This window comes from Cupriavidus basilensis (assembly GCF_000876015.1).
GTDB classification, from domain to species: domain Bacteria; phylum Pseudomonadota; class Gammaproteobacteria; order Burkholderiales; family Burkholderiaceae; genus Cupriavidus; species Cupriavidus basilensis_B.
In genome coordinates, this window is the sequence record NZ_BBQM01000019.1 from 56321 (window position 1) to 112153 (window position 55833).

The 55833-nt window shown below is 68.7% G+C and carries 53 protein-coding genes and 1 tRNA gene (2 of these 54 only partly in view); 23 read left to right on the forward strand and 31 right to left on the reverse strand.

What is annotated here, in order from left to right; all coding sequences use genetic code 11:
• The 4 genes from phaR to phaC all read right to left on the reverse strand — a co-directional run.
• On the reverse strand, window positions 1-221 hold the start of the coding sequence (gene phaR, locus KF708C_RS20540) for a polyhydroxyalkanoate synthesis repressor PhaR (protein ID WP_017229831.1). 331 nt of this gene lie to the left of the window's left edge; 221 of the gene's 552 nt are visible here — the first part of the coding sequence; its start codon is at window positions 219-221; the stop codon falls past the left edge of the window.
• A gap of 364 nt (window positions 222-585) precedes the next feature.
• Window positions 586-1326, reverse strand: a complete 741-nt coding sequence (locus KF708C_RS20545; protein WP_029043226.1) for a 3-ketoacyl-ACP reductase — start codon at window positions 1324-1326, stop codon at window positions 586-588.
• Between the two features lie 142 nt (window positions 1327-1468).
• Window positions 1469-2650 carry an acetyl-CoA C-acetyltransferase gene (locus tag KF708C_RS20550; protein WP_020201226.1) on the reverse strand — a complete coding sequence of 394 codons (1182 nt, stop codon included), beginning with the start codon at window positions 2648-2650 and terminating at the stop codon, window positions 1469-1471.
• A gap of 76 nt (window positions 2651-2726) precedes the next feature.
• Complete coding sequence (gene phaC / locus KF708C_RS20555) at window positions 2727-4550, reverse strand: class I poly(R)-hydroxyalkanoic acid synthase (protein ID WP_059413080.1); 1824 nt, start codon at window positions 4548-4550, stop codon at window positions 2727-2729.
• 359 nt (window positions 4551-4909) lie between these two features.
• On the opposite strand from phaC, the gene KF708C_RS20560 reads away from it, so the two are divergent.
• Window positions 4910-5173, forward strand: a complete 264-nt coding sequence (locus KF708C_RS20560; protein ID WP_020201224.1) for a hypothetical protein — start codon at window positions 4910-4912, stop codon at window positions 5171-5173.
• A 12-nt stretch (window positions 5174-5185) separates the two neighbouring features.
• Here the strand turns inward: KF708C_RS20560 and pgeF are convergent, their stop codons facing one another.
• Window positions 5186-6007 carry a peptidoglycan editing factor PgeF gene (gene pgeF / locus KF708C_RS20565; RefSeq protein ID WP_059413081.1) on the reverse strand — a complete coding sequence of 274 codons (822 nt, stop codon included), beginning with the start codon at window positions 6005-6007 and terminating at the stop codon, window positions 5186-5188.
• Window positions 5997-7214: an RluA family pseudouridine synthase gene (locus KF708C_RS20570; RefSeq protein WP_059413082.1), complete on the reverse strand. Its 1218-nt coding sequence runs from the start codon at window positions 7212-7214 to the stop codon at window positions 5997-5999. The genes pgeF and KF708C_RS20570 overlap by 11 nt, the downstream gene beginning before the upstream one ends.
• 16 nt (window positions 7215-7230) lie before the next feature.
• Between KF708C_RS20570 and KF708C_RS20575 the strand changes: the two genes are divergently transcribed.
• Window positions 7231-8061, forward strand: a complete 831-nt coding sequence (locus tag KF708C_RS20575; RefSeq protein WP_029043233.1) for an outer membrane protein assembly factor BamD — start codon at window positions 7231-7233, stop codon at window positions 8059-8061.
• Window positions 8062-8136: 75 nt separating this feature from the next.
• On the opposite strand, the gene KF708C_RS20580 is transcribed toward KF708C_RS20575, so the two are convergent.
• From KF708C_RS20580 to KF708C_RS20590, 3 genes are all read right to left on the reverse strand, one after another.
• Window positions 8137-10365 carry an ATP-dependent DNA helicase gene (locus KF708C_RS20580; RefSeq protein WP_059413083.1) on the reverse strand — a complete coding sequence of 743 codons (2229 nt, stop codon included), beginning with the start codon at window positions 10363-10365 and terminating at the stop codon, window positions 8137-8139.
• Between the two features lie 127 nt (window positions 10366-10492).
• A complete protein-coding gene (locus KF708C_RS20585; protein ID WP_020201219.1) occupies window positions 10493-10696 on the reverse strand; it encodes a YdcH family protein in 204 nt (67 codons plus the stop codon).
• Window positions 10697-10844: 148 nt separating this feature from the next.
• On the reverse strand, window positions 10845-11642 hold the full coding sequence (locus KF708C_RS20590; RefSeq protein ID WP_059413084.1) for a hypothetical protein: 798 nt from the start codon (window positions 11640-11642) through the stop codon (window positions 10845-10847).
• A 141-nt stretch (window positions 11643-11783) separates the two neighbouring features.
• Here KF708C_RS20590 and KF708C_RS20595 point away from each other — a divergent pair, with 141 nt between their 5' ends.
• Window positions 11784-14135 (forward strand): Tex family protein, encoded by a 2352-nt coding sequence (locus KF708C_RS20595; RefSeq protein WP_059413085.1) that lies wholly within the window; start codon window positions 11784-11786, stop codon window positions 14133-14135.
• 125 nt (window positions 14136-14260) lie between these two features.
• Here KF708C_RS20595 and KF708C_RS20600 read toward each other — a convergent pair whose 3' ends face one another.
• The 10 genes from KF708C_RS20600 to KF708C_RS20645 form a co-directional block, all read right to left on the reverse strand.
• Window positions 14261-15604 (reverse strand): type II toxin-antitoxin system HipA family toxin, encoded by a 1344-nt coding sequence (locus tag KF708C_RS20600; RefSeq protein WP_059413086.1) that lies wholly within the window; start codon window positions 15602-15604, stop codon window positions 14261-14263.
• A complete protein-coding gene (locus KF708C_RS20605; protein ID WP_020201215.1) occupies window positions 15601-15864 on the reverse strand; it encodes a helix-turn-helix domain-containing protein in 264 nt (87 codons plus the stop codon). The genes KF708C_RS20600 and KF708C_RS20605 overlap by 4 nt, the downstream gene beginning before the upstream one ends.
• A gap of 144 nt (window positions 15865-16008) precedes the next feature.
• Window positions 16009-17907: a potassium transporter Kup gene (locus tag KF708C_RS20610; protein ID WP_020201214.1), complete on the reverse strand. Its 1899-nt coding sequence runs from the start codon at window positions 17905-17907 to the stop codon at window positions 16009-16011.
• Between the two features lie 328 nt (window positions 17908-18235).
• Entirely contained in the window at window positions 18236-18946 is a 711-nt protein-coding gene (locus KF708C_RS20615; protein ID WP_059413087.1) for an ABC transporter ATP-binding protein, read from the reverse strand.
• On the reverse strand, window positions 18943-19785 hold the full coding sequence (locus KF708C_RS20620; protein ID WP_020201212.1) for an ABC transporter ATP-binding protein: 843 nt from the start codon (window positions 19783-19785) through the stop codon (window positions 18943-18945). The genes KF708C_RS20615 and KF708C_RS20620 overlap by 4 nt, the downstream gene beginning before the upstream one ends.
• On the reverse strand, window positions 19782-20819 hold the full coding sequence (locus KF708C_RS20625; protein ID WP_156173893.1) for a branched-chain amino acid ABC transporter permease: 1038 nt from the start codon (window positions 20817-20819) through the stop codon (window positions 19782-19784). The genes KF708C_RS20620 and KF708C_RS20625 overlap by 4 nt, the downstream gene beginning before the upstream one ends.
• Before the next feature lie 4 nt (window positions 20820-20823).
• Window positions 20824-21690: a branched-chain amino acid ABC transporter permease gene (locus KF708C_RS20630; RefSeq protein WP_059413088.1), complete on the reverse strand. Its 867-nt coding sequence runs from the start codon at window positions 21688-21690 to the stop codon at window positions 20824-20826.
• Between the two features lie 161 nt (window positions 21691-21851).
• On the reverse strand, window positions 21852-23039 hold the full coding sequence (locus KF708C_RS20635) for an ABC transporter substrate-binding protein (protein ID WP_020201209.1): 1188 nt from the start codon (window positions 23037-23039) through the stop codon (window positions 21852-21854).
• Between the two features lie 92 nt (window positions 23040-23131).
• A complete protein-coding gene (locus tag KF708C_RS20640) occupies window positions 23132-23947 on the reverse strand; it encodes an alpha/beta fold hydrolase (RefSeq protein WP_059413089.1) in 816 nt (271 codons plus the stop codon).
• A gap of 46 nt (window positions 23948-23993) precedes the next feature.
• Entirely contained in the window at window positions 23994-25625 is a 1632-nt protein-coding gene (locus KF708C_RS20645) for a benzoate-CoA ligase family protein (protein ID WP_059413090.1), read from the reverse strand.
• A gap of 455 nt (window positions 25626-26080) precedes the next feature.
• On the opposite strand from KF708C_RS20645, the gene KF708C_RS20650 reads away from it, so the two are divergent.
• The 11 genes from KF708C_RS20650 to KF708C_RS20700 all read left to right on the forward strand — a co-directional run bounded on the left by KF708C_RS20650 (window position 26081) and on the right by KF708C_RS20700 (window position 35336).
• A complete protein-coding gene (locus KF708C_RS20650) occupies window positions 26081-26470 on the forward strand; it encodes an MbcA/ParS/Xre antitoxin family protein (RefSeq protein ID WP_020201206.1) in 390 nt (129 codons plus the stop codon).
• A complete protein-coding gene (locus tag KF708C_RS20655; protein WP_197090393.1) occupies window positions 26430-27182 on the forward strand; it encodes an RES family NAD+ phosphorylase in 753 nt (250 codons plus the stop codon). The genes KF708C_RS20650 and KF708C_RS20655 overlap by 41 nt, the downstream gene beginning before the upstream one ends.
• Window positions 27183-27289: 107 nt before the next feature.
• A tRNA-Met gene (locus tag KF708C_RS20660) sits at window positions 27290-27365 on the forward strand.
• Between the two features lie 220 nt (window positions 27366-27585).
• Window positions 27586-28170: an NUDIX hydrolase gene (locus tag KF708C_RS20665; protein WP_059413091.1), complete on the forward strand. Its 585-nt coding sequence runs from the start codon at window positions 27586-27588 to the stop codon at window positions 28168-28170.
• 49 nt (window positions 28171-28219) lie between these two features.
• Window positions 28220-28972 carry a leucyl/phenylalanyl-tRNA--protein transferase gene (gene aat, locus KF708C_RS20670; RefSeq protein ID WP_059413092.1) on the forward strand — a complete coding sequence of 251 codons (753 nt, stop codon included), beginning with the start codon at window positions 28220-28222 and terminating at the stop codon, window positions 28970-28972.
• A gap of 76 nt (window positions 28973-29048) precedes the next feature.
• Window positions 29049-29879, forward strand: coding sequence for an arginyltransferase (locus KF708C_RS20675; protein WP_059413093.1), 831 nt, complete (start codon window positions 29049-29051; stop codon window positions 29877-29879).
• Between the two features lie 87 nt (window positions 29880-29966).
• Entirely contained in the window at window positions 29967-31001 is a 1035-nt protein-coding gene (locus tag KF708C_RS20680; RefSeq protein ID WP_059413094.1) for a quinone-dependent dihydroorotate dehydrogenase, read from the forward strand.
• Window positions 31002-31137: 136 nt separating this feature from the next.
• Window positions 31138-32199, forward strand: a complete 1062-nt coding sequence (locus tag KF708C_RS20685) for an aldo/keto reductase (RefSeq protein ID WP_059413095.1) — start codon at window positions 31138-31140, stop codon at window positions 32197-32199.
• 327 nt (window positions 32200-32526) lie between these two features.
• Window positions 32527-33498, forward strand: a complete 972-nt coding sequence (locus tag KF708C_RS20690) for an ABC transporter substrate-binding protein (protein ID WP_059413096.1) — start codon at window positions 32527-32529, stop codon at window positions 33496-33498.
• A 148-nt stretch (window positions 33499-33646) separates the two neighbouring features.
• Window positions 33647-34540 carry an ABC transporter permease gene (locus tag KF708C_RS20695; protein WP_059413097.1) on the forward strand — a complete coding sequence of 298 codons (894 nt, stop codon included), beginning with the start codon at window positions 33647-33649 and terminating at the stop codon, window positions 34538-34540.
• A gap of 1 nt (window position 34541) precedes the next feature.
• The gene (locus KF708C_RS20700; protein ID WP_020201197.1) at window positions 34542-35336 is read left to right on the forward strand and encodes an ABC transporter ATP-binding protein; all 795 of its coding nucleotides are present in this window, start codon (window positions 34542-34544) and stop codon (window positions 35334-35336) included.
• 67 nt (window positions 35337-35403) lie between these two features.
• On the opposite strand, the gene KF708C_RS20705 is transcribed toward KF708C_RS20700, so the two are convergent.
• The 3 genes from KF708C_RS20705 to KF708C_RS20715 are packed head-to-tail and all read right to left on the reverse strand — an operon-like array spanning window position 35404 to window position 37863.
• Window positions 35404-35688, reverse strand: a complete 285-nt coding sequence (locus KF708C_RS20705; protein ID WP_059413098.1) for a hypothetical protein — start codon at window positions 35686-35688, stop codon at window positions 35404-35406.
• On the reverse strand, window positions 35685-37097 hold the full coding sequence (locus KF708C_RS20710) for a LutB/LldF family L-lactate oxidation iron-sulfur protein (protein WP_029043220.1): 1413 nt from the start codon (window positions 37095-37097) through the stop codon (window positions 35685-35687). The genes KF708C_RS20705 and KF708C_RS20710 overlap by 4 nt, the downstream gene beginning before the upstream one ends.
• Window positions 37098-37137: 40 nt before the next feature.
• Window positions 37138-37863 (reverse strand): (Fe-S)-binding protein, encoded by a 726-nt coding sequence (locus tag KF708C_RS20715; RefSeq protein WP_020201194.1) that lies wholly within the window; start codon window positions 37861-37863, stop codon window positions 37138-37140.
• Between the two features lie 248 nt (window positions 37864-38111).
• On the opposite strand from KF708C_RS20715, the gene KF708C_RS20720 reads away from it, so the two are divergent.
• The 3 genes from KF708C_RS20720 (at window position 38112) to KF708C_RS20730 (ending at window position 41252) form a co-directional block, all read left to right on the forward strand.
• Window positions 38112-38900 (forward strand): IclR family transcriptional regulator, encoded by a 789-nt coding sequence (locus tag KF708C_RS20720; protein WP_020201193.1) that lies wholly within the window; start codon window positions 38112-38114, stop codon window positions 38898-38900.
• Window positions 38901-39084: 184 nt separating this feature from the next.
• Entirely contained in the window at window positions 39085-39813 is a 729-nt protein-coding gene (locus KF708C_RS20725; protein ID WP_020201192.1) for a FadR/GntR family transcriptional regulator, read from the forward strand.
• 26 nt (window positions 39814-39839) lie between these two features.
• A complete protein-coding gene (locus KF708C_RS20730; protein WP_059413099.1) occupies window positions 39840-41252 on the forward strand; it encodes an FAD-binding oxidoreductase in 1413 nt (470 codons plus the stop codon).
• Window positions 41253-41371: 119 nt separating this feature from the next.
• On the opposite strand, the gene pbpG is transcribed toward KF708C_RS20730, so the two are convergent.
• Window positions 41372-42331, reverse strand: coding sequence for a D-alanyl-D-alanine endopeptidase (gene pbpG / locus KF708C_RS20735; RefSeq protein WP_231586542.1), 960 nt, complete (start codon window positions 42329-42331; stop codon window positions 41372-41374).
• Between pbpG and KF708C_RS36725 the strand changes: the two genes are divergently transcribed.
• Window positions 42324-42587, forward strand: coding sequence for a hypothetical protein (locus KF708C_RS36725; RefSeq protein WP_231586543.1), 264 nt, complete (start codon window positions 42324-42326; stop codon window positions 42585-42587). The two genes, pbpG and KF708C_RS36725, sit on opposite strands and share 8 nt — an antisense overlap.
• Before the next feature lie 274 nt (window positions 42588-42861).
• Here the strand turns inward: KF708C_RS36725 and KF708C_RS20740 are convergent, their stop codons facing one another.
• The 3 genes from KF708C_RS20740 to KF708C_RS20750 are packed head-to-tail and all read right to left on the reverse strand — an operon-like array spanning window position 42862 to window position 45056.
• Window positions 42862-43563: a nitroreductase gene (locus KF708C_RS20740; protein ID WP_020201189.1), complete on the reverse strand. Its 702-nt coding sequence runs from the start codon at window positions 43561-43563 to the stop codon at window positions 42862-42864.
• Between the two features lie 45 nt (window positions 43564-43608).
• Window positions 43609-44067 (reverse strand): acyl-CoA thioesterase, encoded by a 459-nt coding sequence (locus KF708C_RS20745; protein ID WP_059413101.1) that lies wholly within the window; start codon window positions 44065-44067, stop codon window positions 43609-43611.
• A 59-nt stretch (window positions 44068-44126) separates the two neighbouring features.
• Entirely contained in the window at window positions 44127-45056 is a 930-nt protein-coding gene (locus KF708C_RS20750; RefSeq protein WP_082079659.1) for a histone deacetylase family protein, read from the reverse strand.
• A 428-nt stretch (window positions 45057-45484) separates the two neighbouring features.
• Between KF708C_RS20750 and phaP1 the strand changes: the two genes are divergently transcribed.
• Window positions 45485-46066, forward strand: coding sequence for a TIGR01841 family phasin PhaP1 (gene phaP1, locus KF708C_RS20755; protein WP_020201186.1), 582 nt, complete (start codon window positions 45485-45487; stop codon window positions 46064-46066).
• A gap of 310 nt (window positions 46067-46376) precedes the next feature.
• Here phaP1 and KF708C_RS20760 read toward each other — a convergent pair whose 3' ends face one another.
• On the reverse strand, window positions 46377-46730 hold the full coding sequence (locus tag KF708C_RS20760) for a carboxymuconolactone decarboxylase family protein (protein ID WP_059413103.1): 354 nt from the start codon (window positions 46728-46730) through the stop codon (window positions 46377-46379).
• A 141-nt stretch (window positions 46731-46871) separates the two neighbouring features.
• Here KF708C_RS20760 and KF708C_RS20765 point away from each other — a divergent pair, with 141 nt between their 5' ends.
• The 3 genes from KF708C_RS20765 to KF708C_RS20775 all read left to right on the forward strand — a co-directional run bounded on the left by KF708C_RS20765 (window position 46872) and on the right by KF708C_RS20775 (window position 48001).
• Window positions 46872-47183: an ArsR/SmtB family transcription factor gene (locus KF708C_RS20765; protein WP_059413104.1), complete on the forward strand. Its 312-nt coding sequence runs from the start codon at window positions 46872-46874 to the stop codon at window positions 47181-47183.
• Between the two features lie 26 nt (window positions 47184-47209).
• Window positions 47210-47737, forward strand: a complete 528-nt coding sequence (locus KF708C_RS20770; RefSeq protein ID WP_059413105.1) for a rhodanese family protein — start codon at window positions 47210-47212, stop codon at window positions 47735-47737.
• A 66-nt stretch (window positions 47738-47803) separates the two neighbouring features.
• Window positions 47804-48001: a YgaP family membrane protein gene (locus tag KF708C_RS20775; protein ID WP_020201182.1), complete on the forward strand. Its 198-nt coding sequence runs from the start codon at window positions 47804-47806 to the stop codon at window positions 47999-48001.
• A 218-nt stretch (window positions 48002-48219) separates the two neighbouring features.
• Here KF708C_RS20775 and lpdA read toward each other — a convergent pair whose 3' ends face one another.
• The 4 genes from lpdA to aceE all read right to left on the reverse strand — a co-directional run bounded on the left by lpdA (window position 48220) and on the right by aceE (window position 55253).
• On the reverse strand, window positions 48220-49995 hold the full coding sequence (lpdA, locus tag KF708C_RS20780; RefSeq protein ID WP_059413106.1) for a dihydrolipoyl dehydrogenase: 1776 nt from the start codon (window positions 49993-49995) through the stop codon (window positions 48220-48222).
• Between the two features lie 28 nt (window positions 49996-50023).
• Entirely contained in the window at window positions 50024-50641 is a 618-nt protein-coding gene (locus KF708C_RS20785; RefSeq protein WP_020201180.1) for an MFS transporter, read from the reverse strand.
• A 105-nt stretch (window positions 50642-50746) separates the two neighbouring features.
• Window positions 50747-52402, reverse strand: a complete 1656-nt coding sequence (aceF, locus tag KF708C_RS20790) for a dihydrolipoyllysine-residue acetyltransferase (RefSeq protein ID WP_059413107.1) — start codon at window positions 52400-52402, stop codon at window positions 50747-50749.
• A gap of 163 nt (window positions 52403-52565) precedes the next feature.
• Window positions 52566-55253, reverse strand: a complete 2688-nt coding sequence (gene aceE / locus KF708C_RS20795) for a pyruvate dehydrogenase (acetyl-transferring), homodimeric type (protein WP_059413108.1) — start codon at window positions 55251-55253, stop codon at window positions 52566-52568.
• A 396-nt stretch (window positions 55254-55649) separates the two neighbouring features.
• Here aceE and KF708C_RS20800 point away from each other — a divergent pair, with 396 nt between their 5' ends.
• Window positions 55650-55833, forward strand: partial view of a PAS domain S-box protein gene (locus KF708C_RS20800; RefSeq protein WP_059413109.1) — the 5' portion only. Its footprint extends 2432 nt past the window's final position; 184 of the gene's 2616 nt are visible here — the first part of the coding sequence; it begins with the start codon at window positions 55650-55652; its stop codon lies beyond the right edge, outside the window.

The following is a 55833-nucleotide window of genomic DNA, read 5'->3' on the forward strand; positions in this document are numbered from 1 at the left end:
ATCGGCACGCCGCCGGTCTCTTCTTCCAGGATGATCTGCAGCAGGATGCTGCGCGTGAGCTCGTCACCGGACTTGGCGTCGATCACCTTGAAATCCTCGGTGTCCATCACGAGCTGCTTGACGTCCGCCAGCGTGATGTAGGTGCTGGTCTGCGTGTCGTAGAGCCGGCGATTTGGATACTTCTTGATCAGTCGCTCTGCGCCTTTCTTGGTGGTAGCCATCGGTGCTCTATCCTTTTATCGTCGCTGTTGCATGCTGCTGCACCGCATGCTGTGCGGTGCGCAATCGGGGGAACCGCCAGCGGGGGATACAACGTGTTGACCTGCAACGCATGATCTATTTTGGTGCGGGCATGCCGCTGCCCTGATTCTATGCCCAACAAGGCACTATTGAAAGCCGGCGCGTTTAAGGAAAACCCGCACGGGGCAATGGATTGCGGGAATTCCCGGGGGAAGGCCGCGGTTTCCGGCGCAGCATTGATGCGGTGCGGGCAATGCAACGCAATATCGGCGCCGGAAAAGAAAAGGCCCTCCGCAGAGGGCCCTGGCACTGGCAGGCCGCCCCGGCAGCGAGGCGGTCCCGCGCTCAGCCCATGTGCAGGCCGCCGTTGAGCGAGAAGTCCGCGCCGGTGGCGAAGCCCGACTCGTCCGAGGCCAGCCACGCGCAGATCGACGCGATTTCTTCCGGGCCGCCGAGGCGCTTGACCGGAATCGTGCCGACGATCTTGTCGAGCACGTCCTGGCGGATCGACTTGACCATGTCGGTGGCGATGTAGCCCGGCGACACGGTGTTGACGGTCACGCCCTTGGTCGCCACTTCCTGCGCCAGCGCCATCGTGAAGCCGTGCAGGCCCGCCTTGGCGGTCGAGTAGTTGGTCTGGCCGAACTGGCCTTTCTGGCCGTTGACCGACGAGATGTTGATGATGCGGCCGAAACCGCGGTCGGCCATGCCGTCGATGACCTGCTTGGTCACGTTGAACAGCGACGTCAGGTTGGTGTCGATCACGGCGTCCCAGTCGGCGCGCGTCATCTTGCGGAACACCACGTCGCGCGTGATGCCGGCGTTGTTGATGAGGACGTCGACCTCGCCGACCTCGGCCTTGACCTTGTCGAAGGCGGCCTTGGTCGAATCCCAGTCGGCCACGTTGCCCTCGGACGCGACGAAATCGAAGCCCAGGGCCTTCTGCTGCTCGAGCCACCTTTCGCGGCGCGGCGAATTGGGGCCGCAGCCGGCCACCACCTTGAAGCCTTCCTTGGCCAGGCGTTGGCAGATGGCCGTTCCGATGCCGCCCATGCCACCCGTTACGTATGCGATGCGCTGAGTCATATCTACTCCTTGATGGCTAGTTGTTATTAGGCCGGCGGCGGGAAAGCCATCTCGCCGCCGGCACACCCCTCTGAGCGGCCGGGCGCGGCATGCCGCGCCCGGCCATCGCTTTGCTTACCGGCGTTCCACCGCTCGCGCTCTGTTACTGGCGTTCCACCGCCAGCGCCACGCCCATGCCGCCGCCGATGCACAGCGAGGCCAGGCCCTTCTTCGCGTCGCGGCGCTTCATCTCGTGCAGCAGCGTGACCAGCACGCGGCAGCCGGACGCGCCGATCGGGTGGCCGATGGCGATGGCGCCGCCGTTGACGTTGACCTTGGAGGTGTCCCAGCCCATCTGCTGGTGCACGGCCAGGGCCTGCGCGGCGAAGGCTTCGTTGATTTCCATCAGGTCGAGCTCCCCGACGCTCCAGCCGGCGCGCGACAGGCAGCGCTTGGAGGCCGGCACCGGGCCCATGCCCATCACCTTGGGATCGACGCCGGCGGTGCCGTAGGCGCGGATGGTGGCCAGCGGGGTCAGGCCGAGCTCCTTGGCCTTGGCGGCGGACATCACCACCACGGCGGCGGCGCCGTCGTTCAGGCCCGAGGCGTTGGCCGCCGTCACCGTGCCGGCCTTGTCGAAGGCGGGCTTGAGGCCGGACAGGCCGTCCAGCGTGACGCCGTGGCGCACGTATTCGTCGGTGGCGAACAGCACCGGGTCGCCCTTGCGCTGGGGAATCGGCACCGGCACGATTTCCTCGGCGAACCTGCCGGCCTTCTGCGCGGCCTCGGCCTTGTTCTGCGAACCGACCGCGAATTCGTCCTGGGCCTCGCGCGTGATGCCGTATTCCTTGGCCACGTTCTCGGCGGTGACGCCCATGTGGTACTGGTTATAGACGTCCCACAGGCCGTCCACGATCATGCTGTCGACCAGCTTGGCGTCGCCCATGCGGAAGCCGTCGCGCGAGCCCGGCAGCACGTGCGGGGCGGCGCTCATGTTTTCCTGGCCGCCCGCCACCACGATCTCGGCATCGCCGGCGGCGATGGCGTTGGCGGCCAGCATCACGGCCTTCAGGCCGGAGCCGCACACCTTGTTGATGGTCATGGCCGGCACCATCACCGGCAGGCCGGCCTTGAGCGAGGCCTGGCGCGCCGGGTTCTGGCCGGAGCCGGCGGCGAGCACCTGGCCCATGATCACTTCGCTGACCTGCTCGGGCTTGACGCCGGCGCGCTCGAGCGCGGCCTTGATGACGATGGCGCCCAGCTCGGGCGCCGGGATCTTGGCGAGCGAGCCGCCGAACTTGCCAACCGCGGTACGGGCAGCGGATACGATGACAATGTCAGTCATTGGGAGATCCTCTCGAGGTAATTGCATGTAGGAAGTGAATCAGCCGGCCGCGTGCGGCAGCCGGCCCGGACCTGTCTCATGCCCTGGCCTTGACGTAGCGTCCGGGGGCAGGCTCGATGGCACGGTAGTCCTTGTTTCCGTAGTCCGCAGGCGCGGCCTTGCGCGCGCCGGCATGTTTGGCCAGCCACGCCGACCAGTCCGGCCACCAGCTGCCGGGATGCTCGGTCGCGCCGTCCAGCCATGCCTGCGCGGAGTCTGCGATCTTGTCGTTGATCCAGTGGCTGCGCTTGTTCTTGGCCGGCGGATTGATCACGCCGGCGATGTGGCCGGACGCGCCGAGCACGAAGCGCACCTTGTTCTCCAGCAGCGCGGTCGAGGCGTAGGACGACATCCACGGCACGATGTGGTCCTCGCGCGAGCCGTAGACATAGGTCGGCACGTCGATACTGCCCAGGTCCACCGGCGCGTTGCACACGGTCAGCCTGCCCGGCACCTTCAGTTCGTTCTGCAGGTAGGTGTGGCGCAGGTACCAGCAGTACCACGGGCCCGGCAGGTTGGTGGCGTCGCCGTTCCAGAACAGCAGGTCGAACGGCACCGGCGTGTTGCCCTTCAGGTAGTTGTCGACGACGTAGTTCCACACCAGGTCGTTGGGACGCAGGAACGAGAACGTGTTGGCCAGCTCCACCCCGCGCAGCAGCGCGCAGGGCGCGCCCGCCGCACCGCCGAGGGTGGCCTCGCGCAACTGCACGTGGGCCTCGTCGACGAACACGTCCAGCACGCCGGTGTCGGCGAAGTCGAGCAGCGTGGTGAGCAGCGTCAGGCTGGCCACGGGGCGCTCGCCGCGGTGGGCCAGCACGGCCAGCGCGGTGGCGGCGATGGTGCCGCCCACGCAGAAGCCGAGCAGGTTGATCTTGTCCTGGCCGCTGATCTCGCGCACGACCTCGATCGCGCGGATCGCCGCGTGCTCGATGTAGTCGTCCCAGCCCAGCTCCGCCATCGAGGCGTCCGGGTTGCGCCACGACACCACGTAGACCGTATGGCCCTGCCCCACCATGTAGTTGACCAGCGAGCTTTCGGGCTGCAGGTCGAGGATGTAGTACTTGTTGATGCAGGGCGGCACCAGCAGCAGCGGGCGCGCGAATACCTTGCTGGTGGTGGCCTTGTACTGCAGCAGCTGGAAGTAGGCGTTCTCGTAGACCACCGCGCCTTCGGTGACGGCCACGTTGCGGCCCACCTCGAAGGCGGAGTCGTCGGTCTGCGAGATCTTGCCGCGGCCGAGGTCGTCCAGCATGTTGCGCACGCCGGCGCGCAGCGATTCGCCGCCCGACTCGATCAGGCGCTGCTGCGCTTCCGGGTTGGTGGCGAGGAAGTTGGCCGGCGACATGGCGTCGACCCACTGCGAGATCGCGAAGCGGATGCGCTGGCGCGTCTTGGCGTCGGCCTCGACCGCGCCGGCCAGCTCGTTCATGGCGCGCGCGTTGATGAGGTAGAACGCGGCCGCGTAGTGGAACGCGGCGCTGCTGCGCCAGGCTTCGCCAGAGAAGCGGCGGTCGCCCAGGACCGGGGCGGGACCGGCATCGCCCTCCGCCATGCGGCGCCACAGCTCGGTGAAGTCCTTCATGTAGCGCTGCTGGATGTCGGCAAGCTGGTCGGGCGGGATCTTCACGCCCGCCGCGGCGGAACCGGCCAGCGCCTCGAAGCCGGGGATGCCCGGCATGCCGGGCAAGCCCTGGGGCATTGCCGCGCCGTTGCCGCTGCCATTACCGCTACCACTGCCGTTGGCCTGCGCCTGACGGGACCATGCCAGCCATGCCGCTGGATCGAATGGCCCCGGTGCAAATGAAAACGGTTGGGACTTGTCTTCCTTGGAGGAAGCTGCCGCACCTTTGCCGGTTGCCATGATGTTTCGTCTCTCTGCCGTCACTTATTTGAAGGCCGGCCGGACGGTGTGCCGCCACTGCGCGCTACGCCGCCGCCAGCCCCGGGACCGGCCCGCCCCGGCGCCCTCGGCTGGTGGCGCCATGCGGTATGCTTGCCGGATATGCCGCGCCGCGGACCGGGCGGTCCCGGCGGAGCCTGCGAATGACCGCGAGCAGACCGCCTCGCAAGACATTCGAGGCCATTGTTGCCTTGCAATGTTCTGCCTGTCAATGCGGAAAACTGCGCGGGCGCAAGGCACCGGCAGATTGCGCCGGGCGCGCCCCGGAACCGGGCCCGCCGCGCGAAGGGGCGAGCTTGCCCGAGGAGGATGACGTTCTGATGTATATCGTTGCGATCGGCTGGCTCTACGTGGTGCTGATGATGGCCATCACCGAGCATACCGTGGTGGCGGGCGTGGCCACCTTCGTGTTTTATGGCCTGGGGCCGGTTGCCATCCTGGTGTACATCATGGGCACGCCGGGCCGCCGCCGGCGCCGCAAGGCCGAGGAAGCGAAAGCGGAAAAAGCGGCGGCGGCGGACGCCGCGGATGCCGCCGCGCCCGCGGACACGCCTGCCGGCGCGGCGCAGGCACCGCGCGAATGAAGCAGCAGGGGTTCAGCCTTCCAGCCAGGCCAGGCTGGCCATGCGGCCGGTGACGCCGTCGCGCCGGTAGGAATAGAAGCGCTGCGCGTCGGTGACGGTGCAGGCATCGCCGCCGTGGACGTCGAGGCAGCCGGCCCGGGCCAGCCGGGTCCGCGCCAGCGCGTAGATGTCGGCGAAGTACTTGCCCGGCGCGCCGGGACGGAAGGCCGCGCCGACCTGCGCGATTTCCGCCGGCCGCGCCGCGTCGAGGAAGGCCTGCCGCACTTCCGCCCCCACTTCGAACGCGGTCGGCCCGATGGCCGGGCCGAGCCACGCCAGCCATTGCGGCTGCGGCCCCGCCTGCGCGCCCATGCGCGCCAGCGCGGCCTCGATCACGCCCGCGCACAGGCCGCGCCAGCCCGCGTGCGCGGCGCCGACCACGGTGCCGGCGCGGTCGCACAGCAGCACCGGCAGGCAATCGGCGGTCATCACCGCGCAGACGCGCCCCGGCGCCGTGGCGATGCTGGCGTCGGCCTGCGGCACCGCGCCGCCCGAGGCAGACTGGTCGGCGGTCGCGACCGCGCAGCCATGCACCTGCTCCAGCCACGCTGGCGCCGACGGCAGCCGCGCGGCCAGGCGCGCCCGGTTGGCGGCCACGGCCGCGGGATCGTCGCCCACGTGCGTGCCCAGGTTGAGCCCGCCGCGGCTGCCGTCGGCGAGGCCGTAGGGCGCGCCGCTGACGCCGCCCTGGCGCGTGGTGGACAGCGCGCGCACGCGCGCCGGCGCCGGCCAGTCCGGCACCAGCCAGTCCGCCTCGGTCGATGTCGGGTCGGTCGATGACGGCTTAGTCGTCATCGCCGTACACCCACACGCCGTCTTCGCCCTCGACCCAGCCGTCATCGTCGTCATCGTCGCCGGTGCCTTCGAAGTCGAGCACGTCGATCAGCGCCTGCAGGTCTTCGGGCGGCGGCGCCTCCCAGGACATGTCCTTGCCCGTCACCGGGTGCACCAGCCCGAGCCGGAAGGCGTGCAGCGCCTGGCGGTCCAGCGGCCGCGGCAGCGGCGCCTTGATGGCCGGGCGCTGGCCGCGCCGGGTGGCGGCGCGGTGGTAGACCGGATCGCCCAGCAGCGGATGGCCGATGGATTCGAAATGCACGCGGATCTGGTGCGTGCGGCCGGTTTCGAGCTGGCACATCACCATCGAGACATGACCGCGGCCCAGCGGCACCGTGCCCAGCGTGCGGAAATGCGTGCGCGAGGGCTTGCCGCTGTTGGTCAGCACCACGCCCATGCGCGTGCGCTCGCGCGGGTCGCGGCCGATCGGCGCGTCGATGGTGCCGGAATCGGGCGTGGTCCCCCACACCAGCGCCAGGTAGCGCCGCTTGACGGTGCGCGCCTGCAGCTGGCGCACGAGGTCGGTCTGCGCGGTCAGCGTGCGCGCCACCACCATCAGGCCGGTGGTTTCCTTGTCGAGCCGGTGGACGATGCCGGCGCGCGGCAGCCCGACCGCTTCGGGATAGCGGTGCAGCAGGCCGTTGAGCACGGTCCCGCCCCAGTTGCCCGCGGCCGGGTGAACCACCAGCCCGGCGGGCTTGTTGATGACCAGCAGCGCGGCGTCCTCATACACCACGTCCAGCTCGACGTCCTCGGCCACGAAGGCGCGCGACTCCGGCGCGGCCTGCGGCCTCACCTCGATGCGCTCGCCCATCTGCACGGCGTCGCGCGAGCGGCGCGGCGCGCCGTTGACCAGCACCGAGCCGCCCTCGATCCATTGCTGCAGGCGGCTGCGGGAGAAGCCGCCGAGATGGCGGGCCAGCAGTTTGTCGAGGCGCTCTCCATGTGAAGCGCTGTCGACATCGAACGAGACCGGCTGCATCTCCGTCTCGATCGGCGTGAGCGCTGCGCCGGGCGGCAGGCCGCCCAGCGCGGCCACGTCGACGAGGTCTTCCAGGTCCTCCACCTCGTTCAAGGCGTCGGCCGGATCCGCGGCGCGCGGCGTGGTGCCCTTGGCGGCGGTTTCCGGCAAGGGGCTTGGGCTATAATGCTTGACGCTATTTTTCATCCGGGATACGTTGCCCATGCAATTGATGAGCATGAAGCGCGCCAGTTGGCGCGCAAGAATTGGAGCGATTCTGCTCGCAGGCGGCTGCGTCATGCTGTCGGCATGCGGCCTGCTGTCGGATCAACCAGACGAGACTGCCGGCTGGTCGGCCAACAAATTATATTCGGAAGCCAAGGACGCTCTCGATTCAGGTGACTTTACCCGCGCGGTCAAGCTGTACGAAAAGCTCGAAAGCCGCTATCCGTTCGGCCGTTTCGCGCAGCAGGCGCAGATCGATACCGCCTACGCCAACTACAAGGACGGCGAGACTGCCGCCGCGCTGGCCTCGGTGGACCGCTTCATCCAGTTGCACCCGAATCACCCGAACATTGATTATGCCTACTATCTCAAGGGCCTGATCAACTTCAACGACAACCTCGGGTGGCTTGGCCGTTTCTCGGGCCAGGATCTCAGCGAGCGCGACCCGAAGGCCGCGCGCGCCGCGTATGATGCCTTCAATACGCTGATCACGCGCTTCCCGGAAAGCAAGTACGCCCCGGATGCCGCCGCGCGCATGCAGTACATCGTGAACTCGCTGGCCCAGCACGAGGTCCACGCGGCACGCTACTACTACCGCCGCGGGGCCTACCTGGCCGCCGCCAACCGCGCCCAGCAGGCCCTCAAGGACTATGACGGCGCGCCGGCCAACGAGGAAGCGCTGTACATCATGATCCGCAGCTACGACTCGCTGGGCATGAAGGACCTGCGCGACGACACCGCGCGCGTGATGGAAAAGAACTTCCCGAACAGCGATTACATCAAGTACGGCGAGCGCCGCAAGGACAAGTCCTGGTGGGAAGTGTTCTGAACGGCAGCCAGCGCTGACGAAAAAGCCCGATTCCGATCGGGCTTTTTCTTGCCTGCGCGCCCGCCCGCGCGCGTCCTACGCGGCGGGCGCTTCGCCGCCGGACTCGCCGCCGGCGCCGCTTTCCGCCTGATCCGCCTCCCCCGCATCCTCTGCCGCCAGTCCGCTCCCGCCGCGCAGCGACTCCAGGAAATGGATCACCGTGTCCGCCTCGCGCGTGCGCTTGAACGGCGGCAGGCTCTGCCAGATCTGGCGGCCGTAGGGCTTCTCCACCAGCCGGGTATCGCAGATCACCAGCACGCCGCGGTCGGTTTCCGAGCGGATCAGGCGCCCGGCGCCCTGCTTGAGCGTGATCACCGCGTGCGGCAACTGATGCACGGCGAACGGGCTCAGCCCCTTCTTCTGCAGCACTTCCATGCGCGCGGCCAGCACCGGGTCGTCGGGCGGCGCGAACGGCAGCTTGTCGATGATGACCAGCGACAGCGCCTCGCCGCGCACGTCCACGCCTTCCCAGAAGCTCTGGCTGCCGACCAGCACCGCGTTGCCGAGCTCGCGGAAGCGGTCGAGCAGCTCGGTGCGGCTGGCCTGGCCCTGCACCAGCAGCGGCAGTTCCAGGCCGCGCTCGGCGAAGGCGTCGTAGAGCAGGTCCGAGGCGCGCTGCACCGCGCGCAGCGTGGTGCACAGCAGGAAGGCGCGCCCGCCGGCGGCCTCGATCAGCGGCAGCGCGGCCTGCACCACGGCGTCGGTGAACTGCGGCGACTGCGGCGCCGGCAGGTCGCGCGGCACGTAGAGCAGGCCCTGCTCGGCGTAGTCGAACGGGCTCGGCAGCGTGAGCGATTTCTCCTTGTCCAGCCCGAGCTGCGCGGCGTAGTGGCTGAAATTGCCCTTCACCGACAGCGTGGCGGAGGTGAAGACCCAGGCGCGCGGATGCCCCTCGCGCTGGCGCGTGAAGATCGGCGCGATCGACAACGGCGTGCGGTGCAGCTGCACGGTATGCGAGAACACCTCCACCCAGCGCACGGTGTCTGGCCCGAAGGCGGCTTCCGGCGTGGCGCCATCGGCACCATTGGCACCGGCACCCTCGGCGCCCTCGCCGCCGGCCGGGGCCGGTTTCGGCGCGGCCTTGGCGTCGCTGCGCCACGCGGCCAGGCGCTGCTCCAGCTCCACCGCGCGCCGGTGGCACTGCTCCAGCGATTCGGCGCGCTCGGCCTGGCTCTCGAGCAGGGCCACGAAATCCGCCAGCGCGCTTTCCAGCGCGTCCAGCGTCTCGAAGAACGGCTTGCCGATGCGCGGATCGGCCTCGACCTGGCTGACCGCCAGGCGCACGTTGTCCTTGCTGAAGGCCAGCCGCAGGTCGCGCGCGGCGCGTTCCAGCGGCGCGGCCATGCGCACCCAGTCCGCCGCGTCGCGCGCATGCGAGAGGCCCTCGGCCACGGTGTCGCGCGCGATCTCCAGCAACTGGCTGGTGGACAGGCTCTCGCCGAAGAACAGCGTGGCGGTTTCCGGCAACTGGTGCGCTTCGTCGAAGATCACGGTGTTGGCCGCCGGCAGCAGTTCGGCCATGCCGGTATCGCGCAGCACCACGTCGGCGAAGAACAGGTGATGGTTGACCACCACGATGTCGGCCTGCTGCGCCTCCTTGCGCGCGCGCATGACGAAGCACTCCTTGTACTGCGGGCACTCCGTGCCGAGGCAGTTGTCGCGCGTCGACGTGACCAGTTGCCAGACCGGCGCGTTCTCCGGCACCGAGGCCAGCTCCGCCTTGTCGCCCGACGCCGTGACCTTGGCGAAGCTGGCGATCTCGCGCAGCCAGGCCGCATCCTGGCGCGACGCCAGCCGGCCCTGCGCCTCGGCCCGCTCCAGGTGGTAATGGCACAGGTAGTTGGCCCGCCCCTTGAGCAGCGACACCGACACCGGCACGTTGAGCGCGCGCCGCACCGTGGGGATGTCGCGCAGGAAAAGCTGGTCCTGCAGGTTCTTGGTGCCGGTGGAGAGGATCACCTTGCCGCCCCACAGCATCGCCGGCACCAGGTAGGCGAAGGTCTTGCCGGTGCCGGTGCCGGCCTCGACGATGACCGTGTCGCTGCGCTCGATGGCGCCCGCCACGGCCGCGGCCATGCGCTCCTGCGCGTCGCGCGGGCGGTAGCCGTCGATGGCCTGCGCCAGCGTGCCGGTCCTGGCGAAGATGGTGGCCAGCTGCGCCGCGTGGGCGGCCGCCTGGTCGACCTGGCCCGCCGGCACGGCGGCGGCGCCTTCGGAGACGCCGGAGGCGTCGGGCGTAGCCGGGGCCGCGAGCGTATCGGGCATGTCGGCGGTGTCGGGGAGATCTTCGGAGGCAGGCAAGGCGGGGCTTTCTGGCGAGCCGGCTCGGCGCCGGCCCGTGGATGAGAGGGATGAAGAGATCGGGAGGTCGGAAAGGTCGATCGGCGGGCGCTCAGGCGGGCACGTCCGGCTCGAGCTGAAGCTGGAGCAGCGTGATCGCATCCTTGAGCTTGAGGCGGCGCTTCTTCAGGCGCCGCATCTGCAGTTCGTCGTGCACGGCGTCGGCCGCCATGCGGTCGATCAGGTAATCCAGGTCGCGGTGCTCGATCTGCAACTCCATGATCTGCCGCGCTAGGGTATTCAGGTTGCGGTCCATAGGCTCCCCCTGCTCAAGGCCGGCGCTGCGCCGGCGGCGCCGGCATGGTGTCGGGCACCGGCTGTTGTCGCCAATCGTGGCCTGTCATGGCCTGTTGCTGCCTGTCCTGGCCGGCATTGCCCCCGGCCCCGGGCGCGGCTCGCGCCGCTCAGAAGCCGAAGGGCCGCGGCGCCGAGCCCTGCCCTTGCTGCTGTTCCTTGGCCTTGGCGCGGCGCTCGTCGAGGTCCTTCTGCCGCTGCTCGGCGTCGCGCTGCTTGGCGTCGAAGGCCTTGACGTTCTCCTGCCGCTGCTGGGCCTTTTGCGCGCCCTGCTCCTGCGCCTGCTTCACGCGGGCATCGAAATCCGCCTGCTTCTTGTCGTAGGCCTGCGCGTTGGCGGCGCGCTGCGGCGCGCCCGCCGCGTGCTCGGCGTCGCGCAACTGCTGCTCCTGCTGCTTGCGCTCGAAGCTCTCGCGGCTGGCCTGCTCGTTGGCCTCGCGCTTGGGCTGGTCGGCCTCGTATTCGGCGCGCTGGACGGCCTGCTGGCGATCGCGCTCGACCGCCTTGAAGGCACGCTCGGCCTCGCCGACTTCCAGTTCCCGCTTGCGCAGCACCTGCAGCTCGGCGCGCTGCTGGTCCTTGGCCTTGTCGAGGCAGTGGGTGACGAAGAACTTGCTGTAGCAGTCGTGCGCGGCCTGCCCGTAGCGGTAGTTGGTCCATTCGCGCGAGTCGCCGATGGCCTTGCGCTCGGCGGCGAAGTCCCGGGGCGGCGCCTGCGGCGCGGTGGCCTCGGGTGCCGCTGCGGGCGCCTGCGCCATGCCGGGCACGGGGCATAGCCAGGCCGCCGCGAGGGCGGCCAGCACGATGCGCCGCGCCCGCGGCAGGCGGGGCGCGCGGGCCACCGCGCGGGTGGCGCGGGGGGCGGGGAACGCGGCCGGATGAGCGGCCGGATGTGGCTTGACGATCATGCCCCGATTCTATCACCCGGCCTGCCTCCTGCCGCGCCGCCGGCGCGCGCGTGCCGCGGCACGGCGCGTGCGGCCGCGCGCCGCGTCGCGGCGCTGCGCGCTTGTGGCAAAATGCCCCGCTTTCGACTGACTGTTTTCCTGATGTCCAATCTGCCAGCTTCCGTCACGCAAAAGATCGTGTCGCTCATCGCGGCCGAACTGTCCGTCCAACCCCGCCAGGTGGCGGCGGCCGTAGCACTGCTCGACGAAGGCGCGACCGTGCCCTTTATTGCCCGCTACCGCAAGGAAGTGACCGGCAACCTTGACGACACGCACCTGCGCACGCTGGAAGAGCGCCTGCTCTATCTGCGCGAGATGGAAGAGCGCCGCGCCGCCATCCTCGCCTCGGTCGAGGAACAGGGCAAGCTCACGCCCGAGCTGCGCGCCGCCATCGAAGGCGCCGAGACCAAGCAGACGCTGGAAGACCTCTACCTGCCCTACAAGCCCAAGCGCCGCACGCGCGCCCAGATCGCGCGCGAGTGCGGGCTGGAGCCGCTGGCGCAGGCGCTGCTGGCCGACCCCACGCTGGACCCGCAGGCCGAGGCCGCCAAGTACGTCAACGGCAATCCCACCGCCGACGGCGGCGTGCCCGACGCCAAGGCCGCGCTGGACGGCGCGCGCGACATCCTCTCCGAGCAGTTCGGCGAGACCGCCGAGCTGCTCGGCAGGCTGCGCGAGCACCTGTGGAGCAACGGCCTGGTGAGCTCGTCGGTGATGGAAGGCAAGGAAGGCGCAGAGGAAGAAAAATTCCGCGACTACTACCAGTACAGCGAAACCATCCGCACCGTGCCGTCGCACCGCGCGCTGGCGCTGTTCCGCGGCCGCAACGCGGGCGTGCTGATGGTCAAGCTGGGCCTCGGCGAAGAGCAGGACGCGCTGGTGCCGCACCCGTGCGAAGGCATGATCGCGCGCCATTTCGGCATCCAGAACCAGAACCGCCCCGCCGACAAATGGCTCGGCGACGTGTGCCGCTGGTGCTGGCGCGTCAAGGTGCAGCCGCACCTGGAAACCGAACTGCTGACGCAGTTGCGCGAGACCGCCGAGAGCGAGGCCATCAAGGTGTTCGGCCGCAACCTGCACGAGCTGCTGCTGGCCGCGCCGGCGGGCCCGAAGTCCGTGATGGGCATCGACCCGGGCATCCGCACCGGCTGCAAGATCGCCGTGGTCGACACCACCGGCAAGCTGCTCGACACCGCCACCATCTACCCGCACGAGCCGCGCCGCGACTGGAACGGCTCGCTCGCCACGCTGGCGCGCATGGCGAAGCAGCACAACGTGATGCTGGTCTCGATCGGCAACGGCACCGCCAGCCGCGAGACCGACAAGCTGGTGCAGGACCTGATGAAGCAACTGCCCGAAGCCAAGCTGACCAAGATCGTGGTCAGCGAGGCCGGCGCCTCGGTCTACTCGGCATCCGAGCTGGCGGCCAAGGAATTCCCCGACCTCGACGTGTCGATCCGCGGCGCGGTCTCGATCGCGCGCCGCCTGCAGGACCCGCTCGCGGAACTGGTCAAGATCGACCCCAAGTCCATCGGCGTGGGCCAGTACCAGCACGACGTCAACCAGCGCGAGCTGGCGCGCGCGCTCGATGCCGTGGTGGAGGATTGCGTCAACGCCGTGGGCGTGGACGTCAACACCGCCTCGGCGCCGCTGCTGGCGCGCGTGTCGGGTCTGAACTCGGTGCTGGCGCGCAATATCGTCGAGTACCGCGACGCCAACGGCGCCTTCTCCAACCGCGACGCGCTGAAGAAGGTGCCGCGCCTGGGCGACAAGACCTTCGAGCAGGCCGCCGGCTTCCTGCGCATCAACGACGGCGACAACCCGCTGGACCGCTCCTCGGTGCACCCGGAAGCCTATCCGGTGGTCACGCGCATCCTCGACCACATCAAGAAGGGCCTGCGGGACGTGATGGGCAACCGCGAAGCGCTGCGCGGCCTCTCGCCGACGGCCTTCACCGACGAGACCTTCGGCCTGCCGACCGTGCGCGACATCCTCGCCGAGCTGGAAAAGCCCGGCCGCGATCCGCGCCCCGAGTTCAAGACCGCCACCTTCCAGGACGGCGTGGAGGACATCAAGGACCTGCAGCCCGGCATGGTGCTCGAAGGCGTCGTCACCAACGTGGCCGCGTTCGGCGCCTTCGTCGACATCGGCGTGCACCAGGATGGCCTGGTCCATATCTCGGCGCTGTCCTCCAAGTTCGTCAAGGATGCGCACGAGGTGGTCAAGGCCGGCCAGATCGTCAAGGTCAAGGTGATGGAAGTGGACGTCAAGCGCAACCGCATCGGCCTGAGCATGCGCCTCGACGACGAACCGGGCCAGGCCCTGGCGCGCGCCGGCCAGGGCGAGCGCGGCAATGGTCCGCGCCAGGGCCAGAACAAGAGCTTCGGCGGCGGCCGCCGCGAAACCGAGCCGGCCGGCGCGATGGCGGCGGCGTTCGCCAAGCTCAAGCGCTGAACGCGCGGGGCGGAAGAACGCCCTCCAGGCCGCAGATTACCGAGGTTGCCTCCCCTCTCCCGCATGCGTGAGAGGGGAGACAGCCTTCGGCAATATGATGGCGCGCCAGCAATCCGAAAACACCCTCACCGCCCTCCTCTCCCGCCCATCAGACTGGACCGCCCGATCACCGTCGCCGTCTTCTCCGGCGGCGCCGGGTCCGAGAAGCCGGCCGCCTCGATGGCCGGCGTCAGTTGCCGCAGGCCGGCGTTCCTGCGCGTGCTGCGCAGCGATTCCATGCCGTCGTTCCATGCGTGCAGCATCTGCTTGGCCACGCCGCGCCAGCGCGGCTCGTTGCGCGATGCCTCGATGAGTTCGTGGCCCACCGCCACCGCCGAATCGCACAGCGCCTCGACCATCGCCGCATAGCGGCGCGGCGGGATGCCCATGCGCGTGTTCAGCAGCCGCTCCAGCGTCTTGCCCGCGGCCCAGGTCTTGCGTCCGTCGATGAACAGGCCCGGCGGGTTGCTGGCGAAACGCGGGTAGGCCTGGGTGGTGACGATGTCGTAGACCGGGCTGAACCTCACGTCGTCCACGCCCGAGTAGTACAGCGCGATGTTCTTGGCATGGCAGTCGGCATTGCGCACCACGTAGTTGACCAGCAGGTGCCAGGCCAGGTGTTCCATCTGCGCGTGCAGCGCGTCGCGCGCGAGGTAGGCGCGCGACGCGGCCAGCACCTTCTCCGTGGTGGCCGCGTATTTCTCGTGCGGCGGCAGCCCCAGCAGGCTGCACATGTCTTCCACGCCGTAGACCGGCAGGCCGTCCTTGTCCACGTCGAAGCGCTCCACCACCAGCGCGCGGCCGTCGTCCGACATGCGCGTGGCGGCAACCGGCACCGCCTGCAGGCGCGCCAGCACGCGCATCGAATAGAACTCGTTGAAGCCGAGGAACGGCGTGCTGTCGTCCGAGCCCTTGACGATGTAGCGGCTGGTGCGCAGCGTGGGCTTGCCCAGCGGCGCGGCTTCCGCGCCCTGCGCGTCCGGCGCGATGAACTTGGGTACCGCGCCCGAGATGGCGGCGCGCGCGTATTCCCTGACCAGCGCGGCGAAATGCGCCTCGGTGTTGTCGCCGTGCAGGATGCGCTGCACGTCCAGGCCCCGCAGTTCCGTGCCCGGCGCCACGCCCTCGGGCGTCACCGTGACGCGGCCGATGCCCATCGCGCCGACCACCGCCAGCAACGACAGATCGGTGCCGTCCAGCAAGGGGCCGAACTGCTCGCGGATCAGGTTGAGCAGGAAGCCCTCGGGCAGGTTCTGGCGGAAGAAGGGATGAAGGTCGCGCGGCCAGCGCCACGGGTCCTCGCGCACCGGCATGGCCAGCGAGACGAAATCCTGCGGCCGGGCCTCGGGCAGGTACCGCAGCACGTATTCGTCGCGCTCGCGGTAGAGCGTGGCGACCCGCCGCCGCATGACATGGACGTCGAGCCTCATTGCGGTGGCGCCTCGCGCTGCTCGGCCAGGATGTCGTCGAGCGTGCGGCCGTGGCCATGCCTGACCGCCTTCAGGTCGTAGCCGGCCGATTCCAGCAGGCGCACCAGCGCGGACACGCTCATGTCGCCGCGCGCGAGGGTTTCCATGCGGGCGACGGTGGTGCGCGCCACGCCGGCGCGCTCGGCCAGTTCCTGCTGGGACAGGCCGGTTTCGCGGCGCACCTCGCGCAGCATCTCGCCGATGTCGGCCAGGGTCGTCATTCTGTAGCCTCCGGGCATCAAAACGGGTTGGATTCCGCTTTATTGTAGCCGGTGGGCGACAAAACGGAAGCCGAATTTTGATGCCTCGCGGCTACAGAAGTCCCGTTTTCACGATACCCCGTAGCCCCCGGGCCACAACAACGATCAGATCTCCACCTTCGTGCCCAGCTCCACCACGCGGTTGGCGGGGATCTGGAAGAAGTCCGAGGGCTTGGCGCCGTTCTGATGCATCCACGCGAACAGGCTTTCGCGCCACATCGACATGCCCGGCAGCTTGGACGGGATCACCGATTCGCGGGCGATGAAGAACGAGGTCTCCATCAGTTCGAAGGCCATGCCGAGCTTGCGCTGCGCGAGGTCCAGCACGCGCTGCACGTCGGGCGTTTCCTTGAAGCCGTATTCGGACTTGAGGATGAACACGCCGCCGCCGAGGTCCTTGCAGGTCAGGCGGTGGTCGTCGTCCACGTAGGGCACGTCGCGCGTGACGAAGCTCAGGAAGACCACGCGCTCGTGCAGCACGCGGTTGTGCTTGAGGTTGTGCAGCAGCGATACCGGCACCGATTCGGTATTGCCGGTCAGGAACACCGCGGTGCCTTCGACGCGATGGGGCGGGTGCGCCAGCAGGCCGCCGATGAACGGCTCGAGCGGGATGCCGTCCTCCAGGCTGCGGGCGCGCAGCAGCTTGCGGCCGCTGTGCCAGGTCATCAGCAGGAAGAACGCGGTGCCGCCCATCAGCAGCGGGAACCAGCCGCCTTCGGCGACCTTGAGCAGGTTGGCGGAGAAGAAGGCCAGGTCGACCAGCAGGAAGCTCACGCCGATCAGCGTGACCAGCACCGGGTTCCACTTCCAGACGTTGCGCATCACCACCGCCGCCAGGAAGGTGGTGATCACCATCGTGGTGGTCACGGCGATGCCGTAGGCGGCCGCCAGGTTGTCGGATTTCTTGAAGGCCACCACCACCGCCACCACCAGCACCAGCAGGATCCAGTTGATCACCGGCAGGTAGATCTGGCCGATCTCGGCGGCCGAGGTGTAGCGGATGCGCATGCGCGGCACGAAGCCGAGCTGGATCGCCTGGCTGGTCAGCGAGAACGCGCCCGAGATCACCGCCTGCGAGGCGATCACGGTGGCGCAGGTGGCCAGCAGCACCATCGGCAGCAGCAGCGCCTGCGGCACCATCAGGTAGAACGGGTTGCTGATCGCCTCGGGGTTGCGCAGCAGCATCGCGCCCTGGCCGAAGTAGTTCAGCATCAGGCAGGGCATCACCAGCACGAACCAGGCGAAGCGGATCGGGCGCCGGCCGAAATGGCCCATGTCCACGTACAGCGCCTCGGCGCCGGTCAGCACCAGGAACACCGAGCCCAGCACGATGAAGGCCTGCAGCGAATGCTCGGTCAGGAAGCGCACGCCGTAGAGCGGGTTGACCGCCAGCAGCACCGACGGCACGCCCGCCAGGTTGTACACGCCGAGCGCGCCCAGGGCCAGGAACCAGACGATCATGATCGGGCCGAACAGCTTGCCCACCGCGCTGGTGCCGCTGCGCTGGATCATGAACAGCGCCACCAGGATCACCAGGGTGATCGGAATCACGAAATGCGACAGGCCGGGCGCGGCGATCTCCAGCCCTTCCACGGCGGAGAGCACCGAGATGGCGGGCGTGATGACCGCGTCGCCGTAGAACATGCACGCGCCGAAGATGCCCAGCATCATCAGCATCTTGGCGGTGCGCGAGCGCGGCGAGGCGGTGCGCAGGGCCAGCGCCATCAGGGCCAGCACGCCGCCTTCGCCATCATTGTCGGCCCGCATGACGAACATCACGTACTTGATGGACACCACGATGGTCATGGCCCAGAACAGCAGCGAGATGATGCCCAGCACCGCGTCGCTGCTGAACGGAATGCCATGCTCGGTGCTGAAGCACTCCTTGAGCGAATACAGGGGGCTGGTACCGATATCGCCGAAGACGACGCCGATCGCGCCGATCACCAGTGCATGCTTGCTGGGACTTTCGACGAAATAATGACTGGTTGCGGTCTGGGTCATGGATAGGGGTCTGGTTTGAAAGGCTCGCGCAACGCGCCGGACGCCCGGGCCAGGGGGCCGGGACGGTCGGGACAAGCAAAACGGGCAAAAGCGGGCCGCTCGCGCTATTGCATTGCACAAACGCGCGCCATTCTAGATGAAGTGCCGGGTGACGACCACTGGGGAGCATCCTGCCTTGCAGAACCTGCCTGGTGCTGGTGACCGGGCAAGCATGCGAGCGAAGTCCCGCCCGGTCAAGCGCTTGCGCGCGCCGGCCCGCCGAATCCCGGCGCGGCCGCGCGCGGGCTGCGTTGCCGCATCGCCACACGGAATGGCTCATGGATCACAATCAAATGCCGAGATAACGATCCAGCGCGCCGGGCTGGGCGGCCAGCACGGCCGCGGGCCCGTCCATCACGACCAGCCCTTTTTCCAGCACCGCCACGCGGTCGGCGTTGGCCAGCACGGCGCGGTAGTTGCGGTCCACCACCACCGAGGCGATGCCGGTGGCGCGCACGGTGGCGATCACCCGCCAGATCTCCGCCACGATGCGCGGCGCCAGCCCCTCGGTGGCCTCGTCCAGGATCAGGCAGTCGGGGTTGGTCATCAGCGCGCGCCCGATCGACAGCATCTGCTGCTCGCCGCCGGACAACTGCTGGCCGCCGTGGCCGAGGCGCTCCTTGAGGCGGGGGAACAGGTCCAGCACCCTCGCCTCGTCCCAGTCCTGCCGCCCGGACGGCCCCTTGCGCGCCGCCATCACGAGGTTCTCGCGCACCGACAGATTGGGAAAGATGCCGCGCCCTTCGGGCACGTAGGCCACGCCCAGGCGCGCCACCTCGTGCGGCTGCGCGCGCGAAACCTCGCGCCCGGCGGCGAAGATGGCGCCCTGGCGCTGCCGCACGTGCCCGAGCAGGGTCCGCAGCAGCGTGCTCTTGCCCATGCCGTTGCGGCCCAGCAGGCCCACCGTCTCGCCCCGCCCGACGCGGAAGTCGATGCCGCGCAGCACATGGCTGCTGCCATACCAGGCGTGCACGTCCGTGGCCGCGATGATCTCGCTCATGCCGCCTGCTCCCGGCCCGCGCCGCGGCGTGGCCCGCCTTCATGGCTGCCTCCGGCGCTCCCGTGCCCACCCTCTTCCGCGTCCCCTTCCGCGTCCTCTTCCCCCAGGTATGCCTGCCGCACCTCGCGGTTGAGGCGGATCGACGCGGGATCGCCCGAGGCGATCACGGTGCCGTTGACCATCACCGTGATGCGGTCCGCCACCGAGAACACCGCTTCCATGTCGTGCTCCACCAGCAGCACCGCGTGGCCGTCGCGCAGCGAGCGCAGCAGCGCCAGCATGCGCGCCGACTCCTCCGCGCCCATGCCGGCCAGCGGCTCGTCGAGCAGCAGCACGGTCGGCTGGGTGGCCAGGCACATGGCAACTTCGAGCTGCCGCTTCTGCCCGTGCGACAGCGCGGTGGCCACGGTGTCGGCGCACGCGGCCAGGCCCGCGCATTCCAGCGCCTCGTCGCCGAGCGCGCGGCTGGTGCGGCAGCGCTGCGCGCCCTCCCACAGCCGCCACGCGCGCTGGGCGCGCGACTGCGCCGCCAGGCGGCAGTTCTCGCGCACCGTCAGCGGCAGGAAGATGTTGTTGCGCTGGTAGCTGCGGCCGATGCCCGCGCGCGCCAGCCGCGGCTGCGCCCAGCCGGTCACGTCGCGCCCCTGCAATTGCAGCGAGCCCGCGGACGGCGGCAATTCGCCCGACAGCATGTTGATCAGCGTGGACTTGCCCGCGCCGTTGGTGCCGATCACGGCATGGATCTCATGCAGGGCGAGGTCGATGTCCACCTCGCCCACCGCGGTAAGGCCGCCGAAGCGGCGCGTCAGCCTGCGCGCCGACAGGACCGGTGCGTTCATCGCGATTCTCCTTGTCCGCGGCGCGCCCGCGGCAGCGCCAGCACGCGCGCCAGGCTGACCAGCCCGTGCGGCAGCAGCGCCACCGCCACGATGATGAAGCCGCCCATCAGCAGTTGCCAGTGCCGGGTCAGCGTGCTGAACCACTCCGCCAGCAGCACGAAGGAAAAGGCGCCCAGCACGGCGCCGGCCAGGCTGCCGGCGCCGCCCAGGATCACCATCAGCATGGCATTGCCGGACTGGTGCCAGGACGCGATCTCCGGATTGACGAAGCCATACTGGATCGCATACAGATAGCCCGCCAGCCCGGCGAAGGTGCCGGCCACCACGAACGCGCCGAGCTGGTAGCGGTAGGTGGCGTAGCCCGCCGCGCGCATGCGCTGCTCGTTGTGGCGGATGCCCACCAGCGCGTGGCCGAAGCGCGAGCGCAGCACCAGCGCCAGGCCCGCCACGGTGAGCACCAGCGCGCCGAGCACCAGCCAGTAGAAATGCGCGACGTCGTTGACGTCGAACGGGCGCGCGCCGAGCAGGTCGAATTCCGGCCGGAAATAGATATAGGTGCCGTCGCTGCCGCCCGCGATCCTGGTGTCGTGGAACACGAAGAACACCATCTGCGCGAACGCCAGCGTGACCATGATGAAATACACGCCGCGCGTGCGCAGCACCAGCGCGCCCACCACCAGCGCCAGCGCCGCCGCCGCGGCGAGCGCGCCGAGCAGCAGCAGCCAGCCGTTGCCGGGCCCGGCCTGCGGCGCCAGCATCGCGGTGGCATAGGCCGCCACCGCGAAATAGGCCGCGTGCCCCAGGCTGACCAGCCCGGCATAGCCGATCAGCAGTTGCAGCGACAGCGCGAAGATGGCCATGATCATGACCTTGCTGAGCAGCTCGATGTAGAAGCGCTGCCCCTGCTCGCCCAGCAGCAGCGGCAGCACGGCCAGCAGCGCGAACAGCGCCAGCCAGCCCAGGCCGCCGCGCCACGGCGCCGCGCCCGCGCGCAGGCGCGGCGCGCCCTCCAGTGCATTGATGTCGCCCGGCATATGCCTACCCCGCCTTGAACAAGCCCTGGGGTTTCCAGAGCAGGATGAGTGCCATCAGCAGGTAGACCAGCACGCCCGAGGCCTCCTGCCAGAACACCTTGCCGAAGGTGTCGACGAATCCCAGCAGCAGCGACGCCACCAGGGCGCCCTTGACCGAGCCGATGCCGCCGATCACCACCACCACGAAGCACACGATCAGCACCTGCCCGCCCATGCCCGGGTAGACCGACGACACGGGCGCCGCGATCATGCCGGCCAGCACCGCCAGCGCCACGCCGAGCGCGAACACGAAGCGGTACAGCACCGTCACGTTGATGCCGAGCGACTGCACCATCTCGCGGTTGGCGGCGCCGGCGCGGATCATCATGCCCAGCCGCGTGCGGCGGATCACCACGTACATGGCCGCGGCCACCAGCAGGCACACCGCCGAGATGAACAGGCGGTAGACCGGGTAGGTCATCTCGTTGCCGATCGGCAGCGCCCAGTCGAGGAACGGCGGCACCGTCACGCCATGCACGTCGTCGCCCACCAGGATGCTGCGCATTTCCTCGAAGACCAGGATCAGGCCGTAGGTCATCAGCACCTGCTGCAGGTGCTCGCGCTGGTAGAGATAGCTGAAGAACGCCCACTCCAGCACGTAGCCGAACGCCACCGCCAGCACGATGCCGAGCGGGATGGCGGTCAGCAGGCTGCCGGTCAGTCCGGCCAGCGTGAAGGCCAGGTAGGCGCCCAGCATGTAGAAGCTGCCGTGGGCGAGGTTGATCACGCCCATGATGCCGAAGATCAGGGTCAGGCCGCTGGCCACGAGGAACAGCAGCAAGCCGTACTGGATGCTGTTAAGGCACTGGATGAAGAAGGAAACGATGTCCATGCGGCAAGGCGGCAGCCCGGTTGCGAAACGAGGAAGGCGGGAAGAAGGACCGCGGGAAGACGGAACGCGCGAAGCAGGCCGGACCAGGACCGGGCCGCCGCGCCCGCGGCTGGCGCGAAGACGCGGCAGACGCGGCAGACGCGGCGCCGCGGCCCGGGCGCTCAGATCCGGCAGCCGCGCGCCGGGTCGGCCAGCGCCTTGACGGCGATGCCGCCGACCTTGTTCTCGCGGCCGTCGACCTTGCGCAGGTAGAAGTCCTGCACCGGGTTGTGCGCCTTCGACAGCGTGAACGAGCCGCGCGGGCTGTCCACCCGGGTCAGCTCCATCGCCTTGACCACTTCGGCCTTCCTGGTCATGTCGCCCTTGACCGCGCTGGCGCCGGCGGCCAGCAGCTGGGCCGCGTCGTAGCCCTGCACGGCGTACACGTCCGGCTGCAGCTTGTAGGTCTTGGCGTAGCCCAGGCGGAAGCTCTGGTCGCGCGGATTGGCCAGGCCGTCGGCATAGTGCAGCGTGGTTTCCAGGCCCTGCGCGGCCGCGCCCTGCGCCTCCAGCGTGCCGTCGGTGAGGAAGCCCGAGGCGTAGAGCGGGATCTTTTCCTTGAGGCCCGCCGCGGCCCAGTCCTTGACGAACTTCACGGCGCCGCCGCCGGCGAAGAACACGAACACGGCGTCCGGCTTGATCGACGCCACCTCGGTGATGAGCGCCTGGAACTCGACGTTGGGGAACGGCAGGCTCAGTTCCTTCACCACCTTGCCGCCCTTGGCCTCGAAGGCTTCCTTGAAGCCCTTGACCGACTGCTCGCCGGCCGCGTATTTCCACGTCAGCGTGACCACGCGCTTCATGCCGCGCTCGGCCAGCACGTGGCCCATCGCGTAGCCGGGCTGCCAGTTCGAGAACGAGGAGCGGAAGATGTTCGGCCCGCACAGCGGCCCGGTGGCCTCGTCCACGCCCGCGTTGGGGATGATCAGCAGCGTGTTGTTTTCCTTGGCCACCTTGACGATGCCCATCTGCACGCCCGAATGGACCGTGCCCACCACCACGTCAACCTGGTCGCGCTTGATCAGCTTGCTGGCGTTCTCGGGCGCCTTGGCCGGATCGGATTCGTCGTCCACCTTGAAGTATTCGATCTCGCGCCCGCCGAGCCTGCCGCCCTGCTCCTGCACGTACATCCTGAAGCCGTTCTCGATGGCGTTGCCGAGCGAGGCGTAGGTGCCGGTGTAAGGCAGCATGAAGCCGACCTTGATCTTGCCGCTGCCCTGGGCGGCGGCGGTGCAGGCAAAGGATGCGGCGAAAGATGCGGCGATGGCAAGGCAAGCGGGGGCCAGCCCGCGCGCTGTGAAGCGATGCATGGACGTCTCCTGGTGGTCAAGCCGATTTCCGTCGCCGTGGCTGGCATCGCCGGACGGCGGGGTTGCCGCGGGCCGGCGCGCAGGGCGCGAAATTATTTTAGGTATGAAGTATGTGCCGTTATAAACCGGACCGCCGCCTCCGTCAACGGTCCCGGCTGGTCGCGGTGCGGGGAGTGTGCGCACCGCGCGAGTTTAAGCAGGACGGTTTGCGGCGCATATCGATGGATACCCTCGATCTGCATCATGGTCCCGTACTCGTCGTCCTCGCCCTGCACCGCCAGCACCGGGCAGCGCAGCTGCGGCAGCAGCGGGCGCAGGTCGAAGGCGCGGAAAGCGGGATCGAGCCAGATGTCGTTCCAGCCCCAGAAGGCGGAGTCCACGTCGTCGTGATGGCGCGCGAGCTTGCCGCGCAGATCGGTGTTGAGGTAGGTCTCGCGCGTGGCGCGGATGCTCTCGACCGAGACGTCCTCGACCAGGATGTGCGGCGCCAGCACGGTGATGCCGTCCACCGCCTGCGGGAAGCTGGCCGCGTAGATCAGCGCGATCGAGCCGCCGTCGCTGTGGCCGAACAGCCAGGGCGCGCCGCGGCCGCGGCCGGGCCCGATGTCGAGCGCGTCGAACAGCGCGGGCAGCGCTTCGCGCGCCTGCCGGTGCATGAAATCGACGCCCCATTTTTCCTCGGCCGGGCGCGGCGTGGAGCGGCCATATCCGTAGCGCGACAGCACCAGCCCGCGGAAGTCGCCGGCCTCGCACAGCGCGGCGGGATAGTCGCGCCACAGGCTCACCGAACCCAGCCCCTCGTGCAGGAACACCAGCAGCGGCCGCGCCTCGCGCTGCGGCCTGAGCCACTGCACTTCCATGTGGATACGGCGCCCGTCGAAGGGAATCTCAACCAACTCGCTTTGCATGCCTCTTTGCCTCTGCTTCCGTTCTGTTGTCTTCAATCCGCTGCGTTCAGCCCGCCGCGCCGGCTTCCTCGCGCTGGCGCAGGCGGAAGCGCTGGATCTTGCCGGTGGCGGTCTTGGGCAGCTCCGCCACGCACTCGATCTGGCGCGGGTATTTGTAGGGCGCCAGCCGCGACTTGACGAAGGCCTGCAGCTCGGCCGCCATGCCATCGTGCCAGCGCTGGCCCGGGCGCGGCACCACGAAGGCCTTGGGCTTGACCAGCCCGTCGGCATCGCTCACGCCGATCACCGCAGCCTCCAGTATCGCCGGGTGCTGGGCCAGCACGGCCTCCACCTCGAACGGCGAGACGTAGATGCCGCCGACCTTGAGCATGTCGTCGCTGCGCCCCGCGTAGATGAAATAGCCGTCGGCGTCCTGCCGGTACTTGTCGCCGCTGCGCGTCCACTCGCCCACGAAGGTGTCGCGGCTCTTGTCGCGGTTGCCCCAGTACATCAGCGCCGCGCTCGGCCCCTTGATGAACAGGTCGCCGATCTCGCCGGGCGCGCACGGCTGGCCGGCTTCGTCGAGCAGCTTCAGCTCGTAGCCCGGCACCGGCTTGCCGGTGGTGCCGTAGCGCACCTCGCCGGGCCGGTTCGACAGGAAGATGTGCAGCATCTCCGTGGAGCCGATGCCGTCGAGGATGTCGCAGCCGAAATGCGCGCGGTAGCGCTCGCCGATGTCCCGCGGCAGCGCCTCGCCGGCCGAGGTGCACACACGCATCGACACCTGCGCGCGCGGCGGCAGCTCGGCCGCCGCCAGCATGCCGGCGTAGAGCGTGGGCACGCCGCAGAACACGGTCGGGCGCTGCTCGCAAAGACGGCGGAACACGGCCTGCGGCGTGGGGCGCTCGGCCATCAGCACGGTGGTGGCGCCGACCGACAGCGGGAAGGTCAGCGCGTTGCCCAGGCCGTAGGCGAAGAACAGCTTGGCCGCGGAGAACACCACGTCGTCCTCGCGCAGCGCGAGTATCTGGCGCGCGTAGAGATCGGCGGTATGGAACAGGTTGGCGTGCGTGTGCACGGTGCCCTTGGGGCGGCCGGTGGAGCCGGACGAATAGAGCCAGAAGGCGATGTCGTCGGGCCGCGTGGCGGCGGCCTGCGGCAGCGGCGCGCCCCGCGCCGCCATCGCGGCCACGCTGTCCGTATCGTCGCTCGCCTCGCCGTCCGCTTCGCCATCCGCGGGCGCGGCGAGGATGAAGGCCGGCGCGGTGCCCGCCCGGGCGGCGGCCTCGCGCAGCACGGCCGCCAGCGGCGCCGACACCACCACGGCGCGCGCGCCGCTGTGCCCCAGCATGTAGGCGTAGTCGTCGGCGGTCAGCAGCGTGTTGACCGCCACCGGCACCACGCCGGCCAGCAGGCTGCCGAGAAAGGCCGTGGGGAAATCGACGGTATCGAGCGCGCACAGCAGCAGGCGCTCCTCCGGGCGGATGCCGGACGCCAGCAGCGCCGAGGCGAAGCGGCGGCAGCGCGCATCGAGCGCCGCGTAGCCGAGCGCGCCGGCGTCGTCCACATAGGCGGTCTTGGCGCCGCGGCCGGCGGCGAGGTTGCGGCCGAGCAGGTCGGCGGCGGCGTTGTAGCGGGCCGGCAGCACGGCCACGGCCGCTCCGGCCGGCGCTTGCGGGGGGGCCACTGGGGGCGTCATGTCTCCACTCCTCCAAGCCGTGCCCCGCCTTGTGCGCAAGGGCGGCGGGGTGGCGGCATCCGGTTGGTTCTTGGTCGGCAGCCTGCTTGTCTGCCTCTTTTGACAATGCATTTTATTGCATATCAATCATTATGCAATCAGAGAAATGCACTATATGGCAGGATCGATGCGTCGCTTATCATCGCCGCCCCCGACATATCGCAGCAGCCTTACCGTTGCCGCTTGACCGGATGCCCTGGGCACCCCGCGCGGGAGAGCCGCCCCATCGAAAGGCATTATTTTGCATATCACGAGACAAGCAAGAATGGAAAGCGCACATCCGGGCAGACCGTGCGCGCCTTGGCCGCAAAGACCTCCGGCAACGCGGGCATGGGAGATACCCGAAAGGTGTGCTTTAGTGCTTCCCTTGCGAAACATGGCACCTATAATGTTTCTCAAGAAACAGGAGCGAGGCGATGCAAACCAGGCAACTCCCCGAGCGCGATCCCGCCGGCGGTCCCGACCCCGGCACCACCCTGACCAAGGCGGTCATGCGCGCCGCCGGCTTTCTCGGCATCAGCCAGGCGGGCGTGGCCAGCGTGCTGGGCATCAGCACGGCCTCGGTGTCGCGCATGGCCTCCGGCGGCTATGTGCTCGACGCGCATCGCAAGGAATGGGAGTTCGGCGTGCTGTTCGTGCGCCTGTTCCGCTCGCTCGACGCCATCCTCGGCCACAGCGACCAGGCCCGCCTCTGGCTGGCCAACGAAAACCTGGCGCTCGGCGGCAAGCCGGGCGAACTGATCCGCACAACCGAGGGCCTGGTACGTGTCGTCCACTATCTGGATGCCACCCGCGGTCGCGTCTGAGCGCCGGCCGTTCGCGCTGACGCTCTGGCGCGCGGTGGAGGCGCAGCACGTGGTCTCGACCATGCCCCTGGTCGACAGCCTCGAGGAGCAGGCCGTGCTGGAGGCCGTGCTCGACGCCGGCAAGCCCGCCGTGCCGGCCGAGGCGCGCCATCTCCATTACCTGCTGTTCACGCCGTTCCGCTATCCGCCCTCGTCGTGGGGCTCGCGCTTTCGCGGCCCGCAGGACCCGGGCGTGTTCTATGGCGCCGAGCAGGTCCGCACCGCGTGCGCGGAGCTCGGCTACTGGCGCTGGCGCTTCCTGCGCGACAGCCCGGCGCTGCCGCGCATCGACGCGCGCCCGCACACGCTGTTCCAGGTCAGCGTGCGCACCGACGGCATCGCGCTCGACGCGCCGCCGCTGTCCGAGCACGCGGCCCGCTGGACCGACCCCGACCACTACGATGCCTGCCATGCGCTGGCGCGCGCCGCGCGCGAGGCCGGCCTCGGCATGATCCGCTACAGCTCGGTGCGCGATCCCGAGCACGGCCCCTGCGCCGCGCTGCTGACGCCGCGCGCGTTCGCCGAGCCGCAGCCGCTGACCACCACCACCTGGATGCTGACGGTGCGGCCCGACCGCGTGATCTGGCAGCGCGACGACCTGCTCCAGCGCGACAGCTTCCAGTTTCCCGCCGCGCCGTGGCAGGCGCCCGCCGCGGACGGCGCGCAGGACTGAGCGCCGCCCGGTCCGCGTGGCGGGGCCGCCGCCTCGCCTAGCAGGGAATTGTGAATCGGGTGTTGCAATGCAAAAGGAATAGCCTTATAATCTTTTTCTTCGACGGACGCGGGGTGGAGCAGTTGGCAGCTCGTCGGGCTCATAACCCGAAGGTCGCAGGTTCAAGTCCTGCCCCCGCAACCAACACTTCGTCGAGACACCATGCAGCAAGACAATGACGCCCTCCGAGGGCGTTTTTTGTTTTGTGCGTGTTTTGTGCGCCCGGCGCTGCGCACCGCCCGCGCAGCCGGCCGCGCACCAGCATCCGGACATTCCCCGGGGCGCCCCGCGCAAGCGCATCGCACGGCTCCGGCAGCGTCCACGGGCGGTGATACACTTTCGCCATTCCTCCCGGACGCCCCTCATGAAATTCTGCTCGAACTGCGGCCATGCGGTCGTGCTGCGCATCCCCGAAGGCGACTCGCGCCCGCGCCACCTGTGCGAGAACTGCGGCACCATCCATTACGTCAACCCGCGCAACGTGGTCGGCACCATTCCCGTGTGGGAGGACAAGGTGCTGCTGTGCAAGCGCGCCATCGAGCCGCGCTACGGTTTCTGGACGCTGCCGGCCGGCTTCATGGAGATCGGCGAGACCACCGCCCAGGGCGCCGCGCGCGAGACGCTGGAAGAAGCCGGCGCGCGCGTGCAGATCGGCGAGCTGTTCTCGATCCTCAATGTGCCGCACGTGCACCAGGTGCACCTGTTCTACCTGGCCACGCTGGAGGATCTCGACATCAGCGCGGGCGAGGAAAGCCTGGAGGTCAAGCTGGTCGAGGAGGCCGACGTGCCGTGGGACGAGCTGGCCTTCCCCACCGTGATCCACTCGCTGCGCTGCTTCTTCGCCGACCGCGCGGCGGGCAGGCTGGCCGACGGCAGTTTCCGCCTGCACAGCCTGGACATCGACAAGCCGATACGCCCGCTCACCAGCCGCGCCACGGTCGAGCCCTGATCCCTTCACCCGAGGCCGCTCCCGCCGCCCGCGCACCCGCCCATCCCGCATGATCACCTGGCTGGATCCGCATGATCCGTTTCCGCCGGTCGAGCGTGCGCTCGGCCCGGGCACGGACGCGCCCGGCCTGCTCGCCGCCAGCCGCGAGCTCTCGGCCCAGCGCCTGCTGCTGGCCTACCGGCAAGGCATCTTTCCGTGGTACGCCGAAGGCCAGCCGGTGCTGTGGTGGAGCACCGACCCGCGCATGGTACTGCCGCCGCAGGCGCTGCGCGTGTCCGCCACCTTCCGCAAGACCCTGCGGCGCGTGCTGCGCGACCCGGACTGGGAGATCCGCGTCGACGCCGGCTTCACCGAGGTCATGCAGGCCTGCGCGCTGACGCCGCGCGAGGGCCAGCACGGCACGTGGATCACCGAGGACATCATCGCCGCCTACGGCGCGCTGCACCAGAACGGCCTGGCCCACAGCGTGGAGAGCTGGTACCGCGGCGAGCGCGTGGGCGGCCTGTACGGCGTGGCGCTGGGGCGCATGTTCTACGGCGAATCGATGTTCGCGCGCCGCACCGACGCCTCCAAGATCGCGCTGGCCGCGCTATGCGCGTTCCTCGGCATGCACGGCGTGGCGATGATAGACTGCCAGCAGGAAACCGACCATCTGGCCTCGCTCGGCGCCAGCCCGATTCCGCGCGCGGAGTTCGCGGCGCATGTGCGCCTTGCCACCCGCCAGCCGGACATCGAGCCGTGGCGCTTCGACAAGACAGTGCTCCGGCACTGGACCCTGGCGCCGGACACGGCCTGCGGCTAGCGCCCGCGAGCGCACGCCGCACACCGCGCGGCGGCTTCCCTTGCATCGCCGTTTCATCCCTGGCCGCCGCAGACAAATGAGCAAGCTAAAGGAACTACCCCTTTCCGCGCTGCAGTTCTACGCCACCGCGCCCTATGCTTGCAGCTACCTGGACGGGCGCATGGCGCGCTCGCAGGTGGCCACCCCGGCCCACCTGATCAACGCGGACGTCTATTCGCGGCTGGTGCGCGCGGGCTTCCGCCGCAGCGGCATCTTCACCTACCGCCCCTATTGCGACGAATGCCACGCCTGCACGCCGTGCCGCGTGCTGGTGGACCGCTTCGCGCCGGACCGCAGCCAGCGCCGCGCGTGGCGCCAGCACGAGGGCCTGCAGGCGCTGGTGGCGCCGCTGACCTACGTCGAGGAACACTACGCGCTCTACCTGCTGTACCAGTCGATGCGCCACGCCGGCGGCGGCATGGACCAGGACAGCCGCGACCAGTACGAGCAGTTCCTGCTGCAAAGCCGCGTCAACTCGCGCCTGGTGGAATTCCGCGAGCCGCCGGGCTCGCCCGAGGCCGGGCGCCTGCGCATGGTCAGCATGATCGACGTGCTCGACGACGGCCTGTCCTCCGTCTACACCTTCTACGATCCGCTGGAGATGGGCGCGAGCTACGGCACCTACAACATCCTGTGGCAGATCCGCCAGGCGCGCGAGCTGGCGCTGCCGCACCTGTACCTCGGCTACTGGATCGCCGACAGCCGCAAGATGGCCTACAAGGCACGCTACCAGCCGCTTCAGGTCCTGACCGGCAACCAGTGGCGGCCGTTCGACGCGCCCGCCGCGCCGGCGCCGCAGGGCGCGCCCACCGCCGCGCCCGTGATCCCGCCGCAGCCCGGCGAGAACGGGCCCGGCGGCACGCTCTAGCCGCCACGCGCGGCGCGCGCAGTGCGCTCGCGGGGCGGCCCAGCCGTTACAATGCCGGCCTGGCCCCGACTTCCAAGCTGATCCCCTGTGCTGAACGCGCTCTATCCCCTGTTTCGCCCCGCCCTGTTCTCGATGGATGCCGAGGACGCCCACCACTTCACGCTGAACAACCTGCGCCGCGCCAAGCGCCTCGGGCTGGCGGGCTGCATCGGCAACACCATCGCCGACGACCCGCGCACCGTGATGGGCGTGCGCTTTCCCAACCCGGTCGGCCTGGCCGCCGGCCTGGACAAGGACGGCGCGTACATCGACGCGCTGGCCGCGTTCGGCTTCGGCTTCATCGAAGTGGGCACCGTGACGCCGCGCGCGCAGCCGGGCAACCCGCGCCCGCGCATGTTCCGCCTGCCCCAGGCCGACGCGCTGATCAACCGCATGGGCTTCAACAACGGCGGCGTGGACGCCTTCATCGCCAACGTCACCGCCTCGCGGTGGAAGGCCGAGGGCGGCGTGCTGGGCCTGAACATCGGCAAGAACGCCGACACGCCGATCGAGCGCGCGGTGGACGACTACCTGCACTGCCTGGAGCGCATCTACCCGCACGCCAGCTACGTCACCGTCAACATCTCCTCGCCCAACACCAAGAACCTGCGCCAGCTGCAGGGCGCGAGCGAGCTCGACAGCCTGCTGTCCACGCTCAAGGCCGCGCAGCAGCGCCTGGCCGACCAGCACAAGCGCTACGTGCCGCTGGCGCTGAAGATCGCCCCCGACCTCGACGCCGACCAGATCGGCAACATCGGCGACGCGCTGGTGCGCCACCGCATCGACGGCGTGATCGCCACCAACACCACCATCGCGCGCGACGCGGTCAAGGGCCTGCCGCACGGCGAGGAAGCCGGCGGCCTGTCGGGCCGGCCGGTGTTCGCGGCCTCCACGCGGGTGGTCGAGGGCCTGCGCGCGGTGGTCGGCGAGGCCGTGCCCATCGTCGGCGTGGGCGGCATCTTCGGCGGCGCCGACGCGCGCGCCAAGATCGCCGCGGGCGCGCAGCTGGTGCAGGTCTACAGCGGGCTGATCTACCGCGGGCCGGTGCTGGTGAAGGAATGCGCGGAGGCGCTGCGGGGCTGACACGGGTCTGGTGCGGGCCCGATGTGGGGCCGATGTGGGCCCGATGTGGGCACGATGTGCGCCTCATACGCGGTTTTCCCAATCGCCGTATCATCCCCATCCCACTCTCCTCCGTGTGACAAGGACAAAGAACGTCATGGAAACCATCCGTCTGGGCCGCAGCGACCTGGAAGTCTCTCGCATCTGCCTCGGCACCATGACCTTCGGCGAGCAGAACACCGAAGCCGAAGGCCACAGCCAGCTCGATTACGCCGTCTCGCGCGGCATCAACTTCATCGACACGGCCGAGATGTATCCGGTCAAGCCGCGCGCCGAAACCTACGGCAGCACCGAGCGCATCGTCGGCACCTGGCTCAAGCGCCAGCAGCGCGACCGCATCGTGCTGGCCACCAAGGTGGCCGGCCCGGCCCGCATGCCGTGGATCCGCAACGGCGGCGACCTCACGCCGCAGAGCATCCGCGAGGCGGTGGACGCCTCGCTGGCGCGCCTGCAGACCGACTACATCGACCTCTACCAGATCCACTGGCCGGCCCGCAACGCGCCCAACTTCGGCCAGAAGCAGTTCGATCCGGCCAAGGAGCGCGAGTGCACCTCGATCCAGGCCCAGCTCGAAACGATGGGCGAACTGGTGCGCGCCGGCAAGATCCGCTACGTGGGCGTGTCCAACGAAACGCCGTGGGGCGTGGCGGAGTTCGCCAAGCAGGCCGAGCTGCACGGCCTGCCGCGCATCGCCACCATCCAGAACCCGTACAACCTGCTCAACCGCAGCTTCGAGCAGGGCCTGGACGAGGCCTGCTTCCGCACCGACGTGAGCCTGCTGGTGTACAGCCCGCTGGCGTTCGGCCAGCTCACCGGCAAGTACCTCGCCGGCACGCCGGAGCAGCCGGCGTTCGACGCGCAGGCCAAGGGCCGCCTGACCCGCTTCCCGGCCGACTGGAGCCCGCGCTACCTGCGCCCGGAAAGCCTGGCCGCATCGGCGCGCTACGTGAAGCTGGCGCGCGCGCACGGCATCTCGCCGGCCACGCTGGCGCTGGCCTGGAGCTACTCGCGCTGGTTCGCCGCCAGCACCATCATCGGCGCCACCTCGCTGGAGCAACTGCGCGAGGACGTCGATGCATGGCAGGCGCGCTCGTTGCCCGAAGACGTCACCGCGGCGATCGAGCGCATCCACGCCGAAATCAACAACCCGGCGCAATAAGAACGCGCAGCAAGCAGGCGCCTGGCGCCGCGCCACCCGCGCCCCGCCCTACCCGCGGCTTGCCCCTTCCGGCGCACTGGAACGGGGCAAAGCGGGCAAATCGGGCGGCGAAAATGGTATCCTCGCAGGCTTATCGCCGTCGCAAACCGTCGCGCCACGGCGACTGCCTGCCCGCCGCCAGGCAAGTCGCCGCGCCACGGCTGCGGCCGGCCCGCGCCGATCCGCCACGGATCCGCGGCCGGCCGGGACGGCGGACCGGACCTGAGACCGGTGAAAAACAATGAGCGGCTCACCACCCAGAACCCATATCCGGGGGAGATCATAACCATGAAGTGCCTGAAGACATCGACCAAGACCATCCTGGCCAGCGCCGTGGCCCTCGCGCTGCTGTACGGCGGCGCCGTGCAGGCCCAGACCGTCAAGGTGCTCTCGATCGTCGACCATCCTGCGCTGGACGCCATCCGCGACGGCGTGCGCGACGAGCTGAAGAGCGCCGGCTATGACGCCGACAAGAACCTGAAGTGGGAATACCAGAGCGCGCAGGGCAATACCGGCACCGCCGCCCAGATCGCCCGCAAGTTCGTCGGCGACCAGCCCAGCGTGATCGTCGCCATCGCCACGCCGTCGGCGCAGGCCGTGGTGGCCGCCACCAAGTCGGTGCCAGTGGTGTATTCCGGCGTGACCGACCCGGTCGCCGCGCAACTCGTCAAGGGCTGGAGCGCCTCCGGCACCAACGTGACCGGCGTGTCGGACAAGCTGCCGCTGGACAGGCAGGTCGCCCTGATCAAGCGCGTGGTGCCCAAGGTCAAGACCGTCGGCATGGTCTACAACCCCGGCGAGGCCAACTCGGTGGTGGTGGTCAAGGAACTGAAGGCGCTGCTGGCCAAGGAAGGCCTGGCGCTCAAGGAAGCCGCCGCGCCGCGCACGGTGGACATCGGCGCCGCCGCCAAGAGCCTGATCGGCAAGGTCGACGTGATCTACACCAACACCGACAACAACGTGGTGTCGGCGTACGAGGCCCTGGTCAAGGTCGCCAACGAGTCCAGGATCCCGCTGGTGGCGGCCGATACCGACAGCGTCAAGCGCGGCGCCATCGCGGCGCTGGGCATCAACTACGGCGACCTCGGCCACCAGACCGGCAAGGTGGTGGTGCGCATCCTGAAGGGCGAGAAGCCCGGCGCGATCGCCTCCGAGACCAGCGACAAGCTCGAACTGTTCGTGAACACCGGCGCGGCCGAGAAGCAAGGCGTGACGCTCTCGCCCGAACTGATCAAGGAAGCGAAGACCGTCATCAAGTAAGACGGCACGCCGAGCCTGCGCGCACGCGCGCAGGCGGCTCTATCCGGGCCGCCCCCCGGAACGCCCGCGCCGCGCCGCCTGACCCGGGCGGCGCGCCGGGCGTTTCAGATCCGGCCTCCCGTGCCGGAAACAGCAACTGGATTTCCCCATGTCCCTCTTTTCCATCCTGGGTGCACTGGAGATCGGCCTGATCTTCAGCCTCGTCGCCCTGGGGGTGCTGATCTCCTTTCGCATCCTCAACTTCCCCGACCTGACCGTCGACGGCAGCTTCCCGCTGGGCGGCGCCGTGGCCGCCACGCTGATCGCCTCGGGCCAGGACCCGTTCCTGGCCACCGCGCTGGCGATCGTGGCGGGCGCCTTCGCCGGCTTCGTCACCGGCTGGCTCAACGTGCGCCTCAAGATCATGGACCTGCTCGCCAGTATCCTGATGATGATCGCGCTGTACTCGGTCAACCTGCGCGTGATGGGCAAGCCCAACGTGCCGCTGATCACCGAATCCACCATCTTCACCATCCTGCAGCCCGACTGGCTGCCGGACTACGTGCTGCGCCCGGCGCTGCTGCTGGTCGTGGTGGTCGCGGCCAAGCTCGGCCTCGACTGGTTCTTCTCGTCGCAACTCGGCCTGGCCATGCGCGCCACCGGCGCCAACCCGCGCATGGCGCGCGCCCAGGGCATCGCCACCGGCCGCGCCACGCTGGCCGGCATGGCGCTGTCCAACGGCCTGGTCGCGCTGGCCGGCGCGCTGTTCGCGCAGACCCAGGGCGGCTCCGACATCTCGATGGGCATCGGCACCATCGTGATCGGCCTGGCCGCGGTCATCATCGGCGAGAGCATCCTGCCGGCGCGCCGGCTGGTCTACACCACGCTGGCCGTGGTGCTCGGCGCCATCCTGTACCGCTTCTTCATCGCGCTGGCGCTCAACAGCGAATTCATCGGCCTCAAGGCGCAGGACCTGAACCTCGTCACCGCGGTGCTGGTCACCGGCGCGCTGGTGCTGCCGGGAACCCGCAAGAAGCTGTTCGGCCGCAAGGGAGGTGCTTGAGATGCTGCGCGCGCAAGACCTGAAACTGACCTTCAATCCCGGCACCCCGATCGAGACGCGCGCGCTGCGCGGCCTCAGCCTGGACATCCCCACCGGCCAGTTCGTGGCCGTGATCGGCTCCAACGGCGCCGGCAAGTCCACCTTCCTCAACGCCATCAGCGGCGACCAGATGGTGGACAGCGGCAGCATCACGATCGACGACACCGACGTCACGCGCAAGCCGGCGTGGGACCGCGCCCACCTGGTGGCGCGCGTGTTCCAGGACCCGATGGCGGGCACCTGCGAAGCGCTGACGATCGAGGAAAACATGGCGCTGGCGATGGCGCGCGGCAGCCGCCGCGGTTTCCGCGCGGCGCTCAACAAGCCCTCGCGCGAGCTGTTCCGCGACAAGCTGCGCCTGCTCAACCTGGGCCTGGAAAACCGCCTGACCGACCGCATCGGCCTGCTCTCCGGCGGCCAGCGCCAGGCCGTGAGCCTGCTGATGGCCTCGCTGCAGCCCTCGCGCATCCTGCTGCTCGACGAGCACACCGCCGCGCTCGATCCCAAGACCGCCGCCTTCGTGCTGGAACTGACCGCCAAGATCGTGGAGGACAGCAAGCTCACCACCATGATGGTCACGCACAGCATGCGCCAGGCGCTCGACTACGGCCAGCGCACGGTGATGCTGCATCAGGGGCAGGTGGTGCTGGACGTGTCCGGCGAACAGCGCGCCGGACTCGACGTGCCCGACCTGCTGCGCATGTTCGAGCAGACGCGGCACGAGCAACTGGATGACGACGCGTTGCTGTTGAGCTGATTCGAGCGTTGCGGTTCTGCCCCCTCGCCCATGCATGGGCGAGGGGGCAGAACCATCGGCGGGCCGTCTACGCCGCGGCCACCTTCTCCAGCCACCGCTTCATCTGGTCCGTCACCGCCGAGCCCGAGAACGAGCAGCTGTCCTGCGCGAACACGGCGGACATCTCCAGCCGGCGCAGCAGTTCTTCCATCGCCTGGCCGAACACCGGCGGCAGCGCCAGAGCGGGCGCCGCCGCGCGCCAGTTGCGCACCAGCGCGTCGGCCGCCAGCGTGCCGCCGAGGTGCTGATCCAGCGCCGTGCGCATGCCCGCCAGCGCGGGCGCGTTGCCGGTGGAAGAGACAGAAACACTCATCGGCGTGCCCTCCTTTCCTTGTACAGCTCGCGGAACGTGCGCCCGCTCGGGGCCGGCATGTCGCGCGTCTCGGTCCAGCCGCGGCCGGCCATCGGCAGGCTGGCGATCAGCCTGCTGCTGCCGCCCATGCGCGCCAGCAGGCGCGCGCCGATGCGGGTGGCGAACGCGTACAGGCCCGGCCGGCTGGCCACGTAGCCCCAGGCCTTGAGGCCGAGCCGCTCCTGCCAGGGCCGCAGGCCGCGTTCCATCTGTTTTTCGCGCAGCTTGCGCAGCAGGTCCGACAGCGGGATCGAGGCCGGGCACACGCGGTTGCATTCGCCGCACAGCGTGGCCGCCTGCGGCAGGTCCAGCGCGTTGGCCAGGCCGACATAGCTCGGCGTCAGCACGCTGCCCATCGGCCCGGGATAGACCCAGCCGTAGGCATGCCCGCCGATCTTCTGGTAGACCGGGCAGTGGTTCATGCAGGCGCCGCAGCGGATGCAGCGCAGCATCTCCTGGAACTCGCCGCCGATCAGGCCGCTGCGCCCGCCGTCGACCAGCACGAAATACATGTGCTCGGGGCCGTCGCGCTCGCCGGCGGCGCGCGGACCAGTGAGCAGCGAGAAGTAGTTCGAGATCGCCTGGCCGGTGGCCGAGCGCGGCAGCAGGCGCATCACGGTGGCGAGGTCTTCCAGCGTGGGCAGCACCTTCTCGATGCCGGTCACGGCCACGTGCACGCGCGGCATCACCGTGCACATGCCTTCGTTGCCCTCGTTGGTCACTACCGCCACCGAGCCGGTCTCGGCGATGATGAAGTTGCCGCCGGTCACGCCCATGTCGGCCGAGAGGAATTGCGGGCGCAGCACCTCGCGCGCCTCGCGCGTCATCTCGGGGATGTCGGTCAGGCGCGGCTTGTGGTGGACGCGGGCGAACAGGTCGGCGATCTCTTCCTTGTCCTTGTGCACCACCGGCGCGATGATGTGCGACGGCGGCTCGGCGTCGTTGATCTGCAGGATGTATTCGCCGAGGTCGGTCTCGATGCTCTGCACGCCCATCTCGCCGAGCACCTGGTTCAGGCGCATTTCCTCCGTCACCATCGACTTGCTCTTGATGACCTTCTTCACGCCGTGCTTGCGTGCGATCTCCGCCACCAGCCGCGCGGCGTCCGCGGTGGTCTCGGCGAACAGCACGGTGGCGCCACGCCGCGTGGCGTTTTCCTCGAAGGTGGCGAGCCACACGTCGAGATTGTCGAGCGCGCGGTTGCGGCGCTCCTTGAGCGCTTCGCGCGTGGCGTCGAAGTCGATGTCGCGCATCGCGTCGGCGCGCGCGGTGACGAACTTGGTGGAGAGCTTCTTGAGGTTCTGCTGCAGGCGCTGGTCGGCCAGCTTCTGGCCCGCGCGCGCCTTGAATTCCATGCTGCGAACTTGCATAGCGGGGATCTCGCTGAAGTTGTTTTTCGATCCGGCGGACTCAGGCGTCGCCGGCCAGCACCTGCGCGATGTGCAGCACCTGCGTGCGCGTGTCGCCGGTGCGGCGCAGCCGGCCCTCGATGTTCAGGATGCAGCCCAGGTCGCCCAGCACTACGGCATCGGCGCCGCTGGCCTTGATGTTGGCGCATTTCTCGTCGACGATGGCCGTCGAGATATTGCCGTACTTGACCGAGAAGGTGCCGCCGAACCCGCAGCAGGCCTCGCAGTCCTTCATCTCGCTGAGCTGCACGCCGGGCAGGTGCGCCAGCAGCGCGCGCGGCTGGCTCTTGACGCCAAGCTCGCGCAGCCCGGAGCAGGAATCGTGGTAGGTGACGCGGCCGGCGAACGTCGAATCGAACTCGCCCAGCTTCGCCACGTTGACGAGGAAATCGGTGAGCTCGAACACGCGCGCGCGCAGGCTTTCGTAGCGGCCGTTGAGCTCGGGGTCGTCGCGCAGCAAGTCGGCGTAGTGATGCAGCACCATGCCGCCGCAGGAGCCGGACGGGATCACCACGTACTCGAACATCTCGAACTCGCGCAGGAATTTCTCGGCGAGGTCGCGCGCCACGGCGCGCTCGCCCGAGTTGTAGGCGGGCTGCCCGCAGCAGGTCTGCGCCTCGGGCACCAGCACTTCGTATCCCGCCTTTTCCAGCAGCTTGAGCACCGAGAAGCCGATTTCCGGACGCATCAGGTCCACCAGACAGGTGGCGAACAGGCCGACTCGCATTGTTTCCCTTTTCCAGACCCCGAAACCCCGCAATTATGCGCTTTCGCGCACCGTGCCGCACCTGTCGGACAGCCGTCGGGACCACTTTCATGCCATTGAAAAGTGCATGTCAGCGCATTTCCTAGGGCTTATACCGAGGCCGGCGCATGCAAGGTTTTGTTCGGCAATCGCATTTCACCTATTGAAATTTTCACAATGCGAGATAGAATCAGGCAACCGCTTAATTTGCCGCATGGCAACATTTCCTCATGGCAGACGCAGACAAAGAACCCGGCAAGACATCCATCCAGGTCATCGAACGCATGATGACCCTGCTGGATTCGCTCGCGCAGCACGCGGATCCCGTCAGCCTGAAGGAGTTGTCGCTGGCCACCGGCCTGCATCCTTCCACCGCGCACCGCATCCTCAACGACATGGTGGCCTGCCGCTTCGTCGACCGCTCCGATCCCGGCAGCTACCGGCTCGGCATGCGGCTGCTGGAGCTGGGCAACCTGGTCAAGGCGCGCCTGTCGGTGCGCGACGCGGCGCTGGCGCCGATGCGCGCGCTGCACCGCGTGACCGGGCAGACCGTCAACCTGTCGGTGCGCCAGGGCGACGAGATCGTCTATATCGAGCGCGCCTACAGCGAGCGCTCCGGCATGCAGGTGGTGCGCGCCATCGGCGGGCGCGCGCCGCTGCACCTGACCTCGGTCGGCAAGCTGTTCCTGGCGGCCGACGAGCTCAGCCGCGTGCGCAACTACGCCACCCGCACCGGGCTGGCCGGGCACACCCGCACCTCGATCACCGACCTGATCAAGCTCGAGCGCGAACTCAACTGGGTGCGCACCAACGGCTACGCGCGCGACAACGAGGAACTGGAGCTCGGCGTGCGCTGCATCGCCGCCGGCATCTACGACGACTCGCGCCGCCTGGTCGCCGGCCTCTCGCTGTCGGCCCCGGCCGACCGCCTGCAGGAAAGCTGGCTGCAGAACCTCAAGGACACCGCGCTGCAGATCTCGCGCGGCATGGGTTACGCAACCGACGTCGCCGCTGCCTGACCTGGGCGGCGCGCGTCGCACGGACGCGCGCCGTGCATCGTGCCCGCCTGCCGCCGCTTCGTGCCACCGCTTCGTGCGGCGGCTTTCCCGTGCGATGGCGTCCCCTCCCCTTGGCTTGCCCTCTGCTCGACCAAGCGTTTACCCTTAGTTTTCAGATAACCTGATTAGCAGTATCCTGCCGGGCATGCGAACCAAGGCCATCACGCTGACCGAACAGGTCGCCCAGCAACTGCGCGCGGAAATCGCCGACGGCGTCTATCCCGTCGGCGCCCGGCTGCCTTCGGGCAAGCAACTGGCCGAGCGCTACGGCGTCAGCCCCGCGGTGATCCGCGAAGTCACCGAGCACCTGCGCTCGCAGGGGCTGGTGGAAAGCCGCCAGGGGCTCGGCAGCACGGTGCTGTCGCGCACCGGCAGCGGCGGCTTCCGGCTGCCGCAGGAAATCGGCATCGACCGCGGCGGGCTGGCCAGCCTCTACGAGCTGCGGCTCGACCTGGAAAGCGCCGCCGCCGCGCTCGCGGCGCAGCGGCGCACCGCCGAGGAACTGGCGCGGATGCAGGCGCTGCTGGCGCAGCTCGGCGCGCAACTGCACGACCCGGACCGCAGCGTGGAGGCCGATACCGCCTTCCACGTGGCGATCGCCGCCGCCACCCACAATCCCTATTACCTGCAACTGCTGCAATACCTGAACCTGCAGCTGCACCAGGCCGTGCATGCCGCGCGCCGCAACACGCGCCAGCAGGAAGGCCTGTCCGAGCAGGTCCATCAGGAACACCTGGCGATCTTCCATGCCATCCGCGCCGGCGACGCCGGCCTGGCGCGCGCGGCCGCGGTGTCGCACCTGCAAGGCGCCGCCGCGCGGCTGGGCCTGCCGGTCGCGCCGCGCCACCCCGATCCTTCCCATCCAGCGGCCTGAGCCGCGCCGCCTTACCGGACAGCACCATGCAAACTTCCGCCTTCCTGCCCCGCCTGGTCGAAGCCCTCGGCCCCGATGTTGCCGCCACCGAGCCCGACCAGGTCGCACCCTGGCTGGCCGACTGGCGCGGCCTTTACCGCGGCAACGCGCAGGCCGTGGTGCGCCCGCGCAGCGTGGACGAAGTGGCGCGCTGCCTGGCGCTGTGCCAGCAGGCCGGCGTGCCGGTGGTGCCGCGCGGCGGCAATACCGGCCTGTGCGGCGGCGCCGCGCCCGACAGCAGCCCCGCCAACGTGGTGCTGAGCCTGGACCGCATGAACGCGATCCGCTCGGTCGATACCATCGCCAACACGATGGTGGCCGAGGCCGGCTGCATCCTCGGCAACCTGCGCCGCGCCGCGGCCGAGGCCCACCGCCTGCTGCCGCTCAGCCTGGCGGCCGAGGACTCGTGCCAGATCGGCGGCAACCTCGCCACCAACGCGGGCGGCGTCAACGTGGTGCGCTACGGCATGACGCGCGAGCTGGTGCTGGGCGTGGAAGCGGTGCTGCCGAACGGCGAGGTCTTCCACGGCCTGCGCGCGCTGCGCAAGGACAATACCGGCTACGACCTCAAGCAACTGCTGATCGGCTCCGAAGGCACGCTCGGCGTGATCACCGCCGCCGCGCTGCGCCTGTTCCCGCGCACCGACGCGCGCTCGGTGGTGCTGGCGGCGGTGGCGTCTCCGCAGCAGTCGCTGGAACTGTTCGAGCTGCTGTTCGAGCAATGCGGCGCGCGGCTGCAGGCGTTCGAGTTCTTCACCGGCGACTGCCTGGACCTCGTGCTGCGCCACGCGGAGGGCGTGCAGGAGCCGTTCGGCCAGCGCTATCCCGCCTACGTGCTGGTGGAACTGGCCGACACCACCGACGAGGCCGCGCTGGGCGCCCTGCTCGAGCGCGTGATCGGCGAAGCGCTGGAGCGCGAGCTGTGCCTCGACGCGGCGGTCTCGGCCTCGCTGGCGCAACTGCAGAGCCTGTGGAAGCTGCGCGAGGAAATCTCCGAGGCGCAGCGCGCGGACGGCCCCCACCTGAAGCATGACGTGTCGCTGCCGATCGAGCAGATCCCGGCCTTCATGGCGTCGATGGAAGCGCGCCTGAAAGCCGCCAGCCCCAGCATCCGCCCGTTCATCTTCGGCCACTTCGGCGACGGCAACCTGCACTACAACCTGTCGCGCCCGGCCGGCGCGGAACGCGACTGGGCGGCCGTGCACGGCAAGGCGCTGACCGCCGAAGTGCTGGACGAAGTGGCGCGCTACGGCGGCAGCATCAGCGCCGAGCACGGCATCGGCCAGCTCAAGCGCGACGATTTCCTGCGCCTCAAGGACCCGCTGGAACTGCGCCTGATGCAGGGCATCAAGCAGCTGCTCGACCCGGCCGGCATCATGAATCCCGGCAAGCTGCTGTAAGCGCATCGCCGCCGCGACGGCGACAAAAAAACGCGCCGGGGACGGCGCGTTTTTTCATTGCGGGACATCGGCGGACGACCCGAGCCGCGCAGCGGCTCAGCCCGCCGCCGCCGCGGCCATCAGATGCCGCGCGCCTGCTGGGCGGCCAGCACGGCCTGCGGGCTGTTGGCGGGCGCCTGCGTCAGGTTGGGCGAGGCCGGGAACGGATGCGGCGCCGGGCCGGACGGCGAATGCTCCAGCCAGTCCTTGACGCGGGTGGCATCGGCGAAGCGCGACAGCTTGCCCACCGAGTCGAGGAACACCATCACCACGTTGCGGCCGTTCACGCGCGCCTGCATCACCAGGCACTGGCCGGCCTCGGAGATGAAGCCGGTCTTCTGCAGGCCGATCTCCCAGTTGCCGCCGCGCACCAGGCGGTTGGTGCTGACGTAGTGCTGGGTGCGGCCCAGCACGTTGACTTCATGCTCGGTCTGCGTGGTGAACTCGCGGATGGTCGGGTTGCGGTAGGCCGCGTTGACCATGCGCACCAGGTCCACGGCGCTCGAGACGTTGCCGCTCGACAGGCCGCTGGAATCGACGAAGTGGCTGTCGTTCATGCCGAGCTCGCGCGCCTTGCGGTTCATCGCCTGCACGAAGGCCGGCAGGCCGCCCGGGTAGCTGCGGCCGAGCACGGAAGCGGCGCGGTTCTCGGAGGACATCAGCGCCAGCAGCAGCAGTTCCTGGCGGCTGAGCTGCGTGCCGAAGCGCAGGCGCGAGCTGCTGTGCTTCTCGTTGTCGCGGTCTTCCTCGCTGATGGTCAGGACTTCATCCATCGGCAGGTGCGAGTCCATCACCACCAGCGCCGTCATCAGCTTGGTGATGGAGGCGATCGGCAGGACCGCGGCGGAATTCTTCTGGAACAGCACTTCGTTGCTGTTCTGGTCCATCACCAGCGCCACGCTGGAGCGCAGGGCGAGCGAGTCCTCGGTGTTGCGCAGGCCGAGCGCCTCGCCCAGCGACGGCTTGGCCGGCGTGAACGCGGCGCGCACCGGCGCTGCCTGGCGCTGCGCGACCACCTGGTGCCGGCCGTTCTTGAGCACGACAACCTTGCGCGGCGCAGCGCGCCCAGCGACAGTTTTAGAAGGAGTTGCCGGCTTTTTCTCGGACTTCGAGATTTTTGCCGACTTTTTAGACTTTGTCGTTTCCGCCTTGGTGGCGGCATCGGCCGTGGGAACGGCCAGCATGGAAACGGACAGCAGCACTGAAGCCGCGACCGCAGTCAAAGGGACAGAGCCGAAGAATCTGGAAAATAGGGAGGAATCAGACCGGAACATGATTCATTCAGCGCGCAGCTAGGATGGCGCCAGTTTAGGAAAAAAAGAAATTGTTAGCAAGATTAAAGACTTACGAAGCCTCTTTAAAGTTCGATTTGCAAACAATTCCGCATTACGGAAAAAGAGAGCCAAGCGTCACACAACACGTGCTGCGCGCCCGACTCGGACTGTGGTAATTCCACCGCACGCCGCCCCCGGCAACGCGCGGCCAGCGCATTTGCGCGGGCCGCGCGGCACTTGCCAGCGCGGCGGCATGCAACCGGGACGGCCCGCATCGCGCCGTCCCGCGATCGCCCTCAAGAAAGGAAACGCGCGAACTCGCTTACCGGTTCACGTTCCGTGCTAAGGGTATTCTCTATGGCCGCGGGATCGGCGTAGCCAAGCGCCATCCCGCACACCACCATCTCGTCCCCGGTCAGCCGCAGGTGGCTGGAAATCACCGCATGGAACTGCGTGAACGCGGCCTGCGGGCAGGTGTCGAGCCCGCGCGCGCGCGCCGCCACCATGATGCTCTGCAGGAACATGCCGTAGTCGAGCCAGCTGCCCTGCTCCAGGATGCGGTCGATGGTGAAGATCATGCCCACCGGCGCATCGAAGAAGGTGAAGTTGCGCGAATGCTGCGCATGCATGCGCGCCTTGTCCTCGCGGCTGATCTCCAGCAGGCTGTACAGGTCCCAGCCCACCTTGCGCCGGCGGTCGATATACGGCTTGACCCACTCGCGCGGGTAGTACGGGTATTCCTCGCGGTACTTGCTGTCGCGCTGCGGATCGTCATACGCCGCCAGCACGTCGGCCGACAGCTTGAGCTTGGCCTCGCCGGTCAGCACGTAGACCCGCCACGGCTGCACATTGGTGCCCGACGGCGCGCGGCTGGCCACGGCCAGGATCTCGCTGACCATCTCGCGCGGCACCGGCGTATCGAGAAAAGCGCGCACCGAGCGCCGCGTGATGATCGCCTGGTCAACCGCCGCGGCGTCGCGTCTTTGCTGCGAATCCATACGTTTATCCTTGTTGTCTCACTGCCCCGGCCTTATGGTCCGGTCTCATTGTCCGGCCCCATTTCCCGGCGTCTCATGCACCAGGGGCCGCAGCGCATCGCGCAGCGCCGCCGGCAGCGGCACCGGACGGCGCGTGGCGCGGTCCACGTAGACGTGCACGAAATGCCCCTGTGCCGCGGCAATCTCTTCGTCGTTGCGGAACAGGCCCACCTCGTAGCGCACGCTGGAATTGCCGAGCCGCGCCACGCGCAGCCCCGCCACCACCGTATCGGGAAAGCTCAGCGCGGAAAAGTAGTTGCACTGCGTCTCGATCACCAGCCCGATGGTCTCGCCCGCCTCGATGTCGAGCACGCCCTGACGGATCAGGTAGGTGTTCACGACGGTATCGAAATAACTGTAGTAGACGACGTTGTTGACGTGGCCATAGACATCGTTGTCCATCCAGCGCGTGGTGATGGGCTGGAAGTGGCGGTAGGCGCTGCGCGTGTCGGCGGTCGGTTTCATCGGTGGCGGGAGCGTGGTGGCAGATCGGTGGCGGGAGGGCAGGCTTCGGCGGCGCGTCGTCAGGGCAATGCCATCGCGGCCGTGGCGGCACGCCGGCGCGCGTGATATTGCGCCGCCAGCGCGACCGTCTGGGCGTACACCGCCACGGTGTCCTCGATGCGGTTGCCGTAGCCGCCCGCCATCGCCACGGCGACCGGCAGGCCGCGCTGCCAGGCCGCGTCGAACACCATGCGGTCGCGCCGCGCCAGCCCGGCCAGCGTCAGCTTGAGGCGGCCGAGACGATCGCCTTCATGCGGGTCGGCGCCGGCCAGATAGATCACGAGGTCCGGGGCAAAGCGGGCGAACAGCGTATCGAGCGCGCCCTGCAGCGCCTCGGCATAGGCATCGTCGCCGCAGCCGTCCGGCAGGCCGACGTCGAGATCGCTGGCTTCCTTGCGGAACGGATAGTTCTTCTCGCCATGCAGCGACAGCGTGAAGACGAAGGGATCGCCGCGCAGGATGGCGGCGGTGCCGTTGCCCTGGTGCACGTCGAGGTCCACCACCGCCACGCGCCCGGCCAGTCCGTCGCGGCGCAACTGGCGGGCGGCGACGGCGGCGTCGTTGAACACGCAGAAACCGCCGCCCTTGTCCGCATAGGCGTGATGCGTGCCGCCGGCGAGGTTGACGGCGATGCCCTCCCGGCACGCGGCGCGGCAGGCCGCGATGGTGGCGCCGGCCGAGCGCCGGGAGCGCTCCACCATCGCCTCCGACCACGGGAAGCCGATCTCGCGCTGGCGCGCCGGATCGAGCTGGCCGCGCGACACGCTGTCGACGTATTCGCGGGTATGCGCCAGCAGCAGGGCGTCGTCCCCGGCGCGCGGCGCCTCGGCCAGCGTCAGCCCCGGCACCTCGCGCCCGACCGCGTCCCTGAGCATGCTGTACTTGCGCATCGGGAAACGATGGCCCTCGGGCAGCGGCAGGACGAAATGATCGGCGTAGAAGGCAAGCATGGGCAACGGGAAACCGGCGTGGCGCGGCCGGCTGCGCCTGCGGAAACGGCGCTTCCGGCAGACCGCGATGGTAGCACTGCCGCGCCGCGGGCGTACGGCGCCAGGCGCCCCGCCCCGGCCCGGGAAACACCGTGCCGGCAACGGTTTCACGTGCGGCATGCGCCACCGGCATCGGCTTCCGGGAGGACGGTCAGCGAGGACTTCGGGGAGATTTATTTGTGCAATGCACAAGAAGACCTTGACAGCCTTTTTCTTTTCCCTACAATTGGAATTGTTGCGGCGCACCATCCGACTTTGCCAAGCAGGCGGAGCGTGTCGGCAACCTCCTGCGCCTGGGGCTGGCTGACGAGAGACTGCTATTCGTCATGGCTTTGACATCTGGGCGGCCTAATTTTGCATGATCTTGAACTTCATCATTGGAGACTCGCATGAACTTCACCCCGGAACAAGTCGCTGCAGCGCAAAAAGCCAACCTGGAAACCATCTTCGGCCTGACCACCAAGGCATTCGAAGGCGTTGAAAAGCTGGTCGAGCTGAACCTGCAAGTGGTCAAGGCGACTTTCGCAGAAAACGTCGACAACGCCAAGAAGGCGCTGTCCGCCAAGGATCCCCAGGAATTCCTGGCCATCCAGGCTTCGCTGGTCCAGCCGGTCGCCGAAAAGACCCTGGCCTACAGCCGCCACCTGTACGAAATCGCCTCGGAAACCCAGTCGGAATTCACCAAGGTCGCCGAAGCCCAGCTGGCCGAGAGCTCGAAGAAGGTGCAAGCCCTGGTCGAGAACTTCGCCAAGAACGCCCCGGCCGGTTCGGAATCCACCGTGGCCATCGTGAAGTCGGCGATCAGCGCCGCCAACAACGCCTACGAGTCGGTCCAGAAGGCCACCAAGCAGGCTGTGGAAATCGCTGAAAGCAACTTCCAGGCAGCCGCCTCGGCCGCCACCAAGGCCGCCCAGCAAGCCAGCGCCTCGGCTCGCACCGCGACCAAGAAGGCCACCACCACCGCCGCCTAAGCAGCGCACGCGGCAGACGGACCGGCTCCGGCCGGTTCGTTGGCAAAGCACGCATGGCACGCGCCGGCGCGTTTTGCCAACGAAGGCAAGCGGGAACCACGAACCACCGGTTCCCCGCCCTCTACCGATGTCTCCTCGGTATCCGGTTTCTTGTATTCCAATACCGTTAATACCCGGCCATGCGCCGGGTTTTTTTCTGCCCGGTGCCGGGCGCGCATCGACCGGCTGCGCCGGCAGTCCGTCGCGCGGCACGCCTGATTCGCGCGCGGCCACCCTGATGCGGCGGTCCGCATCCTTCCTCCCCTCCTATTCAGGCGTGCGCGGGCGCGGCGAATTCATTGAAGGCGGCCACGGCATTGGCGGCATACATGGCCACCGGGCCGCCGCCCATGTAGATGGCCACGCCCAGCGCTTCGTGCACCTCCTCCGTGGTCGCGCCCAGCCGCGCCAGCGCCCTGGTGTGAAAGCCGATGCAGCCGTCGCAGCGCGCGGCCACGCCCACGGCCAGCGCGATCAGTTCCTTGGTCTTGGGATCGAGCGCGCCGCCCGCCATCGCGGCCTTGCCCAGGTCGCCGAAGCCTTTCATCACGCCGGCCTGGGTCGTGTGCAATTGAGCGAGGTTGCCGGAGATGCGCTGGGTGAGTTGCTTGTATTGCGTGGTCACGGGGAGCTTCCTTGTCGAGGGTGAATGGCGGATCGCGCGGCGGACCGGATGGCGAGCCAACCCTTCCCGAAACGCTTAATTTAGTTTATTCTAATTTAGAAGTTTCTAAAATATGATGTACGCCGAAAGAGCCCCCGAAGCATGACCCAACGCAAATCCGATCTTGAACGCTTGCAGGACAGTGCCGTACAGGCCGCCGCGCTGCTGCAGGCGGTGGGCAACCCCAACCGGTTGCTGGTGCTGTGCCTGCTGCTGGAGCACGGCGAGATGACCGTGGGCGCGATCAATGAATTCGTCGCCCTCAGTCCTTCTGCGCTGTCGCAGCATCTGGCCCGGATGCGCGAGGAAGGTCTGGTGATGTACCGGCGCGAAGCGCAGACGCTGTACTACCGGGTCGAGGACCCGAATGTGGCCAAGCTCATCGCTACGCTCAAGGACATCTTCTGCCCCTGATCCACCATTGTTGCGACGTACCCGACATGACCCTGAAGACCCTGTCTCCCGAAGCGGCCCGCCAGCGCCTGGACCACGGCGCGGTGCTGGTGGACATCCGCGCCGCCGACGAACGCGCCCGCGAGCACATTGCCGAATCGCGCCACATGCCGCTGGACCGGCTTGCGGCGCAGCCGCTGCCGGCCGACGGCGCGGCGGTGGTCATCTTCTACTGCCGCTCGGGCAACCGCACGCAGATGAACGCGCAGCGGCTGCGCGCCTGCGTGGCCGGGGAAGGCTATCTGCTCGAAGGCGGGCTGGATGGCTGGAAGCGCGCCGGCCTGCCCGTGGTGGCCGATGCCCGCCAGCCACTGGAGCTGCAGCGCCAGGTGCAGATCGCCGCGGGCGCGCTGGTCCTGCTGGGCACCGCGCTGGGCATCACCGTGTCGCCGTGGTTCCTGGCACTGGCCGGCTTCGTCGGCGCGGGACTGCTGTTCGCGGGCGTTTCCGGCTACTGCGGGCTGGCGCGCGTGTTGATGAAGGCGCCGTGGAATCGCCGGGTCATGGCGAACTGAGCCGTCTTTCTTGTCCGCTTCCTAATCCGTTTTTTGTCCGTTTTTTCGTTGTCAACAGGAGGTCTTATGAAATCCAATGTCGGCGGTATCGATCGTGTCCTGCGCATCCTCGTGGGCGTGGTGCTGGTTGCCCTCGCGGCCACGGGCACGGTGGGCTGGTGGGGCTGGCTGGGCCTGGTGCCGCTGCTCACCGGCCTGGCTGGCTTTTGCCCGCTGTATCCCATCCTGGGCTTCAGCACCTGCCCGTTGAAGGGAAACAAGTGAAGCAGGAACAAAGCGCCCCCGCGGCAAGGCCGCGCCCCATCGCGGGCGCGCCCGCCGCTGCCCCCGCACATCCCCTCCCCGGTCATGCATGCCGGCATGCCGCGGCATGGCCGCGCGGTCGGTTGGTTTGATTATCTGGCCGTTAATTGCGATTTAAGGGCAAGAAAAAGGCCCGCCGCAATGGCGGGCCTCGCGGCGGACCAGGACTACCGCGCCGTTCAGCGCTTGCGCGGCGGCGGCACGTCCGTGCAGACGCCTTCGTAGATCTCGGCTGCCATGCCGATCGATTCGCCCAGCGTCGGGTGCGGATGGATGGTCTTGCCGATGTCCACCGCGTCGGCGCCCATCTCGATCGCCAGGCACACTTCACTGATGAGGTCGCCGGCATGCGTGCCGACGATGCCGCCACCGATGATGCGGTGGGTTTCCTCGTCGAAGATCAGCTTGGTGAAGCCTTCGTCGCGGCCATTGGCGATGGCGCGGCCGGAGGCGGCCCACGGGAACACGCTCTTGGCGTACTTGATGCCCTGCGCCTTGCACTGGTCTTCGGTCACGCCGGCCCAGGCCACTTCCGGATCGGTGAAGGCCACCGACGGGATCTGCTTGGCGTCGAAGTAGGCCTTCTCGCCGTGCGCGGCCTCGGCGGCGACGTGCGCCTCGTGCACCGCCTTGTGCGCCAGCATCGGCTGGCCGACGATGTCGCCGATGGCGAAGATGTGCGGCACGTTGGTGCGCATCTGCTTGTCGACGTCGATGAAGCCGCGCTCGGTCACGGCCACGCCGGCCTTCTCGGCGCCGATCTTCTTGCCGTTGGGCACGCGGCCCACCGACACCAGCACGAGGTCGTAGCGCTGCGGCTCGGCCGGCGCCTGCTCGCCCTCGAACCTGACGTAAATGCCGTCCGGCCTGGCTTCCACGCCCACGGTCTTGGTCTTGAGCATGACCTTGCCGAAGCGCTGCTTGTTCATCTTGTCCCAGACCTTGACGAGGTCGCGGTCGGCGCCCTGCATCAGGCCGTCGAGCATTTCCACCACGTCGATGCTGGCGCCCAGCGTGCTGTACACGGTGGCCATTTCCAGCCCGATGATGCCGCCGCCGATGACCAGCATCTTGTTCGGCACTTCCGGCAGCTCCAGCGCGCCGGTCGAGTCGATGATGCGCGGGTCCTCGGGAATGAACGGCAGCTTGACCGCCTGGCTGCCGGCCGCGATCACCGCCTTCTCGAAGCGGATCACGGTCTTCTTGCCGGTGGTGGCCTTGCCCTCGCCTTCGGTTTCCTGTACTTCGAGGTGATGCGGGTCGAGGAAGGTGCCGATGCCGCGCACCACCTGCACCTTACGGGTCTTGGCCATGCCGGACAGGCCGCCGGTGAGCTTGCCGACCACCGTGTCCTTGTAGTGGCGCAGGCCGTCGAGGTCGATCTTGGCTTCGCCGAACAGGATGCCGTGGGCGGCCAGCGCCTTGGCTTCGTCGATCACGGCGGCGTTGTGCAGCAGCGCCTTGGACGGGATGCAGCCCACGTTCAGGCAGACCCCGCCGAGCGTGCCGTAGCGCTCGACCAGCACCGTGCTCATGCCGAGGTCGGCGCTGCGGAAGGCGGCCGAGTAGCCGCCGGGGCCCGAGCCCAGGACCAGCATCTCGCAGGTGATGTCGGCGCTGCCGGCGTGCGTGGCGGCGGCGGGAGCCGCTGCCGGGACCGGAGCGGCGGCGGGCGCGGCTGCCGGCGCGGGCGCCGGGGCGGCCGGCTTGGCGGCCGCTTCGCTTTCCACCGTGCAGATCACGGCGCCCTTGGCGACCTTGTCGCCCACTTTCACGCGCACCTCGACCACCTTGCCGGCGGCCGAGGCGGGCACGTCCATGCTGGCCTTGTCGGACTCGAGTACGATCAGCGACTGCTCCAGCTCGATCGTGTCGCCGGCCTTGACCAGCACCTCGATGACTTCCACCGCGTCGAAATCGCCGATATCCGGCACCTGGACTTCGATCACACTCATGCTTTGCTCCTCAAGAACGCGCCCCGCCTCAGATGCGGGCCGCGCCGTCGTTATTGGTTGCCCCGTCGCCGGGCATGTCGCGCAACTGCACCACCTGTACTTCGATCGGCCCCGCCGAACTCTTGTCGAACTCCACGCCCGCGTCCACGCCGATGCGGGCGATGTCCGCCGCGCCCAGCCCGGGCCGCTCGAACACCGCGTGCATGGCGCCGAGCGCGTAGTTGCGCCCCGAGCCGATGCCCCAGAAGCGGTCGAACGAGAACACCTCGCGGTACGAGTAGACGCCGAAGATGCCCGCCGGATTGGCGATCAGGCAGACGATCTGCGATGACTCGTAGGGGTCGTCCTCGTCTTCCTTGGTGTTGATGAAATACTCGTTCTTGAGCTTTTCGTGCACCTTGAGGAAGGTCCGGAAGACCTCGTCCCGCGAGCCCAGCCGGCAGTCCTCGCCGAGCCCGGCCAGCAGGCTGCGCATGACCGGGAAATGCGCCGTGGTCCCGGCCAGCGCGACGAAGCTCTCGCCCACCGGGAACACCTTCTGGTTGCGCTCGTAGGCGCGCGTGAGCCGCGTGTCGCCGAACGTCACCAGCGCATCGGCGGCAATCGCCACTTCACCGGCCTTCTTGACGACGACGCAGGTGGTCATGGATTTCGCTTCCTGTTCGCTTCCTGTTGGGCCGTGGGCCTGCCGGCGGGCGGCGCCCGGGCCGGCGACAGGCACGCGCGGCGGGCCGCGCGCGCCCTGCCCGCCTTAAAGGATGATGCGGCGGAAGTCCGCCAGCAACTGGCCGAGATACGCGTTGAAGCGCGCCGCCTCGGCGCCGTCGATGACGCGGTGGTCGTACGACAGCGACAGCGGCAGCACCAGGCGCGGCACGAACTGCTTGCCGTCCCAGACCGGCTTCATGTACGACTTGCTGGCGCCCATGATGGCCACTTCCGGCGCGTTGATGATCGGCGTGAAATGCGTGCCGCCGATGCCGCCGAGCGACGAGATCGAGAAGCAGCCGCCCTGCATCTGGTCCGGCTTGAGCTTGCCGTCGCGCGCGGCCTTGGCGAGCTCGCCCATTTCCTGGCTGATCTCGAGCACGCCCTTCTTGTCCGCGTCCTTCAGCACCGGCACGACCAGGCCGTTCGGCGTATCGGCCGCGAAGCCGATGTTGAAGTACTTCTTGTAGACGAGGTTGTCGCCGTCGAGCGAGGTGTTGAAGTTCGGGAATTTCTTCAGGGCCGCCACGGCGGCCTTGATGATGAAGGCCAGCATCGTGACCTTGACGCCCGACTTCTCGTTTTCCTTGTTGAGCTGCACGCGGAAGGCTTCCAGCTCGGTGATGTCCGCCTCGTCATTGTTGGTGACGTGCGGGATCATGACCCAGTTGCGGTGCAGGTTGGCGCCCGAGATCTTCTTGATGCGCGACAGCGGCTTGCTGTCGATCTCGCCGAAGCGGGTGAAATCGACCTTCGGCCACGGCAGCAGGTTCAGGCCCGCGCCGCCGGCCGGGGCGGCCGCGGCTTGCGCCGGGGCGGCGGTCTGGCCGCTCATCACGCCCTTGACGAAGCGCTGCACGTCGTCCTGCGTGATGCGGCCCTTGGGGCCGGTGCCCGGCACGCGCGACACGTCCACGCCGAGCTCGCGCGCGAACTTGCGCACCGAGGGGCTGGCGTGGGCGGCGGCGCCGGTCACGCCGGCGGCGGGCGCGGCAGTGGGCGCAGCGGCGGGCGCCGGCGCGGCCTGCGGCGCCGGTGCTGCGGCAACGGCCGGCGCGGGCGCGGCGGCGGCCGGCGCCGGGGCGCTGGCGGCAGGCGCGGCGCCAGCGCCTTCGAGAATCAGGATCAGCGTGCCCTGGGACACGTTGTCGCCGATCTTGACCTTGACTTCCTTGACCACGCCGGCGGCGGGCGAAGGCACGTCCATCGTGGCCTTGTCGGATTCCAGCGTGACCAGCGCGTCCTCGGCCTTGATGGTGTCGCCGGGCTGGACGTGGACTTCGATCACGGGCACCGCGTCGTAGTCGCCGATGTCCGGCACCTTGACTTCGATGGGGCCGGTGGCGGCGGCCGGCGCGGGCGCGCTGGCGGGCGCCGGGGCCGGCGCGGCAGCGGGCGCGGGCGCAGCGGCCACGGGGGCCGGTGCCGGCGCGGCCGGCGCGGGTGCGGCGGCCGCGCCGGCCGGTTCCAGCATCACCAGCACGGCGCCTTCGGAGACGTTGTCGCCGACCTTGATCTTGACTTCCTTGACGACGCCGCCCTGCGGCGACGGCACGTCCATCGTGGCCTTGTCCGACTCCAGTGTCACCAGGGCGTCCTCGGCCTGGATGGTGTCGCCCGGTTTCACGTGCACTTCGATGACGGGAACGGCGTCGTAATCGCCGATATCCGGCACCTTGATTTCAATCGCTTGACTCATTCAGTGTCTCCTGGGCAGGACGGCGGGCACGGCAAGCACCAGCGGCGAGGGTACCCTCACCGCCCGGATCTGTCACGCCGCCGCGCCGCAAGGCGCCGGGCTTTCAGCCCGGCCGCCCCGGCGCGGCTGCCGCTCCTGCGGGGGTTTCGTGCAGTCAGCCGGCTTAGACCGACATCGGGTTCGGCTTGCTGGGGTCGAGGTTGTACTTCTTGATGGCTTCGGCCACCTTGTCGCGGCCGATCGCGCCTTCGTCGGCCAGCGCCTTCAATGCGGCCAGCGCCACCCAGTGGCGGTCCACCTCGAAGAAGTGGCGCAGCTTCTCGCGGGTATCCGAGCGGCCGAAGCCGTCGGTGCCCAGCACCACGTAGCGGCGCGGCACGAACGAACGGATCTGCTCGGCGAACGCGCGGACGTAGTCGGTCGAGGCGATCACCGGGCCGCGCACGCCCTTGAGCTTCTGCGCGACGAACGACTCGCGCGGCGTCTCGGTCGGGTGCAGCAGGTTGAAGCGCTCGGCGTCGTGGCCTTCGCGGGCCAGCTCGGTGAAGCTCGGGCAGCTCCACAGGTCCGACTCCACGCCCCAGTCCTTCTTGAGCAGATCGGCCGCGGCGATGACCTCGCGGAAGATCGTGCCCGAGCCCAGCAGCTGCACGCGCGGCGCGTTGCTGTTCTCCACGCCCTTGCGGAACTGGTACATGCCCTTGACGATGTCGCGCTCCACGCCAGCCGGCATTTCCGGATGCTCGTAGTTCTCGTTCATCACCGTCAGGTAGTAATAGACGTCTTCCTGCTCCACGTACATGCGGCGCATGCCGTCCTGCATCACCACCGCCAGCTCGTACTGGAAGGTCGGGTCGTAGGAGATGCAGTTCGGGATGGCGGCGTGGAACACGTGCGAGTGGCCGTCTTCGTGCTGCAGGCCTTCGCCGTTGAGCGTGGTGCGGCCCGAGGTGCCGCCCAGCAGGAAGCCGCGCGAGCGCATGTCGCCCGCGGCCCAGCACAGGTCGCCGATGCGCTGGATGCCGAACATCGAGTAGTAGATGTAAAACGGGATCATCTGCACGCCGTGCGTCGAGTACGACGTGGCGGCGGCGATCCAGTCGCACATGGCGCCGGCTTCGTTGATGCCTTCCTGCAGCACCTGGCCAGTCTGCGATTCCTTGTAGAACATCAGCTGGTCATGGTCCTGCGGCACGTACTTCTGGCCTTCCTGGTTCCAGATGCCGACCTGGCGGAACAGGCCTTCCATGCCGAAGGTGCGCGACTCGTCCGGCACGATGGGCACCACGTGCTTGCCGATCTGCTTGTCCTTGAGCAGCGTGTTCAGGATGCGCACGAAGGCCATCGTGGTGGACACTTCGCGGCCTTCGCCGGTGGCCTTGAGCAGCGCGTCGAACGCGGACAGCTCGGGGATCGGCAGCGGCGCGGCCTTGAGGCGGCGGGCCGGCAGGTAGCCGCCCAGCTCCATGCGGCGCGCGCGCATGTATTCGAGTTCCTTCGAGCCTTCCTCGAAGGTGAGGTACGGCACTTCCTCGATCTTGTCGTCGGCGACCGGGATGTTGAACTGGTCGCGGAACGTGCGGATGGCCTCCACCGGCATCTTCTTCTGCTGGTGGGCCACGTTCATGGCCTGGCCGGCGTCGCCCATGCCATAGCCCTTGATGGTCTTGGCCAGGATCAGCGTGGGCTGGCCCTTGTGCTCGCTGGCGGCCTTGTAGGCGGCGTAGATCTTGTGCGGATCGTGGCCGCCGCGGTTCAGGCGCCAGATGTCGTCGTCGGACCAGTCGGCCACCATCGCCTTGAGTTCCGGCGTGTTGAAGAAGAACTCGCGCACGTAGGCGCCGTCCTTGGCCTTGAAGGTCTGGTACTCGCCGTCCACGCATTCCATCATGCGCTTCATCAGCAGGCCCTTGGTGTCGCGCGCCAGCAGCGAATCCCAGCGGCTGCCCCACACCACCTTGATGACGTTCCAGCCGGAGCCGCGGAATTCGGACTCCAGTTCCTGGATGATCTTGCCGTTGCCGCGCACCGGGCCGTCCAGGCGCTGCAGGTTGCAGTTGATGACGAAGACCAGGTTGTCGAGCTTCTCGCGCCCGGCCATGCCGATCGCGCCGAGCGACTCCGGCTCGTCGGTCTCGCCGTCGCCGAGGAAGGCCCAGACCTTGCGGTCGCCGGCCTTGGCCAGGCCGCGGCTGTCCAGGTACTTCATGAAGCGGGCCTGGTAGATGGCCATGATCGGGCCCAGGCCCATCGACACGGTCGGGAACTGCCAGAAGTCCGGCATCAGCCACGGGTGCGGGTAGGACGAGATGCCCTTGCCGTCCACTTCCTGGCGGAAGTTGTCGAGCTGCTCGGTGGTCAGGCGGCCGAGCAGGAAGGCGCGCGAATACACGCCCGGAGCCGAGTGGCCCTGCACGAACACGAGATCGCCGCCGTGGTTCTCGGACGGGGCGTGCCAGAAGTGGTTGTAGCCGACGTCATACAGCGTGGCCGCCGAGGCGAACGACGAGATGTGGCCGCCGACGTTGGTGTGCTTGTTGGCGCGCAGCACCATCGCCATCGCGTTCCAGCGCGTGTACGAGCGGATGCGGTGCTCGACGTCCTGGTCGCCGGGGATGTGGGCCTGCTGCTCGACCGGGATGGTGTTGATGTACTGCGTCTCGGCGTGGAACGGCTGGGTGACGCCGTTCACGCGCGCGTATTCGATCTGCTTGTCGATCAGGAAGGCGGCGCGTTCGGTGCCTTCGGCGGCCAGCACGCCCTGCAGGGCGGCAAGCCATTCGTGGGTTTCCTGGGGATCGGCGTCGTTGGCGCTGCTGGCGCCGAGAATCTGCTCTGGTACAGCTGACATGACTGTCTCCTGGTGAATGCATGCCGCGGCGCTCCCGGATTGGTGTCGTGGGAACCCCGTCCTGACGGTGTCGCTACGGTACGGCGCGGGCCCTGCGAAAACCCTGCCAGGCATTGTCGCCTGCAGCAGGCGCAGCCCCGCCGTCCGTACTTTTCGGTCGGACCGATTCTATGGAAGCAGATAGGGCAAGACAAGCCAAATTTTCAAATTGCGATATTGTTTCTCATAATGCGGAATATTGCGGCGGCGCATCACGGGCGGCGCGAAGCCTTGCGGGCAGGGGCTTCGCGGCGGTACCCTCGTCGGCAGGAATGACGCGGTGCCGCATTGGCGCTTACCCCAAGCGACGCGGCACGGCAATCCCGCTACACTGGCCCGTCAGTCGTCAATCCCGCCATGCCTTCCCTCATCGATTTTCTGTCCCGCCTGCGCACCGCCATCGTGCCGCCCTCCGCTTCCGGCACCGCCCAGGCGGCCAGCGGCGACTCCGCCGCGGCCGCGCCGCCCGGCCCGCTCACGCCGCTCGCACCGCTGCCGCCGCTGCCGCCGCTCGAATCGCTCGGCCACGCTGACGAGCCGG

Coding starts and splice junctions, on each gene's coding strand:
- KF708C_RS20580 (WP_059413083.1), bottom strand. CDS start 10,365: ATGCCCGATACGCTCGCGGCCCCGGCTACGCCCGACGCCTCCGGCGTC.
- KF708C_RS20545 (WP_029043226.1), bottom strand. CDS start 1,326: ATGACTCAGCGCATCGCATACGTAACGGGTGGCATGGGCGGCATCGGA.
- KF708C_RS20560 (WP_020201224.1), top strand. CDS start 4,910: ATGTATATCGTTGCGATCGGCTGGCTCTACGTGGTGCTGATGATGGCC.
- KF708C_RS20650 (WP_020201206.1), top strand. CDS start 26,081: ATGCAAACCAGGCAACTCCCCGAGCGCGATCCCGCCGGCGGTCCCGAC.
- KF708C_RS20715 (WP_020201194.1), bottom strand. CDS start 37,863: ATGCGAGTCGGCCTGTTCGCCACCTGTCTGGTGGACCTGATGCGTCCG.
- KF708C_RS20740 (WP_020201189.1), bottom strand. CDS start 43,563: ATGGATTCGCAGCAAAGACGCGACGCCGCGGCGGTTGACCAGGCGATC.
- KF708C_RS20775 (WP_020201182.1), top strand. CDS start 47,804: ATGAAATCCAATGTCGGCGGTATCGATCGTGTCCTGCGCATCCTCGTG.
- KF708C_RS20785 (WP_020201180.1), bottom strand. CDS start 50,641: ATGACCACCTGCGTCGTCGTCAAGAAGGCCGGTGAAGTGGCGATTGCC.
- KF708C_RS20590 (WP_059413084.1), bottom strand. CDS start 11,642: ATGATCGTCAAGCCACATCCGGCCGCTCATCCGGCCGCGTTCCCCGCC.
- KF708C_RS20625 (WP_156173893.1), bottom strand. CDS start 20,819: ATGCCGGGCGACATCAATGCACTGGAGGGCGCGCCGCGCCTGCGCGCG.
- KF708C_RS20730 (WP_059413099.1), top strand. CDS start 39,840: ATGCAAACTTCCGCCTTCCTGCCCCGCCTGGTCGAAGCCCTCGGCCCC.
- KF708C_RS20700 (WP_020201197.1), top strand. CDS start 34,542: ATGCTGCGCGCGCAAGACCTGAAACTGACCTTCAATCCCGGCACCCCG.
- KF708C_RS20675 (WP_059413093.1), top strand. CDS start 29,049: ATGAGCAAGCTAAAGGAACTACCCCTTTCCGCGCTGCAGTTCTACGCC.
- KF708C_RS20645 (WP_059413090.1), bottom strand. CDS start 25,625: ATGACGCCCCCAGTGGCCCCCCCGCAAGCGCCGGCCGGAGCGGCCGTG.
- KF708C_RS20745 (WP_059413101.1), bottom strand. CDS start 44,067: ATGAAACCGACCGCCGACACGCGCAGCGCCTACCGCCACTTCCAGCCC.
- KF708C_RS20610 (WP_020201214.1), bottom strand. CDS start 17,907: ATGACCCAGACCGCAACCAGTCATTATTTCGTCGAAAGTCCCAGCAAG.
- KF708C_RS20685 (WP_059413095.1), top strand. CDS start 31,138: ATGGAAACCATCCGTCTGGGCCGCAGCGACCTGGAAGTCTCTCGCATC.
- KF708C_RS20575 (WP_029043233.1), top strand. CDS start 7,231: ATGCAATTGATGAGCATGAAGCGCGCCAGTTGGCGCGCAAGAATTGGA.
- lpdA (WP_059413106.1), bottom strand. CDS start 49,995: ATGAGTGTGATCGAAGTCCAGGTGCCGGATATCGGCGATTTCGACGCG.
- KF708C_RS20710 (WP_029043220.1), bottom strand. CDS start 37,097: ATGCAAGTTCGCAGCATGGAATTCAAGGCGCGCGCGGGCCAGAAGCTG.
- aceE (WP_059413108.1), bottom strand. CDS start 55,253: ATGTCAGCTGTACCAGAGCAGATTCTCGGCGCCAGCAGCGCCAACGAC.
- KF708C_RS20750 (WP_082079659.1), bottom strand. CDS start 45,056: ATGCTTGCCTTCTACGCCGATCATTTCGTCCTGCCGCTGCCCGAGGGC.
- KF708C_RS20640 (WP_059413089.1), bottom strand. CDS start 23,947: ATGCAAAGCGAGTTGGTTGAGATTCCCTTCGACGGGCGCCGTATCCAC.
- KF708C_RS20595 (WP_059413085.1), top strand. CDS start 11,784: ATGTCCAATCTGCCAGCTTCCGTCACGCAAAAGATCGTGTCGCTCATC.
- KF708C_RS20630 (WP_059413088.1), bottom strand. CDS start 21,690: ATGGACATCGTTTCCTTCTTCATCCAGTGCCTTAACAGCATCCAGTAC.
- KF708C_RS20605 (WP_020201215.1), bottom strand. CDS start 15,864: ATGACGACCCTGGCCGACATCGGCGAGATGCTGCGCGAGGTGCGCCGC.
- KF708C_RS20620 (WP_020201212.1), bottom strand. CDS start 19,785: ATGAACGCACCGGTCCTGTCGGCGCGCAGGCTGACGCGCCGCTTCGGC.
- aat (WP_059413092.1), top strand. CDS start 28,220: ATGATCACCTGGCTGGATCCGCATGATCCGTTTCCGCCGGTCGAGCGT.
- KF708C_RS20725 (WP_020201192.1), top strand. CDS start 39,085: ATGCGAACCAAGGCCATCACGCTGACCGAACAGGTCGCCCAGCAACTG.
- KF708C_RS20690 (WP_059413096.1), top strand. CDS start 32,527: ATGAAGTGCCTGAAGACATCGACCAAGACCATCCTGGCCAGCGCCGTG.
- KF708C_RS20720 (WP_020201193.1), top strand. CDS start 38,112: ATGGCAGACGCAGACAAAGAACCCGGCAAGACATCCATCCAGGTCATC.
- KF708C_RS20570 (WP_059413082.1), bottom strand. CDS start 7,214: ATGAAAAATAGCGTCAAGCATTATAGCCCAAGCCCCTTGCCGGAAACC.
- KF708C_RS20550 (WP_020201226.1), bottom strand. CDS start 2,650: ATGACTGACATTGTCATCGTATCCGCTGCCCGTACCGCGGTTGGCAAG.
- KF708C_RS20665 (WP_059413091.1), top strand. CDS start 27,586: ATGAAATTCTGCTCGAACTGCGGCCATGCGGTCGTGCTGCGCATCCCC.
- KF708C_RS20600 (WP_059413086.1), bottom strand. CDS start 15,604: ATGAGGCTCGACGTCCATGTCATGCGGCGGCGGGTCGCCACGCTCTAC.
- phaC (WP_059413080.1), bottom strand. CDS start 4,550: ATGGCAACCGGCAAAGGTGCGGCAGCTTCCTCCAAGGAAGACAAGTCC.
- aceF (WP_059413107.1), bottom strand. CDS start 52,402: ATGAGTCAAGCGATTGAAATCAAGGTGCCGGATATCGGCGATTACGAC.
- KF708C_RS20615 (WP_059413087.1), bottom strand. CDS start 18,946: ATGAGCGAGATCATCGCGGCCACGGACGTGCACGCCTGGTATGGCAGC.
- KF708C_RS20695 (WP_059413097.1), top strand. CDS start 33,647: ATGTCCCTCTTTTCCATCCTGGGTGCACTGGAGATCGGCCTGATCTTC.
- KF708C_RS20635 (WP_020201209.1), bottom strand. CDS start 23,039: ATGCATCGCTTCACAGCGCGCGGGCTGGCCCCCGCTTGCCTTGCCATC.
- KF708C_RS20585 (WP_020201219.1), bottom strand. CDS start 10,696: ATGGACCGCAACCTGAATACCCTAGCGCGGCAGATCATGGAGTTGCAG.
- KF708C_RS20705 (WP_059413098.1), bottom strand. CDS start 35,688: ATGAGTGTTTCTGTCTCTTCCACCGGCAACGCGCCCGCGCTGGCGGGC.
- phaP1 (WP_020201186.1), top strand. CDS start 45,485: ATGAACTTCACCCCGGAACAAGTCGCTGCAGCGCAAAAAGCCAACCTG.
- KF708C_RS20770 (WP_059413105.1), top strand. CDS start 47,210: ATGACCCTGAAGACCCTGTCTCCCGAAGCGGCCCGCCAGCGCCTGGAC.
- pgeF (WP_059413081.1), bottom strand. CDS start 6,007: ATGACGACTAAGCCGTCATCGACCGACCCGACATCGACCGAGGCGGAC.
- KF708C_RS20765 (WP_059413104.1), top strand. CDS start 46,872: ATGACCCAACGCAAATCCGATCTTGAACGCTTGCAGGACAGTGCCGTA.